This is a genomic window from Blautia sp. AF26-2 (genome assembly GCF_003460955.1).
Lineage (GTDB): Bacteria > Bacillota > Clostridia > Lachnospirales > Lachnospiraceae > Fusicatenibacter > Fusicatenibacter saccharivorans.
In genome coordinates this window covers 189,203-246,873 of sequence record NZ_QTWD01000003.1, presented here as the reverse complement: position 1 = coordinate 246,873, position 57,671 = coordinate 189,203, and the positions used below count along the sequence as shown (strand labels likewise).

The following is a 57,671-nucleotide window of genomic DNA, read 5'->3' as shown; positions in this document are numbered from 1 at the left end:
GACTTCCTACGCATTTCTGATGTACCGCAGAAACAAGATGTTGAAGGAAGTGGCGGAGAAGCGTCTCCATGCGATCCGTGAATTTACGGAGATGGGAAGCGGCTTTAAAATTGCAATGCGTGATCTTGAGATCCGAGGCGCCGGAAATCTGCTGGGCGCAGAGCAGTCGGGCCATATGGAATCGGTTGGATACGATCTCTATTGTAAAATGCTCGCAGAGGCTGTCCAGGAGGCGAAGGGCATCGCACCGGCAGAAGCGTTCGAGACAACGATTGATCTGAATGTCAGTGCCTATATTCCGGACAGCTACATCAGCAACGAGTCTCTGAAGCTTGACACCTATAAGCGAATTGCGGCGATTGAAAATAAGGAAGAGTATGAGGACATGACGGAGGAGCTGACCGACCGCTTCGGGGAACCGCCGAAAAATGTACAGAATCTTCTGGCTGTTGCAGAACTGAAAGCGCTGGCGCACTGTGCGTATGTGACGGAGCTGAAACAGATGGGCGATTCGGTACGAGTCACCTTACAGCAGCATGCAAAAATCGATGTGGCGCGGATTCCGGAGCTGCTGCAGAAATACCGAGACGAACTGAAATTCCAGATGGAGTCGCTGGCGTTTGTCTACACGCCGCGGCGGAGAAATTCAAAGGAAAAGATCGATCTGCTGGAGAAGAGCCATGCACTGGTGGAAGATCTGCTGCAGATCACACAGGAGTGAAATACTCGCATAACCACAAAATCGTGTGAAAAAGGCGTGAACAGGGAAGAAAAAAGTTGCCCTGTATCAACAAAAAGGGTATAATAGGAAAAGCGTTTATAAAAATCGATGCAGGACCGGAAATTCGAACGTGTAAAAAGAAAAACTCTTTTTGAGCATACATTTCGCCCTGCATGAGGAGGAAGTAATGAAAAATTTAAAAGCAAAAGCAGTCTGCGTTATGCTGAGTGCTTCGATGGCAGCGATGGGACTGACTGGCTGCGGTTCCGACAATGTGGACGGAACAAAAACGGCAATTACTGTAAATGACGAGTCGATTACACTCGGACAGGCAAATTTCATGCTGAGATATCAGCAGGCAACCATGTACAATTATTATTCCAAGATGTACTCGATGTACGGAATGCAGATGCCGTCTGAGATGTACGACAAGGAAGGCGACGATGGAAAGACTACCGGGGAAACGTTCAAGGAGCAGTCTCTTGATACGATCGAAAAAGAGCTTCTGATGCGGCAGCACGCAGAGGAATACGGAATTTCCCTGACAGACGAGGAAAAACAGCAGGCGAAAGAGGCTGCACAGGCATTCGCAGATAAGAACGGTGACGATGTGATGAAAAAGTTGCACGCAACCGTTGAGGACATCCAGGATGCACTGGAGCTGTATGTTATTCAAACCAAAATTTATGATCCGATCATCGCAGATGTAGATACCGAGGTATCCGATGAAGAGGCAAAGCAGACCTCCATCAGCTACATCACGGTATCCACAGCAGGAACCGAGAAGGATGACGATGGAAAAACGATTGATTTGACGGACGAGGAAAAAGCGGCAAAGAAAGAAATCGCACAGAGATTCCTGGATCTCTTAAAAGAGTCTGAGGATCCTGCAGCCGCATCGTTTACCGATCTGCGCAAGGAGCTGAACGATCAGTTAAATGCGGAGAATACCGCAGATTCCACCGATTCTGCCGACAGCTCCGATGAGAGCAGCTCTTCTTCCGATGCTTCCGACACAAGCGCATCCGACGCTTCAAGCGCGAGCACATCGAGCAGTTCCGCCAGCGATTCCTCCTCTGAGGTTTCTTATCTGACCTCTTCCGAGACATCCTTTGGAACCGGATCGGAGAAAGACGATGACGATACCTGTTCTCTTGGAGATAAAGTAGCGGAAGAAGCAGCAAAGCTGAAGGATGGCGAGTATTATGACGGTGTCATCGAAGGCGACGATGCATATTATGTGATCCGTGTAGATAAAGCATTCGACGAGGACAAAACCGAGTCCAGAAGACAGACCATCATTTCCAACCGCAAATCGGATAAGTACAACGATACACTGGATGGATGGGTAAAGGAGAGCGATATCAAGGTCGCATCCAACTGGAAAAAACTTGAAGTAACGGACGCAGATCTGTATACGATGACAGTTGACAGCGCTTCTACAGATTCCACAGATGGAACCACAACCGACAGCACAACAACGGACAGTACCGCAACGGACAGTACAACGTCTGACAGCACGACATCAGGCAGTACCGAAACGACATCGACAAGCAGCACAGGCACTGCTTCAACGTCTTCAAGCACTGCAGAATAAAAGCATACGATACAGGACAAACGGCAGCCGGATCCGGGAGAGGGGTCCGGCTGCTTCGCGATTTTTCTTCCATTTCGCATGGCTCTGAATCGTTACAAAAAAAGAAAATAATAGGGAATTTGTAGAGTAAATTGACAATAGTAAGAAGTTCATTTAAAATGAAATTACAACCAGAGTGTATCTCGCAAATTGCGGAAATAATTTTTCAGACACGCTCTAATGTTCAGGCGAAAACGATGTACCAGGAAAGAAGGTGGAGAAATGAAGAAGGCAGTAATTTCCGTACTTGTCGGTACAGCAGTATTGGCTTTCGTTGCGTGTGGAAAAAATGCTGCAACGGAAAACAGTTCCGATTCGGGTGTTTCAACGGTATCGGCATCCTCGCAGGTGGAAAATGGACAGAAAGCAACCCGTGTGAACCAGGGAACAAATTTGTCTCCGGGGTCACCGAAAAATACCACATCCGGTGGAGGGAACAGCTCGGGCAGGACACATCATTCGGAGACGCATCATTCGGAGACACATCATTCAGACGCGCATCATGATTGAGAATGTCGGGGTTTGCTGAACATTCGTGAACAGAAACAGACGAAGGGGTATCCAAAACGGATACCTCTTTTTTTACTTGTCGGGAAAACAATACAATGCTATACTGAACATGAATTTGACGCGAAAAGCGCGGCAGGTTCAGAAAAAAACAGCCGGGATTTGTCAGTATACGCGGACATGTGCTGCAGGGAACTCGGGCAGAATGGAGAAAAGAAAATGACAAGAGAAGAATTTGAACAGCTTGCCGGAGCAGGTGTCATTTTATTGGATGGCGCAACCGGATCAAATCTGACAAAAGCGGGAATGCCAAAAGGAGTCAGTACAGAACTTTGGGTTCTGGAGCATCCTGATATTCTGGCAAATTTACAGAAGGCTTACGTGGAGGCGGGAAGCCAGATTGTCTATGCGCCGACCTTTGGTGCAAACAGATTGAAATTAGCGGATTATGGAAGAGAAAACGAGGTGGAGGAGCTGAATGCACGCCTGGTGGACATTTCGAAAAAAGCGCTTGCCGGAACAGGTGCGCTGATTGCGGGAGATTTTTCCACACCGGGAAGAATGCTGCAGCCAAAAGGCGATCTCTCTTATGAAGAGCTGCTGGAATCCTACACAGAGCAGGTAACAGCGGTAGCAAATGCGGGCGTTGATCTTCTGGTAGCGGAGACGATGCTGAGCGTAGACGAAACGTGTGTCTTTATGGATGCTGCACTTTCTGTCTGCGATCTGCCGATTATGTGTTCTCTGACGCTGGAAGCAGACGGTTCTGCCCTGTTCGGCGGAAACGCTGTGGAAGCAGTTGAGACACTGCAGGAAATGGGAGCATCCGCCGTAGGACTGAACTGCTCGGTCGGACCGGATCAGCTTGAGGCAGTCGTAAATTCCATGAAAAAAGTGGCAAGAGTACCGGTTATCGTAAAACCGAATGCCGGCCTGCCGAAAATCATGCCGACCGGTGAGGCAATCTACAGCATGGATGCGCCGACGTTTGCAAGATATATGAACATTCTGGTAGACGCGGGTGCAGGCATTGTCGGCGGCTGCTGCGGAACGACACCGGAGTATATTCGTCTGGTGAAAGAAATGCTGGATGCGAGAAAGTAAATCAAAGATTACAATTCGCAGGAAACTGTGAGATGTAATGAATTCCCCTGTTGCGGACAAAATCTGTACGGGGGAATTTTTTTGCAAAACAGAGTTCAACGATCTGGTCTGATGGAAAGCCCGGGTGGAGAAAAAGATAGGAAGTCTGGAAAAAAGACATGGAATTGTGGAGAAAAGTCTGGTAGAATACGTGTCGTGTGGAAAACTTTCCGTAAGAAAGGATGATGAAGGATGTATCAGAATTATATTTTTGATTTATATGGAACTCTGGTAGATATACATACGAATGAAAAGAAAGCGTATCTCTGGAAAAAAATGAGCCTGTTCTTCGGCATGAAAGGGGCCGCCTATGAGCCGAAAGAACTCCGGATGGCGTATGAGACAAAAATCAAAGAGCAGGAAGCTGCGCTTAAAATGGAATGCCGCGGCAGCCATGTACCGGAAATCGACATTGCGGATGTGTTCCGGCAGCTGTTTGAGGATCAGGCTGTTTCGGTAACGGAAAAAGAAATTGCAGATCTGGCGAAAATGTTCCGTGCGATTTCGATAGAAGAACTGAAACTGTTCCCCGGCGTGCCGGAAATGCTGCAGCGTTTAAAAGACGCAGGAAAGAAGGTTTTTCTGCTGTCCAACGCACAGGCGCTTTTCACCGCGCCGGAAATTTCCCTGCTCGGCCTTACGAAATACTTTGATGGAATCCTGCTCTCATCGGATGCCGGTGTGAAAAAACCGGATCCGGCGTTTTATGAGATGCTGCTGAAGCAGTATCACCTCGATCCGGCAGAATGCCTGATGACAGGAAATGACGATATCGCTGACTGCCACGGTGCAGCCTCTGCCGGAATTGCAAGCCGTTACGTGGCAACGCGCCAGTCACCGAAAATAAACGACCCGCTGCCGGAAAACTGTGAGAAGATCGCGGCGATTGCGGAGTTATTTTAACTGAAGAGCATTCAGCAGCACTCCTGAAAAAATAATGCGAAAAAAGGGGCTGTCGCACTACGTTCATTTTCTTAGTGCAACAGCCCCTTTTGCTTATGTCAGGAAAGGAATCCTTCAGCTTTTCCGCATTCCTTTATCCCACCGGAATTTTCGATAGCAGGCATAAATCAGAACACTGCATACCAGCCATCCCGCCGGATAACCAAGTGCAATCGGAATGATGGAATCAAATATATGAGACATCACAAACAGGTAAATCTGGCGGAACACGACGAAGCTTCCGAGCATTACGATCATTGGTGTTCTGGTGTCTCCTGCGCCACGCAGGACGTTGGAATAAACCTGGTTGACGCAGCAGAGAATGTAGAACGGGGAGAGCAGATACAGGAACAGGGTTCCGTAACGAATCACAGCTGTCTCCTGGTTAAACAGATAGACCATTTGCGGGGCGAAAATCAGCAGAGGAATCATCATCACAATGGTTACAAGCTCAGCAAGCAGGAATGCGGTTGTAGCACCCTTCTTTGCACGGTCAATGTAGCTGGCACCGACGTTCTGTCCGGTGAAGGTGGTCGAAGCAAGACCAACACTCATCATCGGCAGCATCATAAACTGGTCGATTTTCATGCAGGCACTCCAGCCTGCCATAACATCCGAGCCGAATACATTGATATAGGACTGCACGAAAACGTTGGAAACGGAAGTCACCATCTGCTGGATCGCTGCCGGCAGTCCGACGCAGACGATGCGGTACAGCAAAGACCAGTCCATGCAGAGCTTTTTCCAACAGATGCGATAGGGGCCGTCTGTTGTGGTCAGCACATACAGCGTCAGAACCGCCGAAAGGCACTGTGCAATAACGGTTGCAAGCGCCACACCCTCGATTCCCATGCCGAAGGAAACGACAAACAAAAGATCGAGCACGGTATTGATAACAGCGGAAAAAATCAGGAAATACAGCGGATGGCGGGAATCGCCGACAGCGCGGAGAACGCCGGAGCCCATGTTGTAGAACATCAGACCGGCAACACCGCCAAAGTAAATTTTAAGATACGTTGCTGACTCGCGGATGACGTCGTTCGGCGTACTCATCATGCGGAGCATGTACGGTGTAATGAAGATGCCGAGAATAGTAAAGACAATAGAGAGAAAAAATGTCATCACCAGTGTCGTGCTGACGGTGCGGCTGACCTTTTCATCCGCCTTTGCGCCATAATACTGAGAGATAATGACACCGGCACCGGTGGAAAGTCCCATGAAAAAGCCGATCAGAGAATTGATGATCGGACCGACGGAGCCGACGGCGGCGAGTGCTTCCTTGCCGACAAAGTTGCCGACAACGATGCTGTCAACAGTGTTGTAAAGCTGCTGGAAGAGATTTCCGGCCATCAGCGGAAGCGAGAAGAGAAGAAGCTGTTTCCAGATAGAACCCTGGGTCATATCGCGGGCTTTGCTCTTTTGTACTGTTTTCGTCATAGTAGTCCCCTTTTTTACGTTGATTTTACCTTCTTTTTTATTGTAGCACTTTGAAGTTGTGATGGAAATATCCATTTTTGACGCGATTTTCGGACTTTATTGATATAAACAGCCGAAAATAAAAGTGAAAAGAATTGTTTCTGAAAAAATTGTCTGGTATAATAAGGAGCAGATGCGTAAATGCAAAAACAACAGATGCTTCAAAGACCGGTGCAAAAACGGAAAGATCAGGGGGATTTTGCGGTGGTTTTTTGGAAACTGCGCGTCACAGAACAGGATAGAAAGAAGGTAACTGAAATATGGGAGATTATTTTGTATGCAGTAAAACAGATCCGGTAGTAGAGACAAAAGCAGGAAAGGTACGCGGTTTCCGACTGAACACGACGTATGCCTTTCATGGAATCCATTACGCCGAGGCGGATCGTTTCCAGATGCCGCAGCCGGTGAAACCGTGGAAAGGAATCAAAAATGCACTGGCATACGGCTATGTATGCCCGCTTTTAAAGCAGGATGAGCCGAACATGGAGGTGCTGGTACCGCATCGCTACTGGCCGCAGGACGAGCATTGCCAGAACCTGAATGTCTGGACACAGAGTCTTGATCCGGGTGCGAAAAAGCCGGTCATGGTATGGCTCCACGGCGGCGGCTTCAGCGCCGGCTCTGCGATTGAGCATGTGGCATATGAGGGGGATCACTTAAGCGAGTTCGGTGATGTCGTTGTTGTTTCCGTGAACCATCGGCTGAATATCCTCGGTTATCTCGATCTCTCGCCGTTTGGCGAAAAATACAAAAATTCTGCGAATGCAGGAAACGCAGATATGGTAGCTGCATTGCAGTGGGTACATGACAATATCGCGGCATTCGGCGGAGACCCGGAGAATGTTACGATTTTCGGTCAGTCCGGCGGCGGTATGAAGGTGGCAACGCTGATGAATACGCCGGCAGCAGACGGCCTGTTCCAGAAGGGTATCATCGAGAGCGGTGTTTATGAGGCAAAGGTTTATCAGAAAGAGGACGGAGACGGCACCGCGATTGTGAAGGCTCTGTTAAAAGAACTGAATCTGGACGAGTCCGAGGTGGAGAAGCTTGAGACGATCCCGTATTATGAGCTGTCAAATGCGTACAATAAAGTTGAGGCAGAGGTTGCTGCGAAAGGCTGCTATATCGGACAGGGACCGATGGAGAACGGCTGGTTCCGCGGAAATCCGATCAAATGCGGATTTACGGATCACGCCAAAACGATTCCTGTGCTGGCAGGAACCAACATCGGTGAGTTTGATTTTGGACCGGTTGTGCCGGGAAAACATGAGATGAACCGTGAGGAACAGATTGCGTTCCTGACGAGAAAATATGGTGATGCAACGCCGGAACTGATTTCTCTTTTTGAAAAAGCATATCCGGACAAAACAATTGCCGATTTGTGGTCTGTGGATACGTTCTTCCGTCCGGACACGATCGAATTCATTCGTCAGAAATCGGAGTTTACAGAAGCGCCGACTTATTCCTATCAGTTTACCTATGAATTCCCGATCGATGGCGGAAAAGCCGCATGGCATTGTGCCGAGATTCCGTTCGTATTCCATAACATCGACCGCATCGCCGTATGCAATGTCCCGGGCGAAACAGACCGTCTGCAGGAGCGTATGGCCACCGCCTGGATCAACTTTGCCCGCTACGGAAGTCCGGAAACCCCATCCCTCCCGAACTGGCCGGCATGCACCCAAGGGGATGAAGCAACCATGATTTTCGACAGAACCTGTGAAATCCGCCGCAACTTCGATCACGAGCTGGTGAAAAAATTGGTGGAAACCGAGTATAACCCGATGACACCGGTTGTGGAAGACGAGGAAGAGGACGCGTTCTTTATTCATTAATTAATTGACTCATAGCAATCCCAGAAAAAACAGCCAGAATGTTTTGCCTCAGTTAAAAACATTCTGGCATTTTTCAACTTATGCTAAATTGAACTTAAGGCAAGAATATCGTATGATAGAGGTAGAAAGAGAAAGGCGCAGGTGGAATATGGGAGTTTATCTGAATCCGGGAAATGAAAAATTTGCAAAAGCGGTTCAGTCCGAAATTTATGTGGATAAAACAGGGCTGATCGAGTATACCAATCAGGTGATTAATACTGTGCAGAGATATGTCTGTGTCAGCCGTCCGCGGCGCTTTGGAAAATCTATGACGGCGGATATGCTGACGGCTTATTATGGGAAGGAATGCGATTCCAGAGAACTTTTTTCTGGATTGAAAATTTCTCAAAATGCTGTATTTGCACAGCACTTAAATCAATATCCTACGATTTTTTTGAATATGCAGGAATTTCTGAGCCGGAGCAAGGAAATTGGCCAGGTGATTGACCGTGTTCGAAGAATGCTGCTGCGGGAACTGAAAAACAGTTATCCGGACGTGGACTACTTTGACGATACGGATCTGGTAGAATCGCTGCAGGATATTTATGCGGCAACAAAACAGTCGTTTATCATTATCATTGATGAATGGGACTGTGTTTTCCGGGAATATCAGCAGGATAAAAAAGCACAGGAAGAGTATCTTGATTTCCTGCGGGATTTTCTGAAAGATAAGGTTTACGTAGCACTTGCCTATCTGACGGGTATTCTGCCGATCAAAAAATATGGAACCCATTCTGCACTGAATATGTTTGATGAATTTACAATGCTTGATCCAGGGCCGCTCGCAGAATATGTAGGATTTACGGAGCAGGAAGTAGAAGAACTCTGCGGCCGGTATCAGATGGATCTGGCAGAAATTAAAAACTGGTATGACGGCTATTCGTTCCCGGGAGAAAGTTCGGTTTACAGCCCGCGTTCGGTTGTCAATGCCATGCGATTCCGGAAAATCGGCAATTACTGGAATCAGACAGAAACATTTGAAGCACTACAGTGGTATATTGATCTGAATTTTGACGGCCTGCGGGATGACGTACTGCAGATGATGGCAGGGAAAAAGATTCCGGTGAACACGGGCAGTTTTACGAATGATATGACAACTTTCCGGACAGAGGATGATGTGCTGACACTGCTGATTCATCTTGGATATCTTGGTTATGAGGAACAGAATAAATATGTTTTTATTCCGAATGCCGAGGTACAGTCAGAATATGCCAGTGCGGTAACCGTTTCCCAATGGGGAGATATTTCAAAGGCACTGAAAAATTCCGCAGATCTTCTGCAGGCTGTGTGGGAAAAACAGGAAACACAGGTAGCAGAGGGAATTCGGCTGGCACATTTTGAAACGTCACAGCTTCAGTACAATGATGAAAATGCGTTGAGCTATACGATTTCACTGGCGCTGTATGCAGCACGGAATTTTTACACGGTTTACCGTGAACTGCCTGGGGGAAAAGGGTTTGCGGATCTTGTTTTCGTACCAAGAAAAAGATACCAGGACAAACCGGCGCTGGTTGTAGAACTGAAATGGGACAAAACAGCAGAGGGTGCGCTTGCGCAGATTAAGGACAAAGAATATTGCAGAAGTCTGGAAGAATATCAGGGAAACTTGCTTCTGGTAGGAATTAATTATAATAAAAAGACAAAAGAACATGTTTGCAGAATTGAGGAATATCAGAAGTAAAAGGGAGAGGAGGTATTATGAATATTGAAAATCGTAATATTCGTTTTACTTCAACGGTAATTTGCAGGATCTTTTTGGGGATTTGCTGTTGTTTTTTAGCTGCATGTTCCTCACAGAGTTCCCAAAATAACAGCAACATCTTTCTGTATGCCGTTGATTTCAGCCATTCCACCCTGTCGCCCGGGAATGTGAAATTTGATATGTCTATGGAAGATGTTTTGCAGAAGACGCAGCTTTCGGAAGATGATGTTGATACCACGTTAGGAGAAGCGTATCCGCGAATCATTCATTCGATCAGCATTTCCAGTCTGTCGGATGATATTCAGGAAATCTTTTCTTTTCAGAATGATCAACTGGTATCTGTGGAATATGCCATAACGGTTCCGGAATCTGAATTTCAAACGGTACTGCAGACGCTGGCTCATCAGGCGGCAGAATTACTTGAAGATTTGCTGGTGGGAGAGAATCAGATTCTTGAGGGAAAGACGACAAGGTGGGAAGATGAGCAGAAAAACAGTCTGATCCTGTCTTTCCCGGACACGGATACATCGGAAGAGCGCGTTATTTTTCTGGGCTTATACAGGACGAAGGCCTGATTCGGGACAGGATGAGTGGTGTCCTGAAATCATGTAATAGAAAAACCAGAGTCGGATGAGAATGTTTTCACCGGCTCTGTTTTTGCGTTTCCGGTAACGGTTTTGAGCGGTAAATGCTATGCAATTCTGCCGCGGGAATGGTATAATAAAACCAGTATGCGCCGCTTTAGGCAGGCTGCTTAGAAAGAGGATCGATGCATGTACACATATCTGATTGTAGATGATGAAATGATAGAGCGAAAGGGCATTCGAATGCTGCTTTCGCGGATGAATATCCGGGAGAATATTCTGGAGGCCTCCAATGGAGAGGAAGCGCTGGAGGTGTTCGAAAAAGAGAAAATTGACGTGCTTCTGACCGACATCAATATGCCGTTCATGGATGGAATTGAGCTTCTTTCCCGGATTCATGAGGAGTATCCGGGGACGGAAACGGTGATTTTCAGTGGGTATGATGAGTTTTCCTACGCGAAAAAGGCGATTTCTTACGGTGTTTTCGCCTATATTTTAAAACCGGTCAACCCGGAAGAATTTGAAAAGGTGGTTGGTGAAATCAACGAAAAGCTTGCAAAGAGTGAGCGTGAGGAAAAACGGAAGGACGAAAGTATGGAGTTTCTGCGGGAACATTTGCTGTATCTGATGGTCAATGGGCAGAGCCGCAGCGCAATGCAGGAGAAAACACAGACGCTTCTCGATATGAGCTTTGTCCGGGATTTTTGCCGTATGGTACTGCTGGAGTGTGCCAACAACTATTTTGAACAGGTAAACAGCGAACAGATTGAAAAGATGCAGAGCGATTTGCAGATGCCCTTTCACTATCTGAACCTGAACCCACAGCAGTCCATCCTGTTTTTTAGCGAGGAGCCGGATGGCGGCTGGGAAGCGTTCGGACGGAAGCTGTACCATTATATTCGTGAAATGTGGGACCAGGAATGCTTTCTGGCCGTGTCGGGTGAGATCACGCCGGACGTTGAGCTTTACGATGCATTTGCACAGACGGAGCAGCTCATGGAGCGTCGCTTTTATCACACGGGAAACCATGTTTTTCTTCCCTTTCAGGAGGAGCAGTCCGAGGTGCTGGTGCAGATTGATGCTGAAATCCTGATCCGCCAGATCCAGCAGGACATTCGCATGAAGGATCTGGAGAGCCTGCGTGAACACTTTGACCAGTTCTGCGAAAAGTATGAGCACCAGACGATTTTTTCTCAGATTTACATCAAATTTATGTTTTCCAACTTATTGAAAGAGATTTACGACAATCTCGAGAGAAAAGATGAGCGGGAGCTGGACCGTGAGATCGACGCCCTGTATCACAGCAGCAACATGACCGGTGTGATTCAAGCGGTCCGTATGGGTATTGACCGGCTCGAAACGGTCTTCCGCGCAGACGGCGGTGTTGCGAAACGCAGAGAAGTCGAGCAGATTAAACAGTATATCTGTGAGAACTATTCTGACAGTGGCATGGGTGTTGACCAGCTTGCGCGCGAGGTTGGCATGACACCGAATTATCTGAGCAGCATTTTCAAGAAAAATACAGGAGAAAACCTGAGCCGCTACTTAAAAGGTTTCCGCATGGAGCGTGCGCGGGAGATGCTTGAAAATACGAATGAGAAAATCGGTATAATCTGCGAAAAATGCGGTTTTGTGAATGTGTCCTATTTCTGTCAGAGCTTCCGCGAATATTTTGGAATCAGCCCGCAGAAATACCGGGATCAGGGGGAGTAAGATGACATCATTTGCCGGCAGAATAAAAAAAGCATTTTCAGATATGAAGGTACACCGGAAACTTATCGTGGCTTACGTTCTCACAGGACTTTTCCCAATGTGCCTGATGTTCACACTGTTTTACACCCAGATGCGCCGTGTACTTGTCGAGCGTGAGATCAAAAATCTGCAGACCACCTTTGATCAGGCAGTGGACGATGTGAATACGGAGCTTGCGCTGCACCAGAGTATGTCGGACTATCTGGCATTCGACCAGACGATTGTTCAGATTATAAAGGCAGAAGACAAAAACAGCTTCGAAGCATACGAGCGCATGGTGAAAGAGTTTGATCCGATGATGGATTCCTTAAGTTATTTTTACCCGGAAATCCGACAATCTACGGTCTATGTGCGTGATTTCGTCATTCCGCACGGCACGTATCTGCGTCCGGCGCAGGAAATTGAAAATGATGAATGGACAGCACCGGCGGACAATGACGTTCACTGGTATGCCGATATGGATCAGGGAACGGTGACGATGGTGCGGTCTATGCCGCTGATTGATGACGGAAAAGGCGGTTTTTTATACATTTCCATGGACTACAGTAAGATTTTTGGCTCCATGGAGCTTGCAGTCAATGAGGATTACGGTGTTTTCGTCTACAATGAGGACAAAGAAGTGCTGTATGAAAATCAGAAGATGACCAGGAATGCGAAATACCAGATGGAATTTTCAGACTTTCAGAAGATACAAAAAAAAGAGAAGCAGAATACAGCGAACTACATTCTCCTGGAAAAGGAGATTGAGCAGAATGGATGGCATGCCGCGTGCTATCTGCCGAAAAAAGGCATCATCAGTCCGATGCAGCCGATTCTTCTGATAGTTCTTCTGATGTGGGCGGGCTGCGTCCTTTTCTCTGCGGTCGTGATTATGAGATTCTCCGGAAATATGGCGCACCGCCTTGAAAAGCTGAAAAAGACGATGGCCGAGGTAGAGGAAGGAAACCTGGAAGTGGAAATGGTTTCTACGGAAAGAGATGAAATCGGTGATCTGACGCGTGGCTTTAATCAGATGCTGTCGCGTATCCGTCAGCTGATTCAGGAAGTCTATGAGAGCCGCATCCGCCAGAAGCAGTATGAAATGACGGCGCTCCGTGCGCAGATTAACCCGCATTTTCTGTATAATTCCCTGTCGCTGATCAACTGGAAAGCATTGGAAATCGGTTCGGATGATATCAGCAAGGCTACGCTGGCGCTTTCGCGGTACTACCGGACTTCTCTGAACAAAGGCAAAAATACGATGTCCATCCGCGAGGAGATCGACAATGTGCGTTCGTATCTGCAGATTCAGGAAATGTTTCACGACTACAGTTTTACGGTCAAAATGGATGTGGCGGAGGATATTCTGGATTACCGTACACTGAACCTGATTCTGCAGCCGCTTGCCGAAAATGCGATTGCACATGGAATTGACCGGCGGCGCGGCAGTGAGCCAGGCGTGATCACAATCAGCGGACGGCGCGACGGAGACTGTGTGGTGCTTTCCGTGGCGGATAATGGCGTTGGCATGGAACAGGAAAAAGCACAGACCATTCTGACGGAGAAGAGCAGCGGCTACGGTGTGCGGAATGTCAATTCCAGGATTCAGCTCGAATACGGAGAAGCGTATGGTCTTTCGATTGAGAGTGAGCCGGGAAAGGGAACGAAAGTGACGGTACGGATTCCGGGTGTGGAAAGGGAGGTACAGGCATGATGCAAAAAAAAATTGCGGCAGGCCTCGCTGTATTGCTGGCAGCGGGAACGATTCTGGGTGGCTGCGGAGAAAGTGGCGCAGCAGGGAATGATTCTGTTTCCGATGCTGCCGGAAATGAGGCTGCGGCTCTTACGGAAGCGAAAACAACGCCGTACGGACGTTACCCGGAAACCATCACGTACACGCTGGCAAAAATGACGGGTGTGAATAATTCCAATCTCCCGGAGGGAGAAACCTATGAGGACAATGCCTATACACGCCTGATCCGCGAAATCATTAATGTACAGAACGAGGATGTTTATGAAAACTACGGTGATACCTATAACGTTGGCATTTCTACCATGATTGCAACAGGAAACATTGCCGATATCATGGTTGTGGATCAGAAAACGATGAATGCCATGCAGAAAAACGATCAGCTTGCCGATCTTACAGAGGTTTATGCAAATTGTGCCAGCGACCGTATCAAGGATATTTATGCAAGCTACGGTGAGGAGATTCTGCAGGGCTGTACCTTTGACGGAAAGCTGATGGCATTCCCGGAAACCAACATTTCGGACGGTCCGAATCTTCTCTGGGTGCGGAAGGACTGGATGGAAAAACTGGGACTTTCCGTACCGGAAACGATCGATGATGTGAAACATATTGCGTTGACGTTTGCAGAGGAGAATCCGGCAAACCAGGAGATGGGTAACATCGGCCTTGCAGTCAGCACAACTCTGTACGGCGGCACGGGCATTTCTTCGGAATACGGCATGAATCTTATTTTTGCCTCATTTGGTGCATATCCGGGAAGATGGCTGACGGATGCGGAAGGAATGCCGGTTTATGGTTCCGTTCAGCCCAATGTAAAAGACGCACTTGGCATGCTGGCCGACTGGTACCAGGAGGGCGTCCTTGACCGGGACTTTTTGATCCGCACACAGGATGACATTGCCGAGCTCATTGCCCAGGGACGCTGCGGCATTTTCTTCGCACCGTGGTGGGCACCGAACAACCCGCTCTGGCGCTGTCATGAGACGGATCCGGAGGCCGACTGGCAGCCGTTTCTGATTCGGACCGGGAAGGATGGAAGTGTGCGATACTGCAACGAAAAGCTGACCGGAAATTATGTGGTAGTGCGAAAAGGGTATGAATATCCGGAGATTGTGCCGAAGATTCTGTCGGTGATGTTTGATTATATGCGCTATTCCTACGATGATCCAAGGGGAGAATTTCAGCAATATTATACGGGAAATATCGATCCGACGGCACGCCCCTTAGCAATCAATCTCGACTATAATCAGGCACTGACGATCTGTTACGAAAATCTGCAGGCGGCACTGAACGGGGAAAAATCGGAGGATGAGCTGGAGATTTTGGAAAGATCGTTCGAAAAGGTATGCCGCGCCTATCTGGAGAACCCGAAAACAGCGAGTGCGGAGGAGTGGAGCGCGTATTTATCCCGTATCACAGCCTGCTCGCTTTTAAGCGACGAAAAGATTCAAAGAGTGAATACGATTTATCCGACCCGGACGAAGACCACAGAAACATATCGTTACACCTTAAAAGAACTGGAATCGGAGACCTTTTTAAAAATTATCCGGGGCGAGTCTGAGCTTTCTTCTTTTGATGATTTTGTAAAAGAGTGGCAGGAGGAAGGCGGAGATGAAATCATTCAGGAGATGATTCAGGAAAGGAAAAGCCTGAGTTCACAGGAAAATCAGAAGACAGAAGAAAAAGCCGAGCAGAAGGCGGAATAAAAAACAGAAGAGGAGGCAGGACGCACCGGAAAAACGGTGCGCGGCCTCTTTTTTTGTTGCGGAAAAGAATTCTGCAGATTGCGGAAATGATTTTCCGGATACGCTCCGGTGTAGAAATGTAACGTAGAAATCCAACATAGATCATAGATTCTTGATATTTCAGAAAAATCCGCCGACTGCTATAATAAAATCAACAAGAACGAGAGATACCAAGCAGCAAATGCGATATGACAGCAGACGTTCCAGAAAGAAAAATCATATAAGGAGGATTTTCAATATGAAAAAGAAAGTAGTATCTATTATGATGACCGCAGCACTTGCAGTTGGCATGCTGGCAGGATGCGGAAACAGCGACAGCGGTTCTTCAAATGCCGCTTCCGGAAACGATTCCAAGAGCACATCCGAGGCAGGAAGCACAAGCGCATCTGCTTCCAACGCAGCAGAGGAAGAGGAAATTACCACAACCCTTACCGTATGGTCTCCGTCAGAGGATCAGGCAAGCGACAGCGGTGAGTGGCTGCAGACCATGTGCAATCAGTTTGCAGAGGAGCATCCATCCTGGCACATTACCTTTGATTACGGTGTATGCGCAGAGAGCGATGCAAAAGATACCGTAACACAGGACGTTGAAGGAGCAGCAGATGTTTACATGTTTGCAAACGACAACCTGACATCCCTGATCGCTGCAAACGGAATTTCAAAACTCGGCGGACAGACAGTTGAGGAGGTAAAAGAGAACAACTCTCAGGCAATTGTAGATTCCGTATCCGTTGACGGCGATATCTACGGTGTACCATTCACCACAAACACCTGGTTTATGTACTATGATAAATCTGCATTCACTGAGGATGAAGTGAAAAACCTGGATACCATGATCGCAAAAGACAAGATTTCCTTCCCGATTACAAACTCCTGGTACATTGCTTCCTTCTACGTAGCAAACGGCTGTACGCTGTTCGGTGAGGACGGAACAGACGAGGCAGCAGGCGTTGACTTCGAAGGCGATAAAGCAAAAGCAGTGACCGATTACCTGGTTGACCTGGTAAACAATCCGAACTTCGTATCTGATGCAGACGGATCCGGTCTTTCCGGTCTGCGTGACGGTTCTGTAAAAGCAATGTTCTCCGGTTCCTGGGATGCATCCGCAGTTAAAGAGGCACTCGGTGATAATTACGGTGTTGTACAGCTTCCGACCATCACCATCAACGGCGAGGAGAAACAGATGAAATCCTTCTCCGGTTCTAAAGCAATCGGTGTGAATCCGAACTGTGAATATCCGCAGGTTGCAGTTGCTCTTGCAAGATATCTCGGAAGCGCAGATGCTCAGAAAGCACACTATGAAATGAGAAACGTAGTTCCGTGTAACGAAGAGCTGCTTTCCCAGATCACAGACGATGCACTGGTAACTGCTCAGAACGATACCTTCAACAATACTTCTATCATCCAGCCGTTCGTTAAGAATATGAGCAACTACTGGACTCCGGCAGAGAATTTTGGTAAATCTCTGGTCAACGGTGAAGTTACCCATGATAACGCTGCAGAAATGACAGAGAAACTGAACACAAGCATGAATACTTCTGCAGTCGAGTAAGCAAGACAGGCACTGAAGTGTTCGGAAATCAACAGGATTGAAACCACAGGCATTGTCAGACACCAGGATTGACAATGCCTGTCTTTCGGAAAGGATAGATTATGGCATCATTGAAAAAACGCGCCAAAGAGTTTGAGACTCCCTATCCGGTGACAAAAGCCATCACAAAGGGCGATGCGGTCACGAAACTTTCCATGTTTGTCATGGGACTGGGAAATCTGGCTCACAAACAGATCGTAAAGGGTATTTTATTTCTGGCAGTAGAAATTGCGTATCTCCTGTTTATGATCGAAGGCGGTATCAACAATCTCTATCATCTCATCACCCTGGGCGGCCGTGCGCAGGAAGAGGTGTGGAACGAGGCCAAGGGTATTTATGAATATACCGGCGGCGATATGACAATTCTGTTCCTGCTCTACGGAGTAGCAACGATTTTTATTACGGTTCTCTTCTTTATGATCTGGCGTGTCAATATGAAGAGCGCTTATGAGGTAGAGTGTCGTGCAAAGGAAGGGAAACATATCAACACCATCAAAGAGGATCTGGAAGCACTCGTTGACAAGAGACTGCACTGGACCCTGCTGACACTTCCGATTCTCGGTATTGTGATTTTCACAATCCTTCCACTGGTCTTTATGATCTGTATGGCTTTCACCAGCTACAGTAAAGTCGGCGACCATCTGACGATTTTTCACTGGGTTGGACTGAAAAATTTCAGTACGGTTCTTGGCATGGGCAACTCGATCGGCAAGACATTCTGGTCTGTTCTTGGATGGACCCTGATCTGGGCTGTGCTCGCTACATTCCTGAACTATATTCTTGGTATGATTCTTGCGATTGTCATCAATCGTAAAACAACCCGCATCAAGGGATTCTGGAGATTCTGTTTTATGCTCTCCGCTGCAATTCCGCAGTTCGTTTCTCTTCTTCTGATGCGTACGATGTTAAAGGACAACGGCCTGATCAACAACCTCTTGGTTCAGGCCGGTCTGATCAGCAGTCCGCTTCCGTTCCTGACAAATGCGACCTGGGCGAGAGCAACGGTTGTTATCATCAACCTCTGGGTTGGTATTCCGTTTACCATGATGCAGGTTACCGGTATCTTACAGAACATTCCGGGTGAGCTTTACGAGGCAGCCCGTGTGGACGGCGCAGGCCCTGTGACAATTTTCTTTAAAATTACGCTGCCGTATATGCTGTTTGTCACGACTCCGTATCTGATTACAACGTTTACGGGTAATATCAACAACTTCAACGTTATCTATCTGCTGACTGCAGGAGCACCGGTTCCGGTCGGAGCAACCGCCGGAAAGACGGACCTTCTGGTTACCTGGCTGTACAAGCTGACGGTTGACTTACAGTACTTTAACGTTGGTGCGGTTGTCGGTATTCTTACCTTTGTCATTCTGGCGGTAGTTTCACTGATCACGTACCGGAATACTGGTTCTTACAAGAACGAGGAGGGATTCCAATAATGAATAACAAAGAGAAAAAAACACACTCCATGAAAGCGCGCGGAATGATTTCCGATGTGGTTGTACATGTGGTTCTGGCACTGCTTGCGATTGTATGGGTGATTCCGGTTCTGTGGATTGCACTCTTAAGCTTCAGCACACAGAAGGGATCTTATGTTACCAGCTTTTTCCCAAAGGGATATACGCTTCATAATTATGTGCGTCTGTTTACAGATACGCAGGTTTTGGACTTTCCGCAGATGTTTAAGAATACGTTTATCATTGCTGTGTTCAGCTGTCTGATCTCTACGGTATTCGTGCTTTCGGTTTCTTACTGTATGTCGAGAATGCGTTTTAAAATCCGTAAGACTTACATGAACATCGCGATGATCTTAGGTCTGTTCCCGGCATTTATGTCGATGGTTGCTGTCTACTATATCTTAAAGGCAGTTGGTCTTTCGGAGGGATCAATGATCCGCGTGGCATTGATTCTGGTGTACTCGGGCGGTTCCGGAGCGGGATTCCTGCTTGCAAAGGGATTTTTCGATACGGTTCCGAAGGCACTGGATGAGGCGGCTTATCTGGATGGAGCGACGAGATTCCAGGTGTTTACGAAGGTGACAATTCCGCTGAGTAAACCGATTATTGTGTACACGGTTTTAAGTGCATTCTTAGGACCATGGCTGGATTTTATTTTCGCGAAGGTTATCTGCCGCGCGAATGCGAAATATTATACGGTGGCACTGGGACTTTGGAAGATGCTGGAGAAGGAGTATATCGACAGCTGGTATACTTGTTTTGCGGCGGGCGCGGTTTGCATTTCGGTGCCGATTGCGATTTTGTTTGTTGTAATGCAGAGATATTATACAGATGGGCTTTCAGGAGCCGTCAAAGGATGATTTGTGGAGCAGCCGATGAGGGGTCGGCTGCTCTATTTGTGTGTGGGGGGGGGGGGGGACGGATCTGGCTCCGGCGCCGTGGCACCTGCCGCACAGACGGGCGCGGTGGCATCGGCGGGCGGATGATGACGTGTGGGAGGCGGTGGATTGAGGAACCGAGGCTATTCGACAGGAAATCTGATGATTTCCCGTCTCAGAGCCTCTTGACTTCCGGCCTGGATGGCCGTCCGTCATCCTCACTCCACTGCCTCCCACGCGTGCATCATCCGCATGCTGCCGATGCCAATGCGCCCGTCTGCGCGGCAGGTGCCACGACGCCGGAGCCAGATCCTGGGGTTGGAGGACGGGAGGATGGGCTGGATTCGCCCGGAGGGCGAATCGGCGTGAGTTTGTTGACTAGTGCAAAGTTTGGAGATAGAATGAAAAAAAATATTTTCGGAGTTTTTTGTGATTGATTTATGAGAACAGAAAAGTTCCGGGAACACATTGTACGAATTATGGAGGTTTTGGGGCATGGATAGGATTCGACTGAATGCTTCGGAGTGGATGGATTTCCGGAGTGGAGAAAAGAAGTGTTTTTTGCTGACGAACGGACTGGGAGGTTATTGTTCGCTGACGGTGATGGGGAATGCGGCGAGGAATGATCAGGCGCTGTTGATGGGGGCACTGAAGGCGCCTACGGTGCGGGAGCATCTGATTTCGAATGTCTGGGAGACGTTGGAGGTGGATGGAGAGGAAACGGAGCTGTTTTCACAGGAGTTTGTGAATCGGACGCAGAATGTGGAGGGGTTTCGGTTTCTGGAAGGATTTGAGATGGGGAGTCTGCCGGTATGGTTTTACCGGGTGAAGGGGATTGAAATTGAGAAGACGATTGGGATGGTTCAGGGGGAGAATACGGTTCTTGTCCGGTATCGGGTGAGAAGTGGGAAGAAGGGGAGTTTTTCGGTTCGGCCGATGATGCGGTTTGCGGCGAAGGGAGAGCAGCTGCAGGAGGGGCAGAATTTTGCGGTGGACCGGAAGTGCATTGCGAGTAATGGTGTGATTCTTTCTTATGGAACGAATGGGGAGCTTCAGATGGAGAAGGAGAGGATCTGGAGGGATTTGTTTTTTGAGCAGGATGCACGGGATGGAAGAGATGGTATCGGAAGTGCTGTCGTGAATCATCGGATTCGGTTTGAGATGACGGGAGACGGCAGGGAGCAGGTCTTTTTTGTTGTGTATAGTCTCGCGGATGATGTGGATAAGTGGGATGAGGAAAGGATTGCGCTGTGGATAGAAGAGGAAGAGAAGCGGCAGGAGATGATTGCGGAAAAGTCCGGGATTTCTGATCCGGTGGGAAAGCGGCTGGCGGTGAGTGCGAGTCAGTATATTACGGAACGTGCATCGACAGGTGGGAAGAGTATTATGGCTGGTTTTCCTTATTTTGCGGACTGGGGGCGGGATACGATGATTTCGCTTCCGGGATGCACGCTGGCAATTGGGGAGTATGAGGAGTGTAAGAGCATTCTTCGGACCTTTATGGCGTATACAAAAGAAGGACTGATGCCGAACCTGTTTCCGGAGGGGGATGCGCTTCCGATGTATAATACGGTGGATGCGGCACTTTTGTTTCTGGATGTGGTGTATGAGTATTACCTTGAGACAGGAGATGTGGAGTTTGTACGTGAGGCGTTTCCGGTGATGGAGGATATTGTGTTCTGGTATCAGAAGGGAACGGATTTCCATATTAAAATGGACAGTGACGGGCTGATTATGGCCGGGGGCGGTCTGGAGCAGGTGACGTGGATGGATGTGCGGATTGAAAAGGAACTGCCGACACCGCGTCACGGGAAGCCAGTGGAGATTAATGCATACTGGTATAATGGTCTGAGGATTCTGGAAGAGCTGGCACCGTTTGTCGGAAAGGATGGATCGGCGTATGGGAAGCTTGCGAAGCAGGTGAAGAAGAGTTTTCTCGAAAAGTTCTGGATGGAAGAGGAAGGATATCTGAAGGATGTGCTGAACGGCACGTATGAAGAGAAGCAGTTCCGATGCAATCAGGTCTTTGTGCTGGCGCTTCCGTTTCAGATGGTGAGTCAGAAGCAGGGGCAGCGGATCTTACAGGCGGTCAAAGAAAAGCTGTATACGACAGCAGGACTGCGGTCATTGGAGATGGAGGATCCGGCGTTTCATCCATGGATCGGCGGAAGTCAGCCGGAGCGTGACAGAGCATATCATCAGGGGACAGTCTGGGGATTTCCGCTTGGGGCGTATTTCCGTGCGGTGCTGAATTATTTCCCGAAGGAGGGAAAACAGGAAGTGCGCCGCGGACTGGACCGTCTTGCGAGCTGGATGCAGGAAGGATGCCTGTTTCATCTGGCGGAGATTTATGATGGTGCGGCGCCGGTGATGTCGAAGGGCTGCTATGCGCAGGCGTGGAGTGTCGGAGAGATTCTGCGAGTTTACAAAGAAATGGAGGGAAAGAAGATGAATGCGGTGGTGAAAAGAACGCCGGCGGAGTGGAAAAGTTTTTTTGAATCGGAAGAATTTGTGGAAAACTTTACGTATGAAGGGGATGACCTCGGTGTTTCGGTAAAAAAGAGCGGGGAATGCGATGAAAACTGGCAGATGCCGAAAAAGGATGAACAGTTTGTGACAGAATGGAAGCTCTGGGCGCCGACAGCGATGGAGGTTTCGCTGGAGCTGTTTTCCCGCGGCAGCAGCCGGGAGAACGGGGACCGAAAAATAGCTTCGCTTGCGATGACACGCGGCGAAAAGGGTGTCTGGAGCTGTGCAATGCAGGGAGCCTGGTATGGAACGTATTATACGTATCATATCCTGCACTCGGATGGTGTCTTTGATACGACAGATCCGTACGGCGTGGCTTCCGGTATTGATTCGGAGCGGAGCATGGTGGTGAATCTTGCAGAGACGGACCCGGCAGGCTGGGAGCAGGATGAAAGGCCGGAAATCCGGCCGGAGGATCGTTGTGTGTATGAGCTTCATGTGAAAGATTTTTCGAGTGATCCGCATTGCGGTATTTCGGATAAACACCGTGGAAAGTTTCTGGCGTTTACGGAAGAAGGCACGACGCTGAACGGCGACGGGATTCATGCGACGGGGTTCGATTACCTGAAATCGCTTGGCATTTCTCATGTGCATCTGCTTCCTGTTTTCGATTTTGGCAGTGTGCCGGAAGATGATGCGGAAGCGTTTAACTGGGGATATGACCCGGTGCAGTACAATGTGCCGGAGGGATCCTATGCAACCGATCCGTTCCACGGGGAGGTACGTATCCGGGAAATGAAGGAAATGGTTCAGGCGCTGCATAAGGCCGGCATCGGTGTGATTATGGATGTGGTATACAATCATACGTACAATCTCGATTCGCCGTTTCAGAAAACAGTTCCTTACTATTATTATCGTGAATGGGAGGACGGCACGATTTCCAATGGCTCCGACTGTGGAAACGAGACGGCAAGTGAGCGGGAGATGTTCCGCCGCTTTATGGTTCACTCGGTTTGTTACTGGGCGAAGGAATATCATATCGACGGTTTCCGCTTCGATCTGATGGCACTGCATGACACGGAGACCATGAATGCGATCCGCACAGCTCTGAACCGGATGCCGCGCGGCGAGGAGATTCTGGTTTACGGTGAACCGTGGAAAGCAGCGGCAAGCGCAATGCAGGAGGGATATTTCCCTTCGGATAAACAGAATATCGGAAAGCTGATGGATGGCATTTCCATGTTCTGTGACGATACGAGAGATTCCATCAAGGGAAGTGTTTTCATTGCCGCAGAGGGAGGCTATGTCAATGGAAAAGAGCGTCTTTCCGCAGGAATACTTTCCGCGACAGACGGCTGGCTGGACGGAAAAGGAGCCTACGAGCCGCGCAATGCGAGCCAGCTGATTCCGTATGTGTCGGCACATGATAATTATACACTGTGGGATAAATTAAAACTGTCCGATCCGAAGCGGAAGGAGGATGCGGAGCCGGATTTTGACAAGATGGATGAGCGGACGCTTTCGATGAACCGTCTGGCGGCGGGCATTGTGATGACCTGCAAGGGAATGCCGTTTTTTCAGGCGGGTGAGGAATTTGCGCGCACGAAGCATGGCGAAGGAAACAGCTTCAAATCGTCGTGGCAGCTCAACAAAATTGACTGGACACGCGCCTTAGAGCAGGAAGAGCTGGTGGACTATTACCGTGGTCTTCTCGCTCTGCGCCGAAAATTTCAGGCATACGGAACGTGCGAGCCGGACTGTAAAAAGACATTTTTCCGTGAAAACCAGATCGCAGGTTACGAACTGGAATACCCGGATGGCCGCGCAGTCTGCGTCTTCTACAATCCATGGGAAAAAGAAGCTTTGCAGAAACTCCCGGAAGGAAACTGGAAACTGCTCTGCGATGGAAAACGCTGTGCAGAGGATGGAGCAGAGATGAAAGAAAGCATGATGCTTCCGGCAAAATCGATGGTTCTGCTGGCGCGGGAGTAAAATTGTAAATTTTGTCCCTTTTTGTCGGAATGCTGTCTGCGGAAACGGGCATCGATCATTCTGCCAGGCGGCGAGCGGGAATCAATTGTTTTTCGTTTAACAGAAAAATGCACTGTGGAATTGTCCGACGACGTTCCACAGTGCATTTTTATGTTTATGTGAGCAATGAGTCAGGATCTGTGCTTACATGAGATCCTGGCGGTATCTAAGAGTTCGGATCATTATTCGTCCACAACTTCCAGTACATCCATCGGGCAGGCTTTCGCGCAGATACCGCAGGCGATACATTTGGAAGCCGGATTTCCCTCGGTTTTTACGATCAGGCCAAATGGACAGGCCTTCGCACAGGCTCCGCATCCCGTACATTTTTTCTTGTTGATCATGTAAACGCCCTTCGGGTTCTGGGTGATGGCGCCTTCCGGACAGGCCTCGGCACATTTACCGCACTGCGGACAGGCGATCGGGCGAACAGCCTTTTTCTCTACGATCTGCAGACATGCCTTGTCCGGATCAAATACCTTATAAAATGCCTCAGAACATGCTCCCACACAGGCAAGACAAGCCATACAGGTGCTGCCTTTTTTTACTTTCAGTTTTTTCATTTTGTTTTATCCTCCGCTTAAAGATGTTGTTTTTCCTATTTTACCATTTTTGAACTTTTTTCTCAATGATATTTCCGGAATTTGCCATCTTTTTCCTGCTTGCGGTTTTGCTTCCGTTTCGCATGGCTTTGCACAGATACAAAAAATCTTAAGAAAGCAGACGGAAAAAAAGTAGTTTTTCTTCGGAAAATATACAAAAAGAAAAATCGGAAATTTGTTATGATGAAAAGGAAGAATGTACTCTCAATCAGCTCACAAAATCAGGCACAGAAAGATTTTGGGAGTACACCATAAGATCGGGAGGGGGATTTTTCATGATCCGTGAAGACAATACACTGGAATGGCAAGAGACAGCAGAACAAAAAAGAATGACACAAAGAAGGATAATACAAAGAAGAGAAAGAGCACGGAGACGAAAAAGAAAGGTATGGCGGATCCGCGGGCTGCTATTGCTGTTCGGCTGTCTTCTGTTTTTGGGCGGTGTGCGGCGCTTCCGGCAGAATCCGATCCAACGGTATGCGAAAGCAAACGGCATTTCAATGGATCAGTACCCGGAGGAGCTGTTGTCGCTTTACGAGAGAAACAATGAGACGGAGACGTTCGTCGAAGAATATCCGTTGAAAAAAGAGGAGGAGCCGGAGATTGACCTGAGCGACCTGTCATCCGCATCGGAGGTTCCGCTTCTCTTGCAGTGGGATCAGAGATGGGGCTATCACCGATATGCCGGTGAAGTGATGGGATTAAGCGGCTGCGGACCGACAGCACTTTCCATGGTTGCCATTTTCATGACCGGCGATATCACAAAAAATCCGCGCTGGGTCGCCGATTTTGCCTCACAGAACGGCTATGCCGTAGACGGCAGCGGAACCGCCTGGTCTCTGATGCTGGAAGGAGCCCGGCAGATCGGCCTTTCCAGCAAAGAAATCCCTGTGGAACGGGAACGGGTGGAAAACAACCTGCAGGCCGGAAACCCCATCATTGCCCTGATGGGACCCGGGGAGTTTACCAGCAACGGTCATTTTATCGTTCTTACCGGATTGCAGAATGGCAGACTGAAAATCAACGACCCAAACAGCAGAAAAAATTCCGAAAAAACCTGGGATATCGATCAGGTGCTGGAACAGACAAAAGCGGTATGGGTATATTACAAATAATAAAATAGAAGACATACCCATCAAAGCCTCCGAATACACTGTAAAAACAGCGTCTTCGGAGGCTTTTTGTGAGGGACTATATCGAAGAGCGTGCTGTGGAGACAGCAATTTACATGATTGAGACGAAAGCGACCGTACGGCAGACGGCGAAAAAATTCGGAGTGAGCAAAAGTACCGTGCATAAGGATCTGACATCACGTCTGGTACAGGTGAATCCGGGTCTGGCGGCAGAGGCGAGGAAAATTCTGGATGTGAACAAGTCTGAACGCCACATTCGCGGCGGCATGGCAACGAGAGAAAAATATCTGCATCAGAAGCAGAAGTGAACGAAAGTGAAACAAAGAAGCTCTTTCCTAATTGCCTCAAATAGGGTATGATAGAGAAAGAAAATTACGAAAACAGAGGGAATTTTATGAACGATTATATCCTGGAAGTCTGCGTGGACTCGGCGGAGTCGGCGCTTGCGGCGGCAAAAGGCGGGGCAAGCCGGCTGGAGCTGTGTCAAAATCTGGTGATCGGCGGAACAACGCCGAGTCCGAAGCTGTTTGAGGTGATCCGCAGACAGACAACCATTCCGATTCATGCATTGATCCGCCCGCGGTTCGGGGATTTCTGCTACACCCCATATGAATTAGAAGAAATCCGCGAGGAAGTCGCGATGTACCGCGAACTTGGTGCAGAGGGCGTTGTGGTCGGTGTACTGAAAGAGGATGGAACGATGAATATGGCGGCAATGGAACAGCTGATGGAGGCAGCCGACGGCATGTCCGTGACGCTGCACCGCGCGTTTGATGTCTGCCGCGATCCCAAAGAAGCGCTTGAGCAGGCGGTATCGCTTGGTATGAACACCATTCTCACCTCCGGTCAGCAGAACAGTGCGGTAAAAGGAGCAGAGCTTCTCGCCGAACTGCAGCGCCAGGCGGCGGGACGCATCCGTATTCAGGCGGGCGGCGGTATTTGCGCGGATGCGATCCGCGAGCTGTATCTGAAAACCGGCGTGACCGCCTACCACATGTCCGGAAAAATCGAACTGGCGAGCCCGATGCAGTATCGGAAAGAAAATGTGAACATGGGACTTCCATCCTTAAGCGAATACACCCTCTACCGCACCGATGTTAAAGCCGTGCGCAGCGCGAGAGCGGTACTGGAAGAACTTTAAGAAAATAAAAAAAGAAAAGAAAAGGACATAACATTATTATGAAAGCAAATACCATCAGCGGCCAGCGGCAGTATGCGTTCGTCAGCCAGTTTAACTACATCCGCGAAGCCGGAACGAAAGGCGAAGAAAAAGCAGCCTGCCGGATCGAAAAAGAACTTTCTGAAATCGCAGAAAAATGGGGGCAGGGCGAATTGCAGATCCGCCGCGAGCCGTTCGAGATTGAGACATGGCAGGTTGACGAAGCTGTCTTTACGGTCACAGAGCCATATGAGAAAACATACACCGTCCGCGGCTGCTTCGCGGCAGCCAATACCGCTCCGGAAGGCGTGGAGGCACCATTCCTCTACGTAGAAAACGGCGACCCGGTCAGCCTTTCCCATGCAGAAGGGAAAATCGTCCTGATCAACGGCGGTGCCAATGCAGAAAACTATGAAAAACTGGAAAAAGCAGGAGCCGTCGGATTTCTGATCCTGACCGGAACGCCGCTGGACAAAGACGAGGACCGTCTGCCGGACTACCGCACCCTGCGCGGCGTAAAAAATCCGAAACTGCCGTGCGCCGTCATTCATTATCTTGATGCGATGGAACTGGTAGAACGGGGAGCGAGCCGTGCACGCCTCGTTTTACAGCAGAAAAAAATCAGGAGAACGTCGAAAAATATCATCCTGCGCATCACGGGAACCGAGCAGCCAGAGGAAATCCTGACGCTGACGGCTCATTACGATTCCGTTCCGCAGGGACCTGGTGCATACGACAACATGGCGGGCGCAGCGATCATCATGGAGCTGGCACACTACTTCGCCGAAAACCGCCCGAAACGGACACTGGAATGCATCTGGTTCGGCGCGGAGGAGCTGGGTCTCTGCGGAAGCCGGGCATATGTGAAAGCGCACGAAGCCGAGCTGGCGCAGCACCGCTTCAACATGAACGTCGACCTCGCCGGACAGGCCATCGGCGGAACCGTGCTTGGCGTGGCAGCAACGAAAGAGGCATGCGACGCGATCATGGAGCACTTAAAACAGGCGGACAAAGGCGTATCGCTCATCAACAACATCTGGAGCAGCGATTCCAACACCTTCGCATGGAAGGGCATCCCGGCGATGACGCTGAACCGCGATGGTTTCGGCATGCACACCTGCCACGATACGATCGACTGGATCTCCGCCTGGTCACTGAACCGGAGCGCCGGTGTCCTGGGCGAAATCGCCGAGTATCTGGCGGATGCAGAACCATTTCCATTTGAAAGAGAAATCCCGGCAGACTTTGCGGAGAGATTAAAAGTTTATTTTGGAGAATAAAAAGGAGAGAAGATCATGAGCAAAAAACCAGTATTAGTCATCATGGCAGCAGGAATGGGAAGCCGTTACGGCGGATTAAAACAGATTGATCCGGTTGACCCGTACGGAAATATGATTATCGACTTTTCCATTTATGATGCAAAACAGGCAGGCTTTGAGAAAGTCATCTTTATCATCAAAAAAGCCATCGACGAGGCATTCCGCGAGGGCATCGGCAAGCGAATTGAGAAATACATGGATGTAGAGTATGTTTACCAGGAACTCGACGTTCTCCCGAAAGGCTACGAAGTGCCGGAAGGCCGCGTCAAACCGTGGGGAACCGGTCATGCGATTCTCTGTGCGGCAGAAGCCATCGACGGCGCACCGTTCGCCGTCATCAATTCCGATGATTATTATGGAAGAACGGCATTCGAGGAGATCTACCGCCAGCTGACAACCGAGCAGGACGGCGCGACCTATCAGTACGCGATGGTTGCCTACGACCTGTACAAAACCCTGACCGACAATGGCCACGTAGCCCGCGGCATCTGCACCGCAGACGATCAGAATCACCTTGTCGGCATTCATGAGCGCACAAGAATCGAAAACCACGGCGGACAGGCCGAATACACCGAGGATGACGGCGCAACCTGGACCGGATTGCCGCAGGGAACCGTCGTTTCCATGAACCTCTGGGGCTTCACACCGAGCATTCTGATCGAGCTGAAACGCCGCTTCCTGCCGTTCCTCGAGAATGTATACAAAACCAACCCGTTAAAAGGCGAATACTTCCTGCCGTTCGTTGTCGATGAACTGCTGCAGGAGAAAAAAGCGGAAGTCACCGTACTCCGCTCCTATGATAACTGGTACGGCGTAACGTACAAAGAAGACAAAGAAAATGTCATGGCAGCACTGCAGAAATTAAAAGACGAGGGCCGTTATCCGCAGAAACTGTGGGAAGAATAACAAACGAACGGTACTGGGAAATTTTCTCCATGAGTGCATCTTTCGCAATGAAAAGAAATCCTGTATAATGGATGGAAGGAAATGCAAGGAGAATACCAATGGATACCTTATATATTGTAATACCAGCCTATAATGAGTCGGAAAATATCAAAAGAACGATCGAGGAATGGTGTCCCGTCGTGGAGAAGCATAACGGCGGCGGTGCGTCCCGTCTTGTGATCATCAACGACGGAAGCCGCGACGATACGTATGAAATTGCTTCAGCAGAGTGCGAAACCCACCCGTTGCTCACCGTGCTGACGAAGCCAAACGGCGGCCACGGTTCCACCGTTCTGTACGGCTACCGCTATGCACTTGAAAACGGTGCGGACTATATCTTCCAGACCGATTCCGACGGTCAGACCGATCCGGAGGAGTTCGAAAAGTTCTGGCAGATCCGCGAGGGCTACGACGCCATTTTCGGAAACCGCACAAGCCGCGGCGACGGCTTTTCCCGCGCTGTCGTGGAAAAAGTGCTGTGCGCGGTGCTCTGGACCTATTTCCACGTATCCGTGCCGGATGCAAATGCCCCGTTCCGTCTGATGAAAACAGACTACGTGGCCGAGTATCTGCCGCTGATGCCGGAAAACTACAATCTGCCGAACGCACTGATGACTGCCTTCGGAGCGTATTTTCACCGGAAAATCCGTTTCATCCCGATCAGCTTCAAGCCGCGTCAGGGCGGAACAAATTCCATCAACATCCGTAAAATCGTAAAAATCGGCCGTCAGGCGCTGCACGATTTCTGTGAGATTCAGAAAGCGGCTGCGAAAAAAAGAGGATAAAAAATAATATAAGAGAAGGAACGTATCCCATGTTTCATGAGATACGTTCCTTCTTTTTGTATGCTTATTTTTTATTATGGACCTTATTTTTAATAGAAGCGATGCGATCTTTCCTGATTCATGGAATCCTTTAGTGCCAGAAGTGATTCGATCAGGATCAGAAGCAGGATCACAGCAATCATGACTGCGAGGATCTGATTTGTTCGCTGATGGAACCAGGAGCCGATTCCTGTGTGTGCAGTCTGTGTATTCTCGGCCTGTGCGGCATTTTCAAGAGCTGCAGTTTCCGAAGTAAGAATCTGTGCATCCGGGTCTGTTGTTCTGCCAGATGGTACAATCTGCGTTGCAGCTGGAAGCTGGCTGGAAGAAGTAACAGCGGATGCGGTAACTTCCGGGTGGATGGTGGAAAGATCAACTTCTTCGTCTTCTGTAACAACTGCGCTGGCAATCGGTTCTGCTGAGATCGGTTCGGATGCAGGAACCTGTTCCGGTGCGGTTTTGGATGCAGGAGCTGCGGTTTCCAGAAGAATATTTTCCTGTGCCGGCTGTTCCGAAGCAGATGGCTGTACCACGGTCGGGGTTTCTGCCGGTGCGGATGGCTGTTCCGGAACGGATGGTTCTGGAGCGGCCGGTTCTTCCGGAACTTCCGGTGCAGATGGCTCTTCTGGAAGAGATGGCTCCGGGTCAGTTGCCGGTGTTTCCGGGATTGCGGTACAGTAAACAAGAGAAGTCATCGCCGCCGAAGAATCCGTAATCACAACGGAACCGCCATTGGAAACGGCCTGTCCATTAACATAGAAGGAAATCTGATCCATATCCAGTGTGTAGCCAGGTTCCGTAACCATCGATACGGAGAACGTTCCGTTTACTTCCTCGACCGGTTCGCTGTTCTGATACAGGACATAGGAACCATCATCGGAAAGATATGACATGGTGACCGGCGCATCCATTGTGGAATCCTGAAATGTCAGGGCAGCATCGGTAAAAGCAAGAGCCGCCTGATCGGTGTTCAGATAGAATTCCAGGTCCTGTGCATCGTAATGGGTGAAGTGAATGGTAATTTCACCGGCGTCTGTATTTTCTGCACTTGGAACTGTCTCGGCTGCTGCCGAATACGGAGCGGAAAAAAATAATCCGGCCGCCAGGAGGCCTGCCATTCCGAATCTCAGAATCAAATTTCCTGTGTGTTTTTTCGTTGTCTGTGTGCTGTGTAACATATGACATCCTCCTTTCACCTGATCGGTTTCTAATGTCGGTCTGTTTTATTTTCCTGCGGTAAGTTTCACGTATAAATTGAAAGAAAAATAATTGATAAAATATAAATTTTCTTTCTTTTTAAAGATTATACCATATGTAGAAAGAAATATCATGTAAAAATAAAAAGTTAAAAGAAAATTTGAAAATGCGTCAAAAGTGGAAAAGGTTTGTAATGCATGTCGAAAAATAGAAAAAGAACTGTCACAATTTCTTAAAAAATATTTGCGGAAAAAGAGGGCAGAAAGGGTAGAATGTGAAACAAAAGCAAAATAAAAAGAAGGAAACAAGACACGGAAAAGTATTCCAGGCAGGCCGCATGCAGAAGAAAAAGTGGGAATAAAAACCGATCCAATTCGTCAAAAAAGCGGAAAAGTGGTGAAAAATTGTGGGTTCTATGAAAAAAACGATGGGAAAAGACAGGAATGTTGTCGAAATATTCTAGTTGACAAAAAGATGTAACACTGGTAGAATCGGTTTGTAACAAGATGTAACAAAAACGTAATAATTGTTCAGGAGGTAAGTATGACATTCAAAAAAAGTTATGTGCCGGGCATCCTGGGGAGCGTGCTCACACTGACTGTCATCATGGCTGCACCCGTAAAAGCAGAGACAAAGGAAGAAACCATTTTAAATAAAACAGACTGGAGCACAATGGCTGCAGCAAACGTAGAAGGATATGTCAACATCCGCAGCGAGGCAAACGCAGATTCCGAGATCGTCGGAGTTCTGATGCCGGGCTATGCGGTTACTGTAACAGAAAAAGGAGACGAGTGGAGCAAGATCTCTTCCAATGGTGTAGAAGGCTACATAAAGAATGAATATCTGGTATTTGGGGAAGAGGCAAAAGCACATTACCGCAATATGTGCGGTATCACCGGAGTTGTTCAGGCGGACAGCCTTCGTGTCCGTGAGGCAGCATCCACAGATTCCGCGCAGGTTGGAACACTGACACAGAATGGTGAAGTCAGCATATTCGGCGAAGAGGCTGACTGGTATCAGATCCAGTACAGCGGAAGCAGCGCATACGTTCATGGAGACTATGTGACACTTTCAGAGGAGTTAAAAGGTGCTGTTTCCATGGAGGAATACCAGGCATCACAGGCCTGTGCGGCAAGCAGCGCAGCAGCAGCCTCCACAGCAGGCAGTGCATCGGTAATTTCCGCAGACAGCAATGATGTGGCAATGCTTGCAGCACTGATCGAGTGCGAGGCAGGCGGCGAGAGCTACACAGGAATGGTGGCAGTCGGAGCGGTTGTAGTAAACCGTGTCAACAGCGGTTCCTTTCCGAACAGCATTTCCGGCGTTATTTATCAGGGTGGACAGTTTACACCGGTTGCGACCGGAACATTCCAGAGCGTGCTTTCCCGCGGAGCAAGAAGTGACTGTTATGCAGCTGCACAGGCAGCACTTTCCGGCGAGAGCCCGGTTGGCGGATGCCTGTATTTCAACAGCGGCTACGGCAGCGGAATTCAGATCGGATATCAGCATTTTTATTAAAAACAGGCGTGGAACCTTTGCAAGGGGATAGGCGGAGGGAGCATGCATTTCCATAGATTGTGATCGGTTCAAAGTCATGAAAAATGAGATGGAATCGACGGTATAGAAAAAAGAGTAAGTGAACAAGGGGAGACGTTCACTTACTCTTTTTTTACTCTGAAACAAATACTACCGGATAGTCAAAAAGTGCAGACCATCCTTATGGAGTTTTACAGGAAATGTTGTTGGATTTCCAGTTACGGGACATCGTTATTTTCAAAAATTTTCAACAGCTTGGTTTTCTGGTTATCGGCGCGGAAGTCTGCTAATGTCTGACGCAGTGTTGTATGGCGGACGCGGTAGGTATTGGAGAGAAAACAGAAAAAAGTGATTCCCCAAAATACCGGCCAGAGCAACACACATTTATGAAGCTTGGAAAATCGAAGCTTCATCTGAACATGCCCTTCGTGGAACCAGGCACGGACACCGGCGTGCCGGTAAGAGCCGCGGCTTACGATTTTCCGCTCCGTGTCACTGCCAAAGTCGCCGTCTGCGAGAATTTGTTCCAGAAAGGCAGCACAGTCAGCGGCAGAAGAACGGATCTGCGGGTCAATCGAAGCGGAAAGACCGAAATAAAGATGGCAGGATCCGAGAATCAGCTCATAAAGATGAAAAATTTTTGATTCCCGGCACCAGGAGTGGATTTTCTCAAAATCAATCTCAGATGCATACTGCTTCAGATACAAGGTAAAATCGCAGAGCAGACGGCTGCCGAAACCACTGTAGAGATAGTGTTTGAGCATATGGTGCAGCATATAAAATACATTTTCCGTGGGCGGAAGAACAGGGTAGGTCTGACCGTAAAGTTCCACGAAAGACGGCTTCAGATGATCCGGGGAGAAGATCTCATCTATCAGCTCGTTGGCACGGGCAAACTGATAGATGCCAACGATACGGTAATGGAGTTCCAGGGTAAAGGAACGGCCGGTTTCCGGAAAGGTAAAGCGGTAGGTAACATGATGATCACTGTCTTCTGGCTCCTCTGTGTATCCATTCGTCTCGAGAATACGACAGGCACGGGAAAAAGCCTCTTTTTCGAGAATATAAAGATCCAGATCTCCCAATTTTCGGTATTCGGGAACAGGATAATTGGCGGCGAGGCTCATACCCTTTAAGAGGAAACAGGGAATCTTCTCTGCAAGGAGGAGCGAAAAAGTAAGGCGTGTGAAATGTTCCAGCTGATAATAGGAGAGCAGCATCTGTTTTGTCTGCTGTTTTATCCCGGAAAACGATGGCTGCTGTTCAAAATAAGGCAGAAGAAAAGGAAGTGAACAATGTTTTTCTGCCAGACGGTACAAAGCAGCGGTATCCACCCCATCGAGTGGGATCGGTTCAGACGAATCGGTGCATAAATTTTTCAGAATCTGTAGATAAACGGTATCAAGCGGCTGCATGAGAGACTCCTTTGAAGATTTTTTGTGAAAAGAGAGATATGGTTCAGTATACCACAAAAATGCCGAAATTTGAGCGATAAAATAAAAAAATATTACAGATAACGATAAAAAATAAAATAAAGTTTACAATGAAATAAGTTGGGGCTATAATAAATCTGTTAGTACAGCATTTCATAAACAGCTGTATCAAACACTCAGACAAGTGTAGGGTATAGTCATTTTGAAATGTTCTGGAATGATGGCTTTTCCCACCATCGGGAAGAAAAACGTAAGTGAATGGAGAGAAAGATGACCAGAAAAGGTGAGTTTGTACTCAGACAACTCGCAGATGAATATATTCTGATTCCTTATGGGACAACGACAGAAAAAATGAATCGGGTACTTACCCTAAGTGAAACTGCGGCTTTTATTTATGAACAGACAGGTGATGCCGCGTCTGAGGAGGAGATTGCCAGACGGCTTGGAGAAGCTTATGATGTGCCGGCGGAGGACGTGCAGGAGGATGTAAACGCCGTGCTGCAGACATTGCAAAATTGTGGGGTTCTGGAGTGTGCCTGAAAAACGAAAAATCATTTTCGTAATCTGCAAAAACGAAGAGGATAGTATATGATAATATTTTTGGTCGGTGGCGAGAGCAGACTGATGGATGATCTGATTACCAAGATGGAAAAAGAAGGACATAAGACGTATCTGTTAACGGGAAAACGGGACAGAAGAGGAAAATACCGCCGTGTCTTTGAACGCTACGATTTTCCTTATGACAGTGTGAGTGTGCAGGAAATATTCTCGAATGTCAATCCGGATCTCGTGCTTTTTCTCGGCGCCTATGATACAAATTATGACTGGAGTGATGCGAGAAAAGAGTCTGTCCGCTATACGGCGGATCTGACCAATATTCTGTCGGCGTATGCATTTAAGCAGGATGGCCGGTTTATTTATTTGTCGTCCGAAGCAGTTTATGGCCGTTCCTACAGCAGTGATATCCACGAAACGGAACCGGCATCCGCGAAAAGCTTTCAGGCAATGGCGCTTCTGCAGGGAGAAAACATCTGCAGAAGCTACCGTGATACCAGAGGGATGGACACGCGGATTCTTCGTTTTGACCATATGTACGGCATTCCGCGAAAAGGAAAAACAGACAGAAATCCGTGTTTTTGGATGACACTGGAAATGCTAAAGACGAATCAGATCGCAGCCAACAGCAGAACTGTTTTTTCCATGATTTACCAGGATGATGCCGTTGCGTTTGCCTATCGCGCAATGATGGAGGAGAGTCCCAAATATCCACTGTACCATATCACATCCGGTGAAGCGATCACACAGATGGATCTGGCGGAGCTGATCCGGCAGAACGCAGACGGCGTGGAGATCCGTGACGATACAGTCGGTGAAGGTTTCCGTCTTGTGCTGGATGGCAGCCGGTATCAGGAAGAGTTTGACGGAAGGATTTTTGTCCCATATGAGAAGGGCGTGAAAGCCGTTGTCACATATATGCAAAAACACAGCAGCTCATTTCTGCAGCGTGATGATGCGGGGGCGGGTTGGGGAAACCGGGTATGGAGTCTGTTGTGCCGGATTTTCCGTATGCTGGTTCCGTACATCGAAAATCTGATTTGTTTTATCCCATTTTTTATGATCAACAACCGTGTAGTCGGCAGCCAGTATTTTTCAAAGCTGGATGCGTACCTTCTCTATGTGTTGCTGTTTGCCATCGTATATGGTCAGCAGCAGGCGATTTTCTCGGCCCTGCTGGCGACTGTGGGCTACTGTTTCCGCCAGATGTACCATCAGAGCGGACTGGAGGTGCTGATGGACTACAGTACCTACATCTGGATGGCACAGCTTTTTATCCTGGGAATGGTTGTCGGTTATATGCGGGATCAGATTCTCCAGATTAAAAAGGATGATGAAGAGGAGATCGGGTATCTGCGCGGACAGCTTGGCGATATGACGGAGATCAATGACAGCAACGTGCGCATGAAACAGCTTTTTGAGCTGCAGCTTGTCAACCAGAAGGACAGTCTTGGAAAAATCTATGAAATCACATCGTCGCTGGAACGCTACGGCGCCTATGAGGTGCTTTTCTATGCGGCGCAGACGATTTCGAAGCTGATGAATACAGAGGATGTGGCAATTTATACCGTCGCCAACCGCGTCTATGCGCGTCTCTTTTCGTTCACATCACCGACAGCGCGGAAAATGGGAAATTCCATCCGCTATCCTGAGATGGAGGCAATGTATGAAGACCTCAAAGAGCATCGCGTTTACATCAACAAAACGATGGATGAGCGCTATCCGCTGATGGCGCAGGCTATTTATGCAGAAGATGAGATGCAGATCATCCTGATGCTGTGGGGACTTCCGTGGGACCGCATGAATCTTGCGGAATCCAACCGTCTGGCGGTCATCAGCTATCTGATCCAGAATGCAGTGGTGCGGGCAAACCGCTATCTGGAAGCGCTGCACGAACACAGGTATCTGGAAAACAGCAAAATTCTCGAAAAGGATGCCTTTACGCAGCTGGTAGCGGCATTTTTCGAGGCAAAGCGAAACGGTCTGACAGAATGCTCACTGGTTCGGATTGTGTGCAGCAGCGAAGATTATAAAAAAGCAGGTGAGATTCTGGAACAGAAGCTGCGTCAGACGGATTATATCGGGATCCTGGATGGCGGGCTGCATGTATTGCTTTCCAATACCGATGAAGAAAATGCGAAAGGTGTGATCTTACGCTTCGGGGAAGAGGGTCTGAAAAGTATCCTTGTGAACAGGGAGGTGGCAGCGTGATGAGCCATGAAACCCTGACTTTTGTGGTTCTGTGGATCGTCAATGCCCTGATCGCCCTGATCTATCTGCTGATCGGAGCTCTGGTTTATGTTCCGGCGTGTGATTTGAAACAAGAGCAGGGAGAAGAGGTGCAATACGATAACCGGAGAGCCTTTTTGATCCGTTTTATCGTCATGGTGCTCTGCCCGGTCGTCGGTCCGGCGTTTTTTCTGTGCAGTTATCTTCTTTTCAAAACCGTATTCCGTCAGGCAGTCGATCTGGAGGATGTTGTGTTTGGTAAGGAACGTGTGCGGACACATCTGAAGGCGGATGAGGAGCGGGAGCGCAACATAGCACCGCTCGAGGAAGCACTTGCCGTCAGCGATAAACGGAATCTGCGTATGCTGATGCTGAATGTGATCCGCGGCGATCTGCAAAAATCGCTGGAATCGATTACTATGGCACTGAACAGCGAGGATTCCGAGACATCGCATTACGCCGCATCGGTGCTCTGCGATGAATTGAACAAGTTCCGCTCACAGGTACAGAAAATGTATACCGGGATGCAGCAGGAAGGCGAAGAAGAGACGGATTACGAGAAGATGATGCTCGACTATATGAACAGAGTTTTAAGCCAGAAAGTCTTTACAACTCTGGAGCAGACGAAGTACGTCAAGATGCTGGAGGAGGCCACAGAATCGCTGTATCGGAAAAACAGAGAGCGGATCTTCGTAAAACAGTATGAGGGGCTCTGCCTCAGACTTCTGGAACTGAAAAAATTTCCGGAAACTGAAAAATGGTGCCGGCGTCTGGTACAGCAGCATGGAAATACACTGGAGGCGTATACGTGTCAGTTAAAGCTGTATTTTACCATGGGTGAAAGAGAAAAGTTTTTTCAGGTGATGCAGGAACTGAAACAATCGGACGTTATTATCGATAATGAAACGCTGGAGCTGATCCGCATTTTCAGTTAGAGCGTGTTTGAAAAATCATTTCCGCGAAAGGAGGGACGAAGAGATGTCCATGAGATGGCTGACAATTTTACAATTTCTGGAAATTTTTGCTGCCTATGGCATCGTAACCCTGTTTCTTCCATGGCGGATCCTTGGGAAGAGGTTTCATCGGTTTTCCGTTGCAGAACAACTGATCGCTTATTTCTTCGCAGGGAATTTTTATATCATTTATCTCGTTTATCTGCTGCAGTTTCTTCGGATCAGCAGCCGTGTGACGCTGCTCCTCGGAACTGCAGGGCCATTCCTTTTTATCTGGATCTGGAAAAGAAAAAAACAGATCCCGGGAGCAATGGAGAGCCTGCTGGTGCGGATCGAACGATTGCTTGATGGAGAGCGGGGCAAAAAGACATCTCTGGCGCAGCTTCGGAGAACCGTTTACGAGCGGTGTTTTCGGGGAAAACGAAAGCAATGGCTGCATGCGCTGCCGGAAATAGCAGTGCTGCTGGCGGCAATTGCAGCGATCACGTATGTGTATGGACCGAATATGGTGGAAACGTTCGGCTACAAAGCAAGTGATATTCCGGTGCACAATTACTGGATCAATGAGCTTGAGCGGAATAATATCTGGGTTGCGGGCGTGTATCCGTATGGATTCCATATTGTGATTTATTATCTTCATATGGTATTTGGAATTCCTACCTATGTGCTGCTTCGGATTTTCGGCGTAGTGCAGACGTATTTTGTGTATCTGGCACTGGTCGCGGCGCTGAAAATGGTGTGCAGGGGAAGGTTTACGCCGTATTTTGGGATACTGTTTTATGTGATGGATATCTTCAACCGGAGTACGTACGCCCGTTTTGAAAGTGCACTGCCGCAGGAGTTCAGTATGATTTTTGTCCTGACCTCTGTCTGTATGGCGATCCGTTTTTTTCAGGAATTTGCAAAAGAACGGAACGGAAACTGCCGCTGGTATCTGGTACAGTTTGCGATTGGATTTTCGCTGACGCTGACCGTTCATTTTTACGGTACGATGGCTGCAGGCCTGTTTTGTATTGGCGTTGCTGTTGGCTTCTGCTTTCGTTTTTTCCGGTGGAACTATTTCAGAAGAATCCTGATTACGGGAATATTAAGCGTCCTTCTCTCAGTCCTGCCGATGGCGGCGGGCGTTGCGATGGGAAAGGGGCTGCAGGGATCGCTGTACTGGGGAATGAACGTCATTACCGGTGATAAAAAGCAGGAGGATGCGGATACAGCAGGTACTTTATCACAGGACGGTGTATCCGACAGTCTGACGGCCGGCGAAGCAGAAAGCAGCGGCAACACAACCAAGAACGGTGAAACCGGTTCTGTGCTCAGCCAGTCCCGGATAGAAGAGCTGCGAAAAGCGGCAGAAGAAAGAATACAAAAGCAGCAGAAACCGCTGTCGGAGAGGCTCAAAGAAAAAGGATCGGCAGTGCGGGAAAGCATCCGCGTTAATGTCATGAATGTAAAACCATATATCGCAGAAATTACGCTGGGAAGTATTGCAATTTTGCTGCTTCTTGGCATCCTCCTGGCAGTGCTGCGTGAAAACGATTTTGCGGGAGCTGTTTTGTCTGCGGCTGTTTATCTGCTATGCATGTGTTCTTTGCAGTGTGCATCGCTGCTGCATCTTCCGGCGCTGATGGATGCCAATCGCTGCGGCATTTTCCTGTGCTATGCCATCTGCTTTGCCTGGGCGCTTGGCGTAGATACAGTGGTGTATCTGGCGATACGCCGGTGGAAGCGAAGATGGCTTGGCGGGATTGCTTCCCTCCTGACACTTGTGACGGCTGTAACAGCCGTTTTATCGCAGGGTCTTATAAGAGAGCCGGTAAAGGTCGGAGCACTGGAAGATAACGGAGCCATGGTATGCGTTACCAATATCTTGCGGGAAAATAAAGATTTTACATGGACAATCTGTTCAGCGAATGATGAGCTTCGCATGACAGAATTTTATGGATATCACTATGAGACCATTACCTTATTAAATCAATTGAAAGATCTGGGGCAGAATCCGGAGATTATAATACCAACGAAATACGTGTATTTTTTTATTGAAAAGATACCAGTTGATTATGGGGAAAGTACGAAACACGAAGAAGTCACAGCCAAGGGAGCGGAAACGCCACTTCCGTTTACCGGTGGACTTCATCCCTACACAGGAGAGAATCGCTGGATCACGATGAGCCATATGTATGAGTGGGCACAGAGGTTCCAAGAGCTTTACCCGAATGAAATGGAAGTTTACTATGAATCCGACAGCTTTATCTGCTATTGCCTTCAGCAGAACGTTAACAGTCCATACAACCTTGCGATTGATTATGGCTACAACAATCCAATGCCAAAGTAGAGAAGACGGGAAAAAACAAAGAGACAGACAGGGCTGAAAAAACTGAAATTTCAACAAAAAAGACTTGATGACAGAAGGAGGAAGAAAAAATGGTTTCCCGCAGAAATTTTGCAGCGATCACAATGCTTATGGCAATCATCCTCTTTTTGTTTCAGGGTCTGAATCTGGCAAAGGAAAAACTGAACCACTATGAAAAAAATGCGTATGCGGCAGAGAAAGAAGATCTGGAAGATGGCAGCGGCGCATTTGGAACAGAAGACGCATCCGGCGAGAAAAACATAACAGGAAGCCGGGGAACGATCGTCTATATCGGAGAAGCCGAGGAGCATTCTGTGGGGGCGGTTGTCTGTGAATGGTGCCGGTATATGAAGTACGAAGCTGCAGTTTATCCATCCATGCGCAAATATGAGCAGGCAATGGAGAAGAAAGGTGCAAAGCAGCCGGAGATGATTGTAGTGAATTCAGAAAGCATCGACTGGACCGCCTTAAAGGATGTCGTAGATCTGCAGAACAGTGTGAATGAGGGGATCCATGTTGTGTTTGCAAATCTCCCGGAGGTGTCTGTGATCCGGAAAAATCAGAAGCTGCGGGAGCTGGTTGGAATTGCAGAAGTAAAAGAGGATTCTACAACCGTAACGGGGTTGGATCTGTATGACAATCTGATGCTCGGCGGAGAAAATATTTACCGGGCCGAAAATAAGGAAGAAGAAAACAGGCAGGATCTTAAGCTTACGTTTCCATGGTTTAAGCTTGGAGATGGAACCAAAACTTATATGAAAGGCTTTCCGGAGGATCAGACGCTGAAAACCCAGGATTATCCGGTTGTGATCTGGCGGAAAAATTTCGGGACAGCCAGTGTATTTGCCGTAAATGGAGATTATATGGGGGATGAAACCGGGCTGGGACTGCTGACGGGAATGGTGTATGAAACCAGAAATTATCTGATTTATCCGGTTGTAAATGCGCAGAATCTTGTTGTGCAGAACTTTCCGTCACTTGCAGAGGAAAATACGGACAAAATGCAGGAGATTTACGGAAACGGAACAAAAGGTGTTAACCGCGATATTGTCTGGCCGTCGATTGCAGCAATCTACAGAAAAAATCATTTCGGTCTTACCTGTATGGTGGCACCAAAACTGGATTATGATGCTCCGGCAGAAGCAGATGGCGAGCTGCTGCATTATTATGCGAAGCTGCTCAACGAAGAAAAAGGCGAGATGGGACTTTCCGGTTTTACAGAATCCGAAACATCCGTAAAGGAAAAATTAGACGAAGATCAGAGCTTCATGCAGAAAAATCTTTCGGATTTTTACTTTTCCTCCTTTTTCAGTGGAAACCTGAGTGAACAGGAGATGGAAACAGCTTTACAGCAGTCTGCTCTTGGGAGTGTCCGCACCGTAGTTAAGAGCAAAGATACGGCTGGCGATCTGGTCAGCTACCTGGATGCACAGACGACACAGCAGAAAATTGTCACGGAAGATACCGGACGTTTTACCTATCGTTCCTGGATGAAAATGAAGAGTATTGAAAGTGCGCTCGGCTATGCCAGTGTAGAGCTGGATTTAAGCAGAGTGATTTATCCGAAAACAGAGGAGGACCGCTGGGAAAAAATCGTCAAAGAATTTGCCTCCAACCTCGGAACCTACTGGCAGCCATTTTCCGGATTTGACGGTACCACGGTTTCCACCTGCGATTCCAGAATCCGCACCTTCCTGAACTTACGCTGCGAGGACGAAAGAGAGGGCGACACCATCACCTTAAAGACCACGGGAACAGAGAAAACTGCGTACTATGTGATTCGGACACACAATGAAAGCGTTGAAAAGGTCACGGGCGGAACGGCAGAAAAGCTGGAGGATTCTGCATGGCTGATCCGCGCGGAAAAGAGTGAAGTAACGATTACACTTCGTGCATCCGACCGGCGGTATTACTATGAAGAGGGGGTGAAAAACGAATGAAAGTCTGTATGGTAGCGGAGGGCTGCTATCCCTTTGTGGTAGGCGGTGTTTCCAGCTGGGTACACAGTCTGATCCAGCTTTTCCCAAAAACAGAATTTATCATCCTCGCCATTGCGGCAAACCGTTCCCAGCGCGGAAAGTATGCGTATGAGCTGCCCCAAAATGTCTCCGCCGTCTATGAACTCTATCTGGACGATGTGGACTGGGGCGGAAGTAAAAAACGACATAAACATCGGCTGAAGAAAGAGCAGTATCAGGCACTTCGAAGTCTGCTTCTTGATCAGGATATCGAGTGGAATGTCCTGTTTGATCTGTTCCGGAAAGAAGATGTTTCCCTGAATGCGCTCCTGATGGGAGAGGATTTTCTGAATGCCGTGAAAGAGTGCTACAACCTGAAATACAGCCAGATCGTTTTCTCTGACTTTTTATGGACTATGCGCTCCATCTATCTGCCGCTGTTTCTCACAATGCAGACCGAGCTCCCGAAGGCGGATCTTTATCACTGCGTTGCAACCGGCTATGCCGGCGTGCTTGGCGCCATGGCAAAGCATTTCTATGGAAGCCGTCTCCTGATTTCGGAACACGGTATTTACACCCGGGAACGCGAGGAGGAGCTGATTAAAGCGAAGTGGGTTGCGGGAATCTACAAAAATATCTGGATTGACCAGTTCCGGAAAATGTCAAAGCTGGCGTACAACGAGGGAACTCTGATTACCTCCCTGTTTGAGCACGCGCGGGAGCTGCAGGTTGAGCTTGGCTGTCCGGTGGAAAAGACGATGGTCACACCGAATGGAATCCGTGTGGAAAATCTTCAGAATATCCCGGGAAAGACCGAAGAGGATACGGGAATGGTGAACATCGGTGCAGTTCTTCGTGTCACACCCATCAAGGATGTGAAAACGATGATCCAGGCATTTGCCTTTGCAAAAGAGCGCGACAGAAGACTGAAGCTCTGGATCATGGGACCATGGGAGGAGGACCGGGAGTATGCCGAGGAATGCTTCCAGCTCGTATCGGATCTGGAAGTTCCGGACGTGGTATTTACCGGAAGAATCAATATCCGGGATTATCTGGGAAGAATGGATGTGACGATTTTGACCAGCATCAGCGAAGGCCAGCCGCTGACGATTCTGGAGAGCTATGCGGCACACAAGCCGGTTATTGCGACAGATGTCGGAAACTGCTATGGTCTGATCTACGGTGAGAGCGATGATTTCGGCGCAGCCGGAATAGTTACGCATATCATGAATATAGAAGAAATCGCACAGGCAATGCTGGATATGGCGGCCGGTGAGAAAAAACGCCTCGAAATGGGAGAAACCGGATACCGCCGTGTTATGCAGAAATACCGTGTGGAATATATGCAGAAAACATACTGGGAGATTTACCGCGATTTTGCGGAGCAGATGGGCCAGAAATGGCAGGAGGAACCGGTAAAGCTGCCGGAAAAACAGAAATAAAATAAACACCGCAAGGTGGAAAGGGGATAGATGGCATGGCAGGAATCGGCGTTCGCCTGAATCGGATTTTTGAAAAAAATACCATTACGACAAATTTGATTGGATTCTCCTACAGTACCGTTGTAACGATTGCGCCGATGATGGTCGTCATTTTCAATCTGATCTTAATGGAGGAGCTGCTCGAATTTTCCAGTGTCGGATATGCTACGCGTGAGCTGTTTTCCTGTACGATTCTCTATATCTTTATTTTTGCGTTACTGACGGCATCACCGTTTAATGCGGTGCTGTCCCGTTATATGTCCGACGTGATCTACGAGGAACGGTATCAGGACATCCTGCCGTGCTATCAGATCGGAATGCTTCTGAATATCGGATTGAGCTGTCTGGTCGGCATTCCGTTCTGTCTGTGGGAGCATTTTGTCGGGAAGGTGTCAACGGCGTATGTATTTTGCAGTTTCTGTGGCTATATCAGCCTGGTGCTGGTTTTCTATTCCATGATTTATCTTTCCATCTGTAAGGATTATCAGAGGATTTCACAGTATTTCTTCTTTGGAATGCTGGTTGCATTTGTCCTGGCATTGATTCTGCATTTCCTCATGAAATGGGAGACGACGCGCAGCATGCTATTTTCCCTGACGGTTGGATTTTTTGTGACGGCAACACTGGAAAACGCCCTGATCCGGCGGTATTTTGTCAAAAACAGTAACCGCTACCGGCCGGTGCTGCAGTATTTCAGAAAATACTGGAAACTGATTTTTTCGAATTTTCTGTATATTCTGGGGCTGTATATCCATAACTTTGTGTTCTGGACAACCGATATGCGGATGGAGCTGGTAAAGAGCTTTGTCTGCAATCAGCCATATGACATGGCTTCCTGCCTTGCCATGTTTACCAATCTCTCGGCATCGATTATTTTCATTGCGCGCGTTGAAATGCGTTTCCATGAGAAATACAAGCTGTATTCCGAGGCGGTGATTGGCGGAAAGGGAGACGATATCGAAAATGCAAAAAAGCGTATGTTCCGCCAGCTTTCCAGTGAGTTGATGACGCTTGCACGCCTTCAGTTTATGATTTCCGTTGTGATATATCTGATTTGCGTGATTTTCCTGCCGCAAGAAGGCTTTTCCGGCATGACCATGAAAATTTATCCGTCCCTTGCAGTTGGATATTTTATTCTGTTCCTTATGTATGCGGAAATCATTTTTCTGTATTATTTCGATGACCTGACCGGCGCAATCCTGACGGCGATTGTGTTCTGTCTTGTTACCTGGATCGGCAGCCTGATTGCTACCCATCTGCCGGCCGTCTGGTATGGAGCTGGGGTCATAGCAGGATCGTTTGCAGGATGGAGCGTGGCGTTTGCGAGACTGCGATGGGTGGAAAAAAATATGGATGCGCACGTTTTCTGCCGCGGAAATCTGATCAGGCACGGGAAAGGAAAGCGCCCATCCGGTCTGGTATTTCAGAGGGCAGAAGAGCAGAAACAGAAGGATGAGATGAAACGATGAGTACAGCGACAATTATAAAGGTTTGTGTGATCCTGGCAGGGCTTGGGATTATGGCAGTGACGTTTGTGCTGCATGCGAAAAAGAAACTGACGATAAATCTGGCGGTTACCTGGGAGCTGCTCGGCCTTGCGGCAATCTTAAGCGGTGCGGTTCCGAAGTTCTCCGGCTGGAGCAGCCGCTTAAGTCTGGGAAGTCTGGCGGTGCTGCTGCTTACCGGGTTCCTTGTCGTGTGGGGCATGTATCAGATGACAATACAGATTTCTTCTCTGCTGATGAAAAATCAGGAACTGGCAATGCAGGTTTCTCTGCTGAACCAGGAGAATGAGAGAATCATAAAAGAGCTGGAACGTCTGACAGGAAAGCAGGCAAGAGACTTATGAAAAAAATACTGTTTGTAATCAATACGCTTGGCCGTGCAGGAGCAGAAACGGCTTTGCTGGAGCTTCTGAACCATCTGGATACAGAGAAATATGAAATTTCGCTGTATGTACTGCTGGGACAGGGGGAAATGATTTCAAGGGTGCCGCCGGAAGTTCATATAAAAAACAAAAGGATCTGTGAGGATTCCGTACTCTCCGGTGCAGGAAGGCGAAAACTGCTGCAGACATCGGTGATGGCATTGTTCCGGCACGGACACACCATGGAAAAAATCAGGTATCTGATGAAGAATCTGCGCGTGATGAAGAAGGCGGGGAAAATTCAGCCGGATAAACTGCTCTGGAGAGTCCTTTCGGACGGGGCAGACCGGTTGGATGAAACCTTTGATCTTGCGGTTGCTTATCTGGAAGGCGGCTCTGCTTATTACGTTGCGGATCACGTGAATGCAAAGAAAAAAGCTGCATTTGTCCATATTGCTTACGGCGATTCCGGATATACACGGGAAATGGACCGCGACTGCTACGAGAAAATGGATGTTATCTATACGGTTTCCGGGGAGACACGCCGCCATTTCCTGGAGTTTTACCCGGAGTATGAAGAAAAAGTGCAGGTTTTTCACAATATCATAGACAGAGAGCGGATCGAGAGAGAGGCTAAAAAGCCGGGTGGCTTTTCGGATTCTTATGACGGTGTCCGTATTTTAACGGTTGGAAGGCTGGCACACCAGAAAGCATATGATATCGCCATTCTGGCAATGAAACAGATCAGAGATGCCGGATACAAGGCGCGGTGGTATGTTGTGGGCGAAGGTCCAGAACGGAAGGCTCTTGAAAAACAGATTGCAGAGCTCAGACTGCAGAAGGACTTTATTCTGCTTGGCATAAAGGAAAATCCGTTTCCCTACTATGCACAGTGTGATCTCTATGTACATGCGACACGGTTTGAGGGGAAAAGCATTGCCATTCAGGAGGCCCAGGCGCTTGGCTGTGCCGTGATTGCGTCAGACTGTGCAGGAAACCGTGAGCAGATAGAGGATGGAGTCGATGGTCTGCTCTGCTTGCTGACCCCGGAGGGCATTGCCCGGAAAATAGAAGAACTGATCGATGATACCGAAAAAAAAGAGCGGATTGTGGCGGCAGCAAAACAGAAAGGGAACGGACAGACAGAGGAAATTTGGCGGCTGCTGGATCTGATGAAATGAGGCGGGAACTATGGAGCAGAAAGAAGTATTACTGATTATTCCGGCATACAACGAAGAAAAAAACATAGGAAAAGTGATGGATCAGCTGGCACAGCCGGAGATCGCGGAGCTGGTAGATGTACTGGTTATGAACGATGCGTCCTCCGATAACACAATCTGGATGGTAAAACAGCGCGGCTATGCGGTAGTAACGCATGTTTTCAATCTCGGTTACGGAAGCGGTCTGCAGCTTGGCTATAAATATGCGATCCGCAGGGGCTACCGGTACGTGATCCAGATGGATGCGGACGGTCAGCATGATGTATGCAACATTCGAAAAATTTATGAAAAACTGAAAGAAAAAGATACAGACGGAAGAACACCGGATATTGTGCTGGGATCCCGTTTTATGGATGGAAGCGCAGAGTTTTCGGTAGGCTTTGCAAAAAAGCTGGCATTCCGCCTATTCCGGCGTATGCTGCACATCGCGACGGGAAGATGGATTGCAGATCCGACGACAGGACTGCAGGGGCTCAGCCGCAAGGCAGTGCTTTATTATTCAAAATACAATCATTTTGATGACAAATATCCGGATACCAACATGATCACACAGATGATGCTGCTTGATTTTAAAGTGGTTGAAATTCCGGCAGTCATGCATATCCGGACCTCGGGAACAAGCATGCATTCCGGGCTGAAACCCATCTGGTATATGACGCGGATGTTCTACAGCGTACTGGCCGTGATTTTCCGGTGTAAGGTTTTAAAGATGGATGCGGGAGCAGGGCGAAAAGATGTGGAAAGAAAAATGGAACCGTTTTCTGAAAAAGCAGAAAACAGCACAGAGCGAACCGGCGAGTGATCCCGCGTTCTCTCGGGCAGATTTTGCAGAGTGTAAAGGTGCGGTACAGAATCCGGGCTGCGGCTGGTACCATTTGTATACGTTTGATGCGGCAAAAACAGACGAACCCCTGTATCTTGCCTGTAAGGAAGAAGAGCTTGTACTTCTGCGGATTGGGATCGGAGCATTTCGAACCGGCAGGATCCCACAGGAGTCGATGGCGTGGGTGCGGAAAATTCTCGCATTTTTCCGGGACCAAAAGAAGGGAATGATCCTTCGGTTTGCCTATGATCTGGAAGGAAAAGGATTGGAACGCGAGCCGGGCAGCATCAAAACCGTACAGGAACATATGCGGCAGCTTGGCGCGGCAATCCGGGAATTTTCGGAAGATATCTATGTTGTGCAGGGAATCCTGATCGGAAACTGGGGAGAAATGCATGGATCCCGGTATCTGACACCGGACGGGTTCCGGACGCTGGTTCGGACTATGCAAGATGCGCTGGAAGGCGCCTGTCCGCTTGCGGTGCGCAGACCCTCCCAGTGGCGGGAGCTGGCAAGAAACTTTACAGAAGAAGAGAAAAAATATCTGACTCTGTATAACGATGGGATGTTCGGATCGGAAACCGATCTTGGTACATACGGTACTCTGGCGATGGAAACACCGGAGCAGGAGCCGCAGAGCCGTGGGGCGGAACTTGACTGGCAGAGAACGGCAATGCGCGGCCGTTTTTGCGGCGGCGAGGCAGTACAGCGTGCAGCCGGAGAAGAGAATGTTTCGGCAGAGGAAGCAATCAGGGATCTGGAAAAGATGCACATTTCCTATCTGAACAGTACGTATGACCTGCAGCTGCTGGAACAATGGAAAAAAGAAACCATAAACGGTGTATCCGGCTTCGAAGCTGTGGGAAAACGTCTTGGTTACCGGTTTGTAGTGGAAAATGTGGAAATTCTTTCAGAAAAAGAGAATCGCATGTGGAAAATGGGGGAAGATTCTTCCGGTCAGATGAGCTTGATGCGGATTACCCTGGAAAACCACGGATTTGCCGGGCTGACGGAAGAAGCCGACTGTTTCCTGGAGATAGAAGAGGAGAACAAAAAGCCGGAAAAATACAGGATCCATACCGATGCCAGAGCCTGGCACAGTGGAGATACCACCATACTTTGCCGGCAAATCAAACTGCCTGCGGTGGCAGAACCAAAAAAAATGTTTCTGGCATTATACCGCAGGCGGGATGGGCGTCCGCTCCTGTTCGCCAATCAGAATGCGGAAAGCGGGCGTGTGTTTCTGGGCACGTATCAGAGCAGCTTTTCCAGCTTCAGTGTTCCGAGCCGGAATCCGTAAGAATCATGGGAAAACGTGTTGGCAGGCTGGATTTCCCGCCAAAGTGACGGATCGGTCATCCGAAAATATACCGTATAAGTTCCCTTTTCCAGCTCACGGAACGGAAGGGAAACCGAAAGCTCTGTGGTATTTTTTGGGAGCCAGAATCTGGAATCCCCGGAAAGCGGGAAGGAGAAAACCTTGCCGTCATCGGAAACCAGGGTGATTTCCAGATTAAGTCTGCGGTAGCCGACGGAAAAGCCGACATTTTCAAGTTCTATGTTCAGCCGGGACTGATGCAGGGTGGTGTTACGCGCCACATAGCGGTAACCCATATGGCGCGCGATATAGTCGTAGCCGGAGATACCGTCAAAAACAGAGACTTCATCGTGGTAAACCGAATTTTTCCATTTATCCAGAACCACCAGGTCATGCTCCGAATTCAAATAAGAAACATGCATCCGGGAGAGATCCGAAAGGGCATGGTCAAAGTCATTGAAGGGATTGTCGAGAATCACCTCGCCGCCGTTTGGGACGAAATTGCAGAGCCTGTTCTGAAAGTCCAGCTCATCCTCGCGCACCCAGGCAGAGCGGTAAGCATCCGCAGAGGCAGGCGTATCTCCGTATGTGCCGGTGTCGTTTGCTGTTCCGAGCATTCCGTCATTGAAAAGCCCGAGGCGGGAGGAAAGTGAGCCGTCAAAAGCAGTTTCTGCGGAAGGCAGTTCTGCTGAGTTCAGAATCCTCCGTCGCTGTACCGGTGTGCGGACGGACAGAAAAATCGAAGGATCGATCACGTCTGCCAGATGCTGCATCAGAATGGAGCAGTCTTCATCGGACAGATGGTCGGAGCCATTCATCTCTCCGCAGTTACCGATAAAAATGCCCTGGATCAGAAAAACACTGTCCGTGTAGCGGTTTACGATTGCAGCAGTCTGATCCATGTGGCGCAGAATCTGGTCGAGGCTTTGCGGTTCCGATTCTTTCGCTTTGCCGTCCCAGTCGTACAGAAAGCGCAGAATCATCGAATTTCCGTGTTTCTGCCAGGAGGACAAAATCGTGTCAAGCTGTGCAAGTGCCGGATCGGAAATATCCTGATCGGCAAACCGGCGCAGATTCAGCTCCAGCATCACAAGTCCGGGTGTCTCTTCGGGATTGGAATCCGGGTCGGGAAGATTGGAGAGTGTATCGTTTCCGAGAACGTAGCCGTACATCGAATAAAATCCGATATATGGATTGGACAATTCATCTGCGGATTCCGTACACGCTTCCGGTGTATAACTGACATGATAAAAAGCGCAGATGCAAAGAAAAGCAAACAGGATGAGAAACAACAGGAGCAGAAGCGAGAATAAAATACGGGAAAAAGCTCTTTTTTTCATAAAAATCCTTTCTGATCAGGCAGATATAAGTCCAGTGACAAAAGCATTTGCGATCGCCTGGTTTTCTGTAAAAACGGTGCCGTATCATCCCATCATACCATTTCGAAACAGTAAAAACCAGAAAAACAGCAGAAAAAAGTAATGAGAGTACATAACAAAGAAAAGGAGGACATCATGCGGATTAAAAATCTATTTCGAAACAGCTTTTTCAGTATGTTTTCGCAGTTTGCACTCCTGATTCTTGGATTTTTCAGCCAGCGGGCGATGAATCTGTATATGGGTGCGGAACTTGTCGGCATGAACGGAGTCATTTCCAATGTTATCAACATCCTGTCCGTGACAGAACTCGGCATTTCGACAGCCATTGTTTATCATCTGTACGGAGCACTTGCAAGGAAGGATGAGCATGAGATTGCATCGCTGATGAACCTGTACCGGAAGGCGTACCGTATTTTTGCGGTGATTGTATTCACGGCGGGAATGCTGCTGCTTCCGCTGATTCATCTGTTTATGAAAAACAACAGCTACTCCCTGACGTATATTCGGATACTGTACGCTATGTGGCTGATTCGCACGGTGCTTTCCTATCTGCTCACCGATCGAAAATCGCTTTTAATTGCAGACCAGAAGGAATACATTGCGAGTATCGCCGGCCTGATTTTAAATGTTGTAAGCTATCTGGCGATTATTCTTCTTGTGACATATCAGCAGAATTATCTTCTGGCACTTGGTATTGGGATTGTGACAGAGGTGATGCTGAACATCTGGATTAACTGGTATGTGGAACGGAAATATCCGTTCCTTCATCAGCTGCGGAAAGAAAAAGGTTCCTCTTTCTTTAAGGAGCTGATCTTAAAGGATCTGAAAAACGTGTTTATCTCCAGGGTTTCGGACAAAATGCTGAACTGTACCGATAACCTGATTATCTCCGGGTTCATCGGCGTCGGTACAGTAGGACGGTATGCGAACTACAGCATGATTACGCAGGCAATTATCAATATTCTTACGATTCTTGCCAACACGATTCAGCCGACCATCGGGGATTATTTTACCGAAAAGAATTATCGGCGGAACTATGAAATTCTGCGGCAGCTGACCTTTGTGTTCTTCTGCATTTCTTCCGTCGTGGCAGTGGGACTTTTTTCACTGATTACTCCGTTTATCTGCGATATCTGGCTGAGTCCCGCGTATGAGCTTGGATGGGGAACAGCAGTGCTTTGTATTGTGGTGCTGCTGATCAAAATCACGGGACTGCCGCTCAGTCTTATGATGGGGGTAACAGGACTGTTTGAAAAAGAAAAAAATGCAGGCGCATCAAGTGCGGTTCTGAATCTGGTCGTATCGCTTGCACTTGTAAGACCATATGGCATGACAGGAGTCCTTCTTGGAACCTTACTTTCCTATTTGCTGCAGATCTCCTATCGCTACGTTATCTTTTTCCGGGATTTTCTGGGAATGAAAGAGGAAGCGATACGCTATGCGAGGGATCTGGGCGAATACACTGCGGTGATGATCCTGGAAGTCGCAGTGACGCGAAGGATCATACCGTTGATCTATGGAAACGGTGGAATGACGCCATTTATCTTCTGTTTTGTCCTCTGTATTCTGGTGCCGCTGGCACTAAATGGTGTGTTCTTTGGAAGAGGCTGGAGACTCCAGAGTATTGTGAAAATGGTGCGGGGAATGAAAAGAAGCGGAAGCAGATGATTTTTTGCGGCAGCCTGTCATTTGAAGGCTTACCGCCCGGAAGAAATTTTGCGAAAAAGTGCCATGATACGCCAGAAAAACGGGCGGATGGGGCGCAGGAACAGCCAGAGAGAGGAAAGCATGCGGTAGACCGGATGAGAGACAGAAAACGATTTCCCGTTGCGCACAACACCGGTCATCTTCCCACGGATCTGATCCGGGCGGAGCGGCCCTTCGATTTCGGTCTGGTTGTCCCCGACCAGATAAAAGCCATCCGAAGTGATACGGCAGATCCGGTGAAGTACAAGGATGCCCTGTTCGCGGCGGTAAAGAATGATATCGCCGCGGCGGAGAAGATGAATCGGATACGCCTCAATGACGGCCTCATCCCGTCCGGGATGAAAAAGCGGATACATGCTGTAGCCCTGCGGCTTCAGCCGGATCGCGGAGCCGTCTTTTAAGAGCTGTTCAATGTCGTAGGTATACATATGGAAACTCCGTTCTGAAAAAAAGATAGATTTATTATAGCATCTCTTTTCCAGAGCGAAAAGACAGAAAGGAACAAAAAATGAGAATCAGAAGACAGGAAGGATATCTGCTGCAGAAAATCGGAAAAACCGTTTATCTTTTGCCCTATGGACAGAAAATTGCGGACCAGAAGCGTGGAATGGAACTGAATGAAACGGCGCTGAGATTATGGGAAATGCTGGAACAGCCGCAGACGGTGGAAGCACTGACAGACAGGATGGCCGCATATTATGAGATCCCAAAAGAGGAGCAGGGAGAACTGGCGAAGGATATAGAGGCATTTGTACAGGAACTGCTTGTATTTGGCGCTGTGCGCCGGGAACTGGGCTGTCCGAAGGGAAGCTGTGAGGGGCGGCTGCATATTGCGGGAATAAAAATCGAAGTCTATGGAGAAAAAGGATGCATTCCGAAGCAGTTTGATGCATTTCGCATGACAGATGGCGGAAATCCGGAGAAAGCAATCCCGGATCTTATCCTGGAACTGGCAGAACGTCTGCCAGGGAGCCGTCAGAACGGAACCATTCTGATCCGCAACAGGGATCTGACGGTTGCCATCTGGGAGGAGGGCTATGTTTTCCGGTTCGATACACTGAAAAATATTTACGAAATCTGGATGAAAGAAGACGGCAGTTATGCGCGGATTTATTATCGCTGCCCTATCAACGAGGAAGAGCAGGATTCCCTCTTCCTTGCAATCCGCCCGGTATTTCTGTTTCTGGCGCAGCGAAGGGGAATGTTTGCACTGCATTCGGCATCCCTTTTGTATCTTGAAAAAGCCTGGCTGTTTTCCGGTCCGTCGGGGATGGGAAAATCAACCCACACGGCACTCTGGAAAAAATTGTTTGCGACACCGTTTCTGAACGGGGATCTGAACCTGATCGGAAAAGAGGGAGAGAAATTCGTTGTCTATGGCATCCCGTGGTGCGGAACATCAAAAATCTTTACGGCGGAGAAAAAAGAGCTGGGTGGAATTGTACTGTTGGAAAAGGCGCCGTCGGAAGAACTGGTTTCTCTGACAGAAGAACAGAAAACGCTCCGCGTGATGCAGCGCATGATTTCCCCACCCTGGACCGCAGAGCTGATGGTAAAAAATTTAAAATTCGCAGAAGCGGTTGCAAAGGAAAAGCCAGTTTACTTCCTGCGATGCACAAAGAATGACACAGCGGCGGAAACGATACGGCGGCAGATCGAGGAGGATGAAAAAAGGCAGAAAGCAGGATCGGACGATTGTATGAAAAATATGAAAAAAAGGATTCCAAAGGAACAGGCGCAGGAGGATGAATCATGAAGGAGCTTCGGCAGAAGATAGGGAAATACCTTCAGGCAGAAATGCTGCAGAAGATGTGGAAGGAATTTCGCTGGATTTTTCAGTACGCCAGAAGGTACTGGAAAGCCATGCTTTTTTATACGGCGCTTGGCATTTTCGGAACCGGTGTTTCACTGGCATCGAGTGTGATCTCAAAGGATCTTGTCGATATCATCACAGGCCACCAGACAGGAAAGCTGATTCAGACCTTTGCGCTGATGATAGGATTTTCCTTTGGAAATACCCTGATTTCCCAGGCGACCAGTTATGCCTCGACGATGATTAACCTGAAAGTAGACCGGGAAATCCAGAATGACATTTTTGAAAAAATTCTGGTGACGGACTGGGAATCCTTAACCACTTATCACACGGGCGATCTGGTTACACGCTGGAGCTCGGACGCATCGAACATTTCCGGAGGTATTCTGAACTGGCTGCCGAATCTTGTGATTTACACGGTAAAATTTATCAGTGCACTGGCAGTTGTTGTTCATTACGATCCGACATTTGCAGTCTTTGCACTGCTCGGAATCCCGTTCAGTGCCCTGCTGTCGCGCCCGCTGCTGCGGCGTATGACAAACAACAATCAGCGGAGCGCACAGATGAGCGCGAAGCTGTACGGCTTCAACCAGGAGGCATTTTCCAACATTCAGACGATTAAGGCATTCGATATGATCCGTTTTTATGTAAATCGTTTGAAAAATCTGCAGCAGGACTATATCAAAATGCGGCTCGATTTCCAGAAAATGTCCATTGCAACATCACTTCTGATGACGCTGATCAGCTACGTTGTTTCCTACAGCTGCTATGGCTGGGGAATTTACCGTGTCTGGAGCGGAGCAATTTCCTATGGAACGATGACCATGTTTCTGTCCCTTTCCGGTACGCTGACCGGTGCGGTCAACTCTTTGGTGAGTCTTGTGCCGTCGGCGATATCACTCGGCATTTCAGCCGGCCGTTTGATGGATATCGTAGAGATGCCGCAGGAGGATTACAGTGCGGATGGCGAAGTAGAATGGTTTGCGGAGAAATATCAGTCGGGAGGCATCGGACTTAAGATGCAGGATCTTTGCTATACGTATCACACAGGGACGGAAGTGTTTTCGAATGCTTCGATGGAAGCGTGGCCGCATGAGATTATTGCACTGGTTGGCCCGTCGGGAGGGGGGAAAACAACCATGCTCCGCCTGATTTTGTCCCTGCTGCGTGCGCAGGAGGGGGAAGCCTGGATCGGTGCAGGAGAGGAACCATCGCAGAGGCTTGCCCTGTCGCCGTCTACGCGAAAGCTGTTTTCCTACGTGCCGCAGGGAAACACGATGTTTTCGGGAACAATAGCGGAAAATATGCGGAATGTGAAGCCGGAAGCAACGGAGGAAGAGATTATGGAGGCATTAAAGCTGGCATGTGCCTGGGATTTTGTGGAAAAACTGCCAGACGGTATTGAGAGTATGGTGAAAGAACGCGGTGGCGGATTTTCAGAAGGGCAGGCACAGCGGCTTTCGATTGCGCGCGCACTGCTTCGGAAATCACCGATTCTGCTGCTGGATGAAGCAACCTCAGCACTTGATGTGGCGACAGAGCGGAAGGTGCTGAACAATATTATGACGGATACGTATCCGCGAACCTGCATTGTAACGACACATCGGCCTACGGTACTCGGGATCTGTACGAGAGTGTATGCGATTCGGGATAAGAAGTGCGAAGTGGTGGGTGAAACGGAGATCGCGGAGATGGAGAAGGATTTTTAAAGATAAAAAAAGAAAAAGCAATGGGGACGCACCTCATTGCTTTTTCTTTTGATAACTTGCTGAAGATGAATCGGTAATTTTAGCACTAACAACCGCAAGACCTGGCTCTGAACAGTTATCAAAGTTTTTAGAGCAGGTTTGCTTTTTAGCTTACCGAGTAGGTGAAGCCGGTCATCTTCAGATCGTCGATGCTGGTTCCGTGATTTAAATGGATACCAATCGTCAGCGGATTTGATGATGTGCTGGCAAAGGTAAACGTAGCAGTCTTTCCGGAGCAGGATGCCTGTACAGATGCATCATCCGTTTCCGCCTGATCAACCGTGTCGTTGAACGTAATGTTCAATGTGATCGTTCCGTTAATACCTGACCAGTCTGCCATTGCAAGACCTTTACCGCCATTTGTGCCCCAGCGATCCCACACGCCGTGGTAAGTAACATTCAGAGTTCCTTGGCCGCTTGCCGCATAAACGCCTTCTGCCATTCCGGTGTCGATAGAGACAACAGGTTTTTTATAAGTTTTAGTCATAGGTCAGTAATTTCCTTTCTTGTGAAAATTCTTTTTATTACAAAATTATTATAGAAATAAAATCACACACATGTCAATAGATCTGAGGTAAAAAATTACAATTTTAATTAAAATACATGTTGCTTTATAATCTGTCACGTGAACGAACAGAAAAACAGTTTTTTATTTCTCAAACTGTGATTTTTCCGGAAACAGGATAGAAAATGCATGGTTTAATTCTTGTTTTACTTTTTCATATGGGATTTCAAAGTTGCTGTCGTTGATACAAATACATTTTGACTTCTGTTTCGTAATCGTCTTTACCAGCTCCGGGTTTTCCGGCTGCAGATTAAAGTATCGGCAGAATTTATGAATATTCTTCGGAACAAAATTTCCGCTCAGCTTCTGATATTCCCGCAGAACATACTGACTGATATCTTCTTTATGACGGAAAGGATGGCAACAGACATGATGCAAAAGCTCTTCTTCGTTTTTCCAGAAGAAACGGTAGGACTCTTTTTTTAGCGGGGATGGTCCGTGTACGGTATAAAATCCGGTAAACCGCGGAAATGCCATTTCCAGAAGATTATATCCGAAATACATCAACGGATAGCCGGGATGAAAATATGCGCCCGGCTGTTTCTTCATATTTTCCCGTTTATCGAAATATTTGGCGAGAACCATCGCATTGTTCAGATAGACATACGGCATAATCTGGTCATCTGCATTTGCAACATCTGGCTGAAGCGCAAGCATGTCAACAGGTCTTTCGTCTCTAAAAAAATCTTCCGGAGAAACTTTTTTTATGAGAAACATATCATCATTGAAATAAACAAAATTTTCTGTCAGCCATTCAATGCGATGAAAATTCCACTCAATCGGATGGGAACTAAAGGTAGGAAGAAATTCCGCAGGAATAAAATCCTCGTGCCGCACAATATGCAGTTTGGGATGCTCTTCCTTTAACCATTTCGGCAGATGCCCATAGGTTATAAAATGAATTTGGTTGACCCATGGTGCAAATGTTTCAACACCACGGAACCAGTATTTCAAAATATCCCAGTCGCGATATCTTGCGGTACTGTTATCCAGAGATTCATCCACAAAGATTCCCTGCTTTCTTAAGGTTTCCTGCCGCTGCATGTCCCAGACAGGATCTGACCCGTCTACCCATGTAATCACAAAATCAATTTTAGGAGTTTTCATTTGCTGTGATCCTTTCGTACAGTGTTATGTGTGGCTTGTTTGTATTATATTAAAAAAATTACAAAAACTGATATTTGTATAATTTTATCACAACATGTACTGGCGTACAATGAAAGAGTGGTGAAAGAAGGTTGACGTTCTGTATATTATCCAATGCGTCGTAAAACCGCTTGCTTTAGCTATGGGGATATAAGACGCGTCCATCGAATTTACGCA

Annotated in this window: 44 protein-coding genes (1 of these 44 cut by a window edge); 36 read left to right on the top strand and 8 right to left on the bottom strand. The window is 48.2% G+C overall.

Annotated elements, in window-relative coordinates; all coding sequences use genetic code 11:
• The 5 genes from mfd to DWY63_RS06255 form a co-directional block, all read left to right on the top strand.
• Positions 1-721: the 3' portion of a transcription-repair coupling factor gene (mfd, locus tag DWY63_RS06275; RefSeq protein WP_117801646.1), read on the top strand. 2,804 nt of this gene lie to the left of the window's left edge; 721 of the gene's 3,525 nt are visible here — the last part of the coding sequence; its start codon lies beyond the left edge, outside the window; the stop codon is at positions 719-721.
• A gap of 187 nt (positions 722-908) precedes the next feature.
• Positions 909-2,318, top strand: a complete 1,410-nt coding sequence (locus tag DWY63_RS06270; RefSeq protein ID WP_117801645.1) for a SurA N-terminal domain-containing protein — start codon at positions 909-911, stop codon at positions 2,316-2,318.
• A 261-nt stretch (positions 2,319-2,579) separates the two neighbouring features.
• Positions 2,580-2,867, top strand: coding sequence for a hypothetical protein (locus tag DWY63_RS06265; protein ID WP_117801644.1), 288 nt, complete (start codon positions 2,580-2,582; stop codon positions 2,865-2,867).
• A gap of 216 nt (positions 2,868-3,083) precedes the next feature.
• Positions 3,084-3,968, top strand: a complete 885-nt coding sequence (locus DWY63_RS06260; RefSeq protein WP_117801643.1) for a homocysteine S-methyltransferase family protein — start codon at positions 3,084-3,086, stop codon at positions 3,966-3,968.
• 231 nt (positions 3,969-4,199) lie between these two features.
• Entirely contained in the window at positions 4,200-4,910 is a 711-nt protein-coding gene (locus DWY63_RS06255; RefSeq protein ID WP_117801642.1) for an HAD family hydrolase, read from the top strand.
• A 114-nt stretch (positions 4,911-5,024) separates the two neighbouring features.
• Here the strand turns inward: DWY63_RS06255 and DWY63_RS06250 are convergent, their stop codons facing one another.
• Complete coding sequence (locus DWY63_RS06250) at positions 5,025-6,386, bottom strand: MATE family efflux transporter (protein WP_117801641.1); 1,362 nt, start codon at positions 6,384-6,386, stop codon at positions 5,025-5,027.
• A gap of 299 nt (positions 6,387-6,685) precedes the next feature.
• Between DWY63_RS06250 and DWY63_RS06245 the strand changes: the two genes are divergently transcribed.
• The 10 genes from DWY63_RS06245 (at position 6,686) to pulA (ending at position 24,195) form a co-directional block, all read left to right on the top strand.
• Positions 6,686-8,260 carry a carboxylesterase/lipase family protein gene (locus tag DWY63_RS06245; RefSeq protein ID WP_117801640.1) on the top strand — a complete coding sequence of 525 codons (1,575 nt, stop codon included), beginning with the start codon at positions 6,686-6,688 and terminating at the stop codon, positions 8,258-8,260.
• A 148-nt stretch (positions 8,261-8,408) separates the two neighbouring features.
• On the top strand, positions 8,409-9,980 hold the full coding sequence (locus DWY63_RS06240) for an AAA family ATPase (RefSeq protein ID WP_117801639.1): 1,572 nt from the start codon (positions 8,409-8,411) through the stop codon (positions 9,978-9,980).
• 200 nt (positions 9,981-10,180) lie between these two features.
• A complete protein-coding gene (locus DWY63_RS06235; RefSeq protein WP_117761309.1) occupies positions 10,181-10,576 on the top strand; it encodes a hypothetical protein in 396 nt (131 codons plus the stop codon).
• A 198-nt stretch (positions 10,577-10,774) separates the two neighbouring features.
• Positions 10,775-12,298 carry a response regulator gene (locus tag DWY63_RS18615; RefSeq protein ID WP_117801638.1) on the top strand — a complete coding sequence of 508 codons (1,524 nt, stop codon included), beginning with the start codon at positions 10,775-10,777 and terminating at the stop codon, positions 12,296-12,298.
• A 1-nt stretch (position 12,299) separates the two neighbouring features.
• Positions 12,300-14,030, top strand: a complete 1,731-nt coding sequence (locus tag DWY63_RS06225; protein ID WP_158568333.1) for a sensor histidine kinase — start codon at positions 12,300-12,302, stop codon at positions 14,028-14,030.
• Positions 14,027-15,772 (top strand): extracellular solute-binding protein, encoded by a 1,746-nt coding sequence (locus DWY63_RS06220; protein WP_117801636.1) that lies wholly within the window; start codon positions 14,027-14,029, stop codon positions 15,770-15,772. The genes DWY63_RS06225 and DWY63_RS06220 overlap by 4 nt, the downstream gene beginning before the upstream one ends.
• Before the next feature lie 277 nt (positions 15,773-16,049).
• Complete coding sequence (locus DWY63_RS06210; protein WP_117510163.1) at positions 16,050-17,363, top strand: extracellular solute-binding protein; 1,314 nt, start codon at positions 16,050-16,052, stop codon at positions 17,361-17,363.
• 101 nt (positions 17,364-17,464) lie between these two features.
• Positions 17,465-18,838 (top strand): carbohydrate ABC transporter permease, encoded by a 1,374-nt coding sequence (locus tag DWY63_RS06205; protein ID WP_117761299.1) that lies wholly within the window; start codon positions 17,465-17,467, stop codon positions 18,836-18,838.
• The gene (locus DWY63_RS06200) at positions 18,838-19,716 is read left to right on the top strand and encodes a sugar ABC transporter permease (RefSeq protein WP_243001852.1); all 879 of its coding nucleotides are present in this window, start codon (positions 18,838-18,840) and stop codon (positions 19,714-19,716) included. Before DWY63_RS06205 ends, DWY63_RS06200 begins: the two co-directional genes overlap by 1 nt.
• A gap of 513 nt (positions 19,717-20,229) precedes the next feature.
• On the top strand, positions 20,230-24,195 hold the full coding sequence (gene pulA / locus DWY63_RS06190) for a type I pullulanase (protein ID WP_117801634.1): 3,966 nt from the start codon (positions 20,230-20,232) through the stop codon (positions 24,193-24,195).
• Positions 24,196-24,416: 221 nt separating this feature from the next.
• On the opposite strand, the gene DWY63_RS06185 is transcribed toward pulA, so the two are convergent.
• Positions 24,417-24,797, bottom strand: a complete 381-nt coding sequence (locus DWY63_RS06185; protein ID WP_022463049.1) for a 4Fe-4S binding protein — start codon at positions 24,795-24,797, stop codon at positions 24,417-24,419.
• 314 nt (positions 24,798-25,111) lie between these two features.
• Between DWY63_RS06185 and DWY63_RS06180 the strand changes: the two genes are divergently transcribed.
• The 6 genes from DWY63_RS06180 (at position 25,112) to DWY63_RS06155 (ending at position 30,177) form a co-directional block, all read left to right on the top strand.
• On the top strand, positions 25,112-25,951 hold the full coding sequence (locus DWY63_RS06180) for a C39 family peptidase (RefSeq protein WP_117801633.1): 840 nt from the start codon (positions 25,112-25,114) through the stop codon (positions 25,949-25,951).
• 68 nt (positions 25,952-26,019) lie between these two features.
• Entirely contained in the window at positions 26,020-26,277 is a 258-nt protein-coding gene (gene spoIIID, locus DWY63_RS06175) for a sporulation transcriptional regulator SpoIIID (RefSeq protein WP_055220903.1), read from the top strand.
• Positions 26,278-26,363: 86 nt separating this feature from the next.
• Positions 26,364-27,110, top strand: a complete 747-nt coding sequence (locus DWY63_RS06170) for a copper homeostasis protein CutC (protein ID WP_117801660.1) — start codon at positions 26,364-26,366, stop codon at positions 27,108-27,110.
• A gap of 38 nt (positions 27,111-27,148) precedes the next feature.
• Complete coding sequence (locus DWY63_RS06165; RefSeq protein WP_117801632.1) at positions 27,149-28,408, top strand: M20/M25/M40 family metallo-hydrolase; 1,260 nt, start codon at positions 27,149-27,151, stop codon at positions 28,406-28,408.
• Positions 28,409-28,423: 15 nt separating this feature from the next.
• The gene (locus tag DWY63_RS06160) at positions 28,424-29,353 is read left to right on the top strand and encodes a nucleotidyltransferase family protein (protein WP_117801631.1); all 930 of its coding nucleotides are present in this window, start codon (positions 28,424-28,426) and stop codon (positions 29,351-29,353) included.
• A 98-nt stretch (positions 29,354-29,451) separates the two neighbouring features.
• Positions 29,452-30,177, top strand: a complete 726-nt coding sequence (locus DWY63_RS06155) for a glycosyltransferase family 2 protein (protein WP_117801630.1) — start codon at positions 29,452-29,454, stop codon at positions 30,175-30,177.
• Between the two features lie 89 nt (positions 30,178-30,266).
• Here DWY63_RS06155 and DWY63_RS06150 read toward each other — a convergent pair whose 3' ends face one another.
• Positions 30,267-31,394, bottom strand: coding sequence for a hypothetical protein (locus DWY63_RS06150; RefSeq protein WP_117801629.1), 1,128 nt, complete (start codon positions 31,392-31,394; stop codon positions 30,267-30,269).
• 562 nt (positions 31,395-31,956) lie between these two features.
• Between DWY63_RS06150 and DWY63_RS06145 the strand changes: the two genes are divergently transcribed.
• Positions 31,957-32,931, top strand: a complete 975-nt coding sequence (locus tag DWY63_RS06145) for a cell wall hydrolase (RefSeq protein ID WP_117510153.1) — start codon at positions 31,957-31,959, stop codon at positions 32,929-32,931.
• 236 nt (positions 32,932-33,167) lie between these two features.
• Here the strand turns inward: DWY63_RS06145 and DWY63_RS06140 are convergent, their stop codons facing one another.
• Positions 33,168-34,364 carry a nucleotidyltransferase domain-containing protein gene (locus tag DWY63_RS06140; protein WP_117801628.1) on the bottom strand — a complete coding sequence of 399 codons (1,197 nt, stop codon included), beginning with the start codon at positions 34,362-34,364 and terminating at the stop codon, positions 33,168-33,170.
• A 288-nt stretch (positions 34,365-34,652) separates the two neighbouring features.
• On the opposite strand from DWY63_RS06140, the gene DWY63_RS06135 reads away from it, so the two are divergent.
• From DWY63_RS06135 to DWY63_RS06085, 11 genes are all read left to right on the top strand, one after another.
• A complete protein-coding gene (locus DWY63_RS06135) occupies positions 34,653-34,922 on the top strand; it encodes a PqqD family protein (RefSeq protein ID WP_158555018.1) in 270 nt (89 codons plus the stop codon).
• A gap of 48 nt (positions 34,923-34,970) precedes the next feature.
• Entirely contained in the window at positions 34,971-37,148 is a 2,178-nt protein-coding gene (locus DWY63_RS06130; RefSeq protein WP_117801627.1) for an NAD-dependent epimerase/dehydratase family protein, read from the top strand.
• Positions 37,148-38,101, top strand: coding sequence for a hypothetical protein (locus DWY63_RS06125; RefSeq protein ID WP_117801626.1), 954 nt, complete (start codon positions 37,148-37,150; stop codon positions 38,099-38,101). The genes DWY63_RS06130 and DWY63_RS06125 overlap by 1 nt, the downstream gene beginning before the upstream one ends.
• Before the next feature lie 43 nt (positions 38,102-38,144).
• A complete protein-coding gene (locus DWY63_RS06120; protein WP_117801625.1) occupies positions 38,145-40,451 on the top strand; it encodes a hypothetical protein in 2,307 nt (768 codons plus the stop codon).
• 89 nt (positions 40,452-40,540) lie between these two features.
• Positions 40,541-42,409, top strand: a complete 1,869-nt coding sequence (locus DWY63_RS06115; RefSeq protein WP_117801624.1) for a DUF2194 domain-containing protein — start codon at positions 40,541-40,543, stop codon at positions 42,407-42,409.
• On the top strand, positions 42,406-43,869 hold the full coding sequence (gene pelF / locus DWY63_RS06110; protein WP_117801623.1) for a GT4 family glycosyltransferase PelF: 1,464 nt from the start codon (positions 42,406-42,408) through the stop codon (positions 43,867-43,869). Before DWY63_RS06115 ends, pelF begins: the two co-directional genes overlap by 4 nt.
• A 35-nt stretch (positions 43,870-43,904) precedes the next feature.
• On the top strand, positions 43,905-45,377 hold the full coding sequence (gene pelG, locus DWY63_RS06105) for an exopolysaccharide Pel transporter PelG (protein ID WP_117801622.1): 1,473 nt from the start codon (positions 43,905-43,907) through the stop codon (positions 45,375-45,377).
• Positions 45,374-45,757, top strand: coding sequence for a DUF2304 domain-containing protein (locus tag DWY63_RS06100; RefSeq protein ID WP_117510144.1), 384 nt, complete (start codon positions 45,374-45,376; stop codon positions 45,755-45,757). The genes pelG and DWY63_RS06100 overlap by 4 nt, the downstream gene beginning before the upstream one ends.
• Positions 45,754-46,956, top strand: a complete 1,203-nt coding sequence (locus DWY63_RS06095; protein ID WP_117801621.1) for a glycosyltransferase — start codon at positions 45,754-45,756, stop codon at positions 46,954-46,956. Before DWY63_RS06100 ends, DWY63_RS06095 begins: the two co-directional genes overlap by 4 nt.
• A gap of 10 nt (positions 46,957-46,966) precedes the next feature.
• Positions 46,967-47,797, top strand: a complete 831-nt coding sequence (locus DWY63_RS06090) for a glycosyltransferase family 2 protein (protein WP_117510142.1) — start codon at positions 46,967-46,969, stop codon at positions 47,795-47,797.
• A complete protein-coding gene (locus tag DWY63_RS06085; protein ID WP_158555017.1) occupies positions 47,730-49,118 on the top strand; it encodes a DUF4874 domain-containing protein in 1,389 nt (462 codons plus the stop codon). Before DWY63_RS06090 ends, DWY63_RS06085 begins: the two co-directional genes overlap by 68 nt.
• On the opposite strand, the gene DWY63_RS06080 is transcribed toward DWY63_RS06085, so the two are convergent.
• Positions 49,073-50,476: a DUF4832 domain-containing protein gene (locus DWY63_RS06080; RefSeq protein ID WP_117801620.1), complete on the bottom strand. Its 1,404-nt coding sequence runs from the start codon at positions 50,474-50,476 to the stop codon at positions 49,073-49,075. The genes DWY63_RS06085 and DWY63_RS06080 overlap by 46 nt on opposite strands.
• Positions 50,477-50,617: 141 nt before the next feature.
• Between DWY63_RS06080 and DWY63_RS06075 the strand changes: the two genes are divergently transcribed.
• Complete coding sequence (locus DWY63_RS06075; RefSeq protein ID WP_117801619.1) at positions 50,618-52,183, top strand: lipopolysaccharide biosynthesis protein; 1,566 nt, start codon at positions 50,618-50,620, stop codon at positions 52,181-52,183.
• Between the two features lie 29 nt (positions 52,184-52,212).
• Here DWY63_RS06075 and DWY63_RS06070 read toward each other — a convergent pair whose 3' ends face one another.
• Complete coding sequence (locus DWY63_RS06070; RefSeq protein WP_117801618.1) at positions 52,213-52,650, bottom strand: S24/S26 family peptidase; 438 nt, start codon at positions 52,648-52,650, stop codon at positions 52,213-52,215.
• An 80-nt stretch (positions 52,651-52,730) separates the two neighbouring features.
• Between DWY63_RS06070 and DWY63_RS06065 the strand changes: the two genes are divergently transcribed.
• Positions 52,731-53,978 carry a PqqD family protein gene (locus tag DWY63_RS06065; RefSeq protein WP_117801617.1) on the top strand — a complete coding sequence of 416 codons (1,248 nt, stop codon included), beginning with the start codon at positions 52,731-52,733 and terminating at the stop codon, positions 53,976-53,978.
• Positions 53,975-55,744 carry a peptidase domain-containing ABC transporter gene (locus DWY63_RS06060; protein ID WP_117801616.1) on the top strand — a complete coding sequence of 590 codons (1,770 nt, stop codon included), beginning with the start codon at positions 53,975-53,977 and terminating at the stop codon, positions 55,742-55,744. The genes DWY63_RS06065 and DWY63_RS06060 overlap by 4 nt, the downstream gene beginning before the upstream one ends.
• 145 nt (positions 55,745-55,889) lie before the next feature.
• Here the strand turns inward: DWY63_RS06060 and DWY63_RS06055 are convergent, their stop codons facing one another.
• Complete coding sequence (locus tag DWY63_RS06055; RefSeq protein WP_117801615.1) at positions 55,890-56,270, bottom strand: hypothetical protein; 381 nt, start codon at positions 56,268-56,270, stop codon at positions 55,890-55,892.
• A 162-nt stretch (positions 56,271-56,432) separates the two neighbouring features.
• A complete protein-coding gene (locus tag DWY63_RS06050) occupies positions 56,433-57,455 on the bottom strand; it encodes a stealth family protein (RefSeq protein ID WP_117801614.1) in 1,023 nt (340 codons plus the stop codon).
• Positions 57,456-57,671: the final 216 nt, after the last annotated feature.

Bases quoted from the DNA above. Each gene is read 5' to 3' on its own strand.
- DWY63_RS06070 (WP_117801618.1), bottom strand. From the start codon at position 52,650: ATGTATACCTACGACATTGAACAGCTCTTAAAAGACGGCTCCGCGATC.
- pulA (WP_117801634.1), top strand. From the start codon at position 20,230: ATGGATAGGATTCGACTGAATGCTTCGGAGTGGATGGATTTCCGGAGT.
- DWY63_RS06250 (WP_117801641.1), bottom strand. From the start codon at position 6,386: ATGACGAAAACAGTACAAAAGAGCAAAGCCCGCGATATGACCCAGGGT.
- DWY63_RS06150 (WP_117801629.1), bottom strand. From the start codon at position 31,394: ATGTTACACAGCACACAGACAACGAAAAAACACACAGGAAATTTGATT.
- DWY63_RS06255 (WP_117801642.1), top strand. From the start codon at position 4,200: ATGTATCAGAATTATATTTTTGATTTATATGGAACTCTGGTAGATATA.
- DWY63_RS06185 (WP_022463049.1), bottom strand. From the start codon at position 24,797: ATGAAAAAACTGAAAGTAAAAAAAGGCAGCACCTGTATGGCTTGTCTT.
- DWY63_RS06125 (WP_117801626.1), top strand. From the start codon at position 37,148: ATGAGCCATGAAACCCTGACTTTTGTGGTTCTGTGGATCGTCAATGCC.
- DWY63_RS06240 (WP_117801639.1), top strand. From the start codon at position 8,409: ATGGGAGTTTATCTGAATCCGGGAAATGAAAAATTTGCAAAAGCGGTT.
- DWY63_RS06270 (WP_117801645.1), top strand. From the start codon at position 909: ATGAAAAATTTAAAAGCAAAAGCAGTCTGCGTTATGCTGAGTGCTTCG.
- DWY63_RS06220 (WP_117801636.1), top strand. From the start codon at position 14,027: ATGATGCAAAAAAAAATTGCGGCAGGCCTCGCTGTATTGCTGGCAGCG.
- DWY63_RS06145 (WP_117510153.1), top strand. From the start codon at position 31,957: ATGACATTCAAAAAAAGTTATGTGCCGGGCATCCTGGGGAGCGTGCTC.
- DWY63_RS06205 (WP_117761299.1), top strand. From the start codon at position 17,465: ATGGCATCATTGAAAAAACGCGCCAAAGAGTTTGAGACTCCCTATCCG.
- DWY63_RS06180 (WP_117801633.1), top strand. From the start codon at position 25,112: ATGATCCGTGAAGACAATACACTGGAATGGCAAGAGACAGCAGAACAA.
- pelF (WP_117801623.1), top strand. From the start codon at position 42,406: ATGAAAGTCTGTATGGTAGCGGAGGGCTGCTATCCCTTTGTGGTAGGC.
- DWY63_RS06170 (WP_117801660.1), top strand. From the start codon at position 26,364: ATGAACGATTATATCCTGGAAGTCTGCGTGGACTCGGCGGAGTCGGCG.
- DWY63_RS06085 (WP_158555017.1), top strand. From the start codon at position 47,730: ATGTGGAAAGAAAAATGGAACCGTTTTCTGAAAAAGCAGAAAACAGCA.
- DWY63_RS06200 (WP_243001852.1), top strand. From the start codon at position 18,838: ATGAATAACAAAGAGAAAAAAACACACTCCATGAAAGCGCGCGGAATG.
- DWY63_RS06140 (WP_117801628.1), bottom strand. From the start codon at position 34,364: ATGCAGCCGCTTGATACCGTTTATCTACAGATTCTGAAAAATTTATGC.
- DWY63_RS06055 (WP_117801615.1), bottom strand. From the start codon at position 56,270: ATGACTAAAACTTATAAAAAACCTGTTGTCTCTATCGACACCGGAATG.
- DWY63_RS06095 (WP_117801621.1), top strand. From the start codon at position 45,754: ATGAAAAAAATACTGTTTGTAATCAATACGCTTGGCCGTGCAGGAGCA.
- DWY63_RS06115 (WP_117801624.1), top strand. From the start codon at position 40,541: ATGGTTTCCCGCAGAAATTTTGCAGCGATCACAATGCTTATGGCAATC.
- DWY63_RS06235 (WP_117761309.1), top strand. From the start codon at position 10,181: ATGTCTATGGAAGATGTTTTGCAGAAGACGCAGCTTTCGGAAGATGAT.
- DWY63_RS06155 (WP_117801630.1), top strand. From the start codon at position 29,452: ATGGATACCTTATATATTGTAATACCAGCCTATAATGAGTCGGAAAAT.
- DWY63_RS06135 (WP_158555018.1), top strand. From the start codon at position 34,653: ATGACCAGAAAAGGTGAGTTTGTACTCAGACAACTCGCAGATGAATAT.
- pelG (WP_117801622.1), top strand. From the start codon at position 43,905: ATGGCAGGAATCGGCGTTCGCCTGAATCGGATTTTTGAAAAAAATACC.
- DWY63_RS06075 (WP_117801619.1), top strand. From the start codon at position 50,618: ATGAGAGTACATAACAAAGAAAAGGAGGACATCATGCGGATTAAAAAT.
- DWY63_RS06260 (WP_117801643.1), top strand. From the start codon at position 3,084: ATGACAAGAGAAGAATTTGAACAGCTTGCCGGAGCAGGTGTCATTTTA.
- DWY63_RS06160 (WP_117801631.1), top strand. From the start codon at position 28,424: ATGAGCAAAAAACCAGTATTAGTCATCATGGCAGCAGGAATGGGAAGC.
- DWY63_RS06060 (WP_117801616.1), top strand. From the start codon at position 53,975: ATGAAGGAGCTTCGGCAGAAGATAGGGAAATACCTTCAGGCAGAAATG.
- DWY63_RS06130 (WP_117801627.1), top strand. From the start codon at position 34,971: ATGATAATATTTTTGGTCGGTGGCGAGAGCAGACTGATGGATGATCTG.
- DWY63_RS06245 (WP_117801640.1), top strand. From the start codon at position 6,686: ATGGGAGATTATTTTGTATGCAGTAAAACAGATCCGGTAGTAGAGACA.
- DWY63_RS06210 (WP_117510163.1), top strand. From the start codon at position 16,050: ATGAAAAAGAAAGTAGTATCTATTATGATGACCGCAGCACTTGCAGTT.
- DWY63_RS06090 (WP_117510142.1), top strand. From the start codon at position 46,967: ATGGAGCAGAAAGAAGTATTACTGATTATTCCGGCATACAACGAAGAA.
- DWY63_RS06065 (WP_117801617.1), top strand. From the start codon at position 52,731: ATGAGAATCAGAAGACAGGAAGGATATCTGCTGCAGAAAATCGGAAAA.
- DWY63_RS06225 (WP_158568333.1), top strand. From the start codon at position 12,300: ATGACATCATTTGCCGGCAGAATAAAAAAAGCATTTTCAGATATGAAG.
- DWY63_RS06080 (WP_117801620.1), bottom strand. From the start codon at position 50,476: ATGAAAAAAAGAGCTTTTTCCCGTATTTTATTCTCGCTTCTGCTCCTG.
- DWY63_RS06165 (WP_117801632.1), top strand. From the start codon at position 27,149: ATGAAAGCAAATACCATCAGCGGCCAGCGGCAGTATGCGTTCGTCAGC.
- DWY63_RS06050 (WP_117801614.1), bottom strand. From the start codon at position 57,455: ATGAAAACTCCTAAAATTGATTTTGTGATTACATGGGTAGACGGGTCA.
- DWY63_RS06120 (WP_117801625.1), top strand. From the start codon at position 38,145: ATGTCCATGAGATGGCTGACAATTTTACAATTTCTGGAAATTTTTGCT.
- DWY63_RS06265 (WP_117801644.1), top strand. From the start codon at position 2,580: ATGAAGAAGGCAGTAATTTCCGTACTTGTCGGTACAGCAGTATTGGCT.
- DWY63_RS06100 (WP_117510144.1), top strand. From the start codon at position 45,374: ATGAGTACAGCGACAATTATAAAGGTTTGTGTGATCCTGGCAGGGCTT.
- DWY63_RS18615 (WP_117801638.1), top strand. From the start codon at position 10,775: ATGTACACATATCTGATTGTAGATGATGAAATGATAGAGCGAAAGGGC.